Consider the following 56,827-nt stretch of genomic DNA (forward strand, 5'->3'; position numbering starts at 1 on the left):
CCTTTCCTCACCCGAGCGAAAAAAACCCCCCCCCAGACCATAACAAACACCCCCCCCCCAGAAAAACAGAAAACAAAAAAACCCCCCCCCCCCCCCCCCCCCCCCCCCCCCCCCCCCAGGCCGCCGGGCTCCTCAGGGATGTGCGGGACGGAGGTGCGGGAAGCGCCATTCGGTGCGGCTGCGGAGGGTGCCACCGGGCCGCAGCACGGTACTGGGATGGTCCGGGCGATTGGGCGAGTCCGGCAGGTGCTGCGTCTCCAGGCAGACCGAGCCGTGCCGCTCGTGGCCGCGGCCCGTCGCGTCGGTGAACGCACCGTCCAGCTGATTGGCGGTGTAGACCTGGATGCCGGGCTCCGTCGTCCACACCTCCATGGCCCGCGTCGCGCCGGGGGCGGTGAGCAGGGCCGCCCTGCGCAGGCCGCCGGTCCGCGCCGTGCCGGGATCGCGGAGGATCCAGCAGTGGTCGAAGCCGCCGGCCAGGCGGAGTTGACCGTCCTCGTGGCCCAGCCGGTCGCCCAGGGTGTGCGGTGCGGTCAGATCGAACGGGGTGTCGCGGACGTCGGCCGGAGGGCCCTGCGGAATGCCGTCCGCGTCCACCGGGAGGTAGTGGTCCGCGTCCACCTCCAGGGTGTGCCCGAGGAGGTCGCCCTCGCCGGTCAGCTCGAAGTAGGCGTGGTTGGTGAGGTTGACGACGGTCGGGCGGTCGGTGGTCGCGGTGTACTCGGCGGCGAGCGTGCCCGCGCTGTCGAGGCTGTACGTCACAGCGACGTCCAGCGCTCCGGGGAATCCCATGTCGCCGTCGGGGCTGTGCAGGGTGAGCGTGAGTGCCACGGTCTCGTCGGTGCGGTGGGCGGTGGCCTCCCACACCTTGGTGTGGAAGCCGTCGGGGCCCCCGTGCAGGGCGTGGCCGCGGTCGTTGGCGGGGATGTGGTGGGTGGCGCCGTCCAGGGTGAACCTGCCGTGCGCGATGCGGTTCGCGTAACGGCCCACGACCGCACCGAAGTAGGGATTCCTGCCGGTGTAGTCGTCGAGCGTGGCGAGCGACCGGACGACCGAGGCCTCGTCGCCCTTGGTGTCCGGCACGGTGAGGCTGTGCAGGACGCCGCCGTACGTGAGGACTCCGGCCCGCACCCCCGTACCGGAGTCGAGGGTCCACAGGTCGACGTCCGTCTGCCCGTGGGCGCGGCCGAACGGTGTGCGGTACGCGGTGGGGCGCGGCATCAGCGCACCTCGGTGACGGGGCCGGGGGCGGTCGATTCACGGACCACGAGCCGGTATCCGGGGCGGGGCCGCCGTGGTTCGGCGACCGGACTGCCCGAGAGCCGTTCGACGAGACTGTCGACCGCGAGCCGGGCGATGGCCTCCTTGTCCGGGGCGATGGTGGTGAGTGTCGTGGCTCCGTACCGGCTCTCCTCGATGTCGTCGAAGCCGACGACGGCGATGTCCTGCGGGATGCGCAGCCCTCGTTCGGTGAGGGTCCGCATCGCTCCGATGGCGATGAGGTCGTTGTAGGCGAACACCGCGTCGGGCCGCTCCCCGCGGTCGAGGAGGGAGGCCATGGCCGCGGCTCCGTCCGCACGGCCGTAGCCGTCGGTGACGACGACGAGGGACTCGTCGGGCTCGATGCCCGCGGCGGCCAGCTCCTCGCGCCAGCCGCGCAGCCGCAGATGGGCGGGCTGGCGTTCGCGGCCGGTGCGCGAGCCGAGGAAGGCGACGCGGTGGCGGCCGCTGTCGAGGAGGTGCCGTACGGCGGCGCGGGACGCGGCCACGTTGTCGATGGCGATGTGGTCGTACGGCGCCTCGTACTCCCGCTCGCCCAGCAGGACCAGGGGTGCCGTCTCCGTACGCGCCATGAGGTCCTCGGTCTCCAGGTGGATGGGGCTGAGGATCAGCCCGTCGATCACATGGGACCGGAAACCCTGGCTGACCAGGAGCTCCTTCTCCCGGAGGCCGGCGGTGTGGTCGACCAGGACGGTGTAGTCGTGCCGCGCCGCCGCGTCGACGACCGCCCCGGCCAGCTCGGCGAAGTACGGGTTGCCGAACTCGGGTACGGCGAGGGCGATGATGCCGGTACGGCCCTTGCGCAGATGGCGCGCGGTGAGATTCGGCCGGTACCCCAGCTCGTCGATCGCCTGCTGCACCTTGGCCCGCATCTTGGGTGTGACGTGCTGATAGTTGTTCACCACGTTCGACACGGTCTTGATGGACACGCCCGCCCGTTGCGCAACGTCCTTGAGGCTGACGCCCACGGCACTCCTTGGCTTGGATTGGTTCTGTTCGGCCCGGCCGGCTCAGGTGGTTCGTCGACCGCGCGCGAGATAGCGCTGGGCCACCACGACAACGATAAGGAAGCCGCCGCTGACCACCGACTGGTACGAGGAGTTGAGCGAGCCGATCTGGTTGATCAGGTTCTGGATGACGGCGAGCAGCAGGACACCCCAGAGGGTGCCGCTGATCGATCCGGCGCCTCCGACGAGGAGCGTCCCGCCGATGACGACGGCGGAGATCGCGTCGAGTTCCATGCCGACGCCGACGATGGTGACGCCGGAGGACAGCCTGGCCGCGTTGAGCGCCCCGGCGAGTCCGGCGAGCAGCCCGCTGAGCGTGTAGACGAGGATCTTGGTCCGGGCGACGGGGAGCCCCATCAGGGTGGCGGCGTCACCGCTCCCGCCGACGGCGAACAGCGTCTGGCCGAACGAGGTGCGCTGAAGCAGCAGTCCGCCCGCCCCGAACAGGACCAGGGCGATCAGGATCGGATGGCCGAAGCCCCAGACACTGCCCTGGCCGAGTTCCGCGAAGGCGGACTCCTTGGGCACGAGGTAGGTGGTGGCGCCCTCGTCGGTGAGGGCGAGAAGGACGCCGCGGGCCGCGAGCAGGGTGGCGAGCGTGACGATGAAGGGCGCCATGCCGGCCCGGGCGATCAGCAGCCCGTTGAGCAGTCCGATCGCGCCACAGGCCACAAGCGGTACGAGCAGCGCGGGCAGGATGCCCCACTGCGAGGCCCAGGCGGCGAGGACCCCGCCGAGGGCGAAGACGGAACCCACCGACAGGTCGATGCCGCCCGTGATGATGACCATGGTCATGCCGAGCGCCACCACGGCGAGGAACGACGCCTGTACGGTCACCCCCCGGGCGTTGTCCAGGGTGGCGAACGTCGGGTAGACGAACGAGGCCACGAGCACGACGGTCAGCAGGACCGCCAGCACACCCTGGCGCTGGACGAGTCCGGCGAGGCGCTGCGCGGACCCTTCCCGGGGGCCTCGGGCGGGGCGGTGGTCGTCGTTGCCGGGCGCCGGGGACTTCCGCGGGGCGGGGACGCGGGCCAGGGGGGCGGGTGTGGTTTCGTTCATCGGGACCGACGCTCCCGGGCGACGTAGACGGCGGCGATGATGATGGCCGCCTGGGCGATCTGTGCGGTGGAGTCGGGCAGGTCGTGCTTGACGAGGGTGGCCCGCAGCAGCTGCATGAGGAGGGCGCCCGCGACGGTGCCGAGCACCCGGATGGAGCCGCCGTTGAGGGGGGTGCCGCCGACCACGACTGCGGTGATGGCGGAGAGTTCCATGAGGGTGCCGAGCGAGGACGGGTCGCTGGCGGTGAGCCTGGCCGTGGCGAGGATGCCGGCGAGCGCGGCGAGCGCTCCGCAGAGCACGTACACGCCGACGAGGACCCGTTTGACGGGCAGTCCGGCGAGGGCCGCGGCCGGCCTGTTGCCCCCTACGGCGACGATCTGACGGCCGAAGGTGGTGCGTTGCACGAGGAACGCCACGGCAACGGCCAGCACTCCGGCGATGAGTACGACCAGCGGAACGCCCAGGAACGAACCGGTCCCGAGCGAGAGCAGATCCGGGTTGACGATCTGCTTGAGCTGTCCGTCGGCCATGACGAGGGCCAGTCCCCGGCCGCCGACGAACAGGGCGAGGGTGGCGACGATGGGCTGCAGTCCGATGAGGGAGACCAGGGTCCCGTTGACGGCTCCGACGACCGCTCCCGCGAGCAGCGCGACGAGGAGGGCGGGCACGAGCCCGTATCCGAGGTAGAGCGGGAGGAGGGCGGTGGCCAGTGCCATGGTGGAGCCGACGGACAGGTCGACCCCCTCGGTGCCGATGACGAGGGCCATGCCCAGGGCGACGATGACGATGGGGGCGACCTGGACGAGCTGGGTACGCAGGTTGTCGGCGGTCATGAAGTGCTCGGTGAACAGTGCGTTGAACAGGAGCACCACCGCCACGGCGGCGTACACGCCGTACTCCTGGTACCAGGCTGGGTCGCGCAGTCGTGCCAGGGGCCGGGCGGGTGGAGCGAGCGTGGCCTGGGTCATCGGGGGTCCTCCTGAGCGGCAGGGGCCTTCTCCTCGGGCACCGGTGTGTGATCGGCGAGGACTTCGAGCAGCCGGCCCTCGGCCACCTCGTCGCCCGCCAGTTCGCCCGCGACGGTGCCGCCGCGCAGGACGACGACGCGGTCGGCGCCCTCGATGAGTTCCTCGATGTCGGAGGAGATGAGGAGGACGGCCAGGCCCTCGCGGGCGAGTTCGTCGATGAGGCTCTGGACTTCGGCCTTCGCGCCGACGTCGATTCCGCGGGTGGGTTCGTCGAGCAGCAGGACCTTGGGTTCGAGACAGAGCCAGCGGGCCAGGAGCACCTTCTGCTGGTTGCCGCCGGAGAGTTCGCCGACCTTCTGCTCGGGACTCGACGCCTTGATCCTCAGGCGCTTCATGAACAGGTCGACGATGCGGTCCTGCTTGGCGCGGGAGACGACCCCGGCCCGGGAGAGCCGGGGCATGGCCGCCAGCACGATGTTCTCGCGCACGGAGAGGCCCGGGACGATGCCCTCGGCCTTGCGGTCCTCGGGCAGCAGGCTGATGCCGGCGCGGATGGCCGCGGCCGGGGTCGGGCGGCGCAGGGGACGGCCGTCGACGGTGAGTTCTCCCGCGTCCACACGCAGGGCGCCTGCCAGCGCCTTCGCCGTCTCGCTGCGGCCGGAGCCGAGGAGACCGCCGAGGCCGAGCACCTCGCCCGCGTACAACGACAGCGACACGTCGTCGAGTTGGTGGCGTACGGAGAGACCGGTCGCGGTGAGCACGGGTGTGCGGGAGGCGTCGTGGCCGCCGGCGGCGAAGCTGGTGAGGCCGGACCGGCGGACCTCGGCCAGGTCCCGGCCGAGCATCATCGAGACCAGCTGCATACGGTCGAGGCCGGCCAGGTCGCCGGTGTGGATGTGGCGGCCGTCGCGCAGGACGGTGACGCGGTCGCAGATCCGGTAGAGCTCGTCCATGCGGTGGCTGACGTAGAGGACGGCGATGCCCCGGTCGCGCAGGTCTCCGATGACCCGGAACAGGGTTTCCACCTCGCGCGGTTCGAGCGAGGACGTGGGTTCGTCCATGATGACGACCCGGGCGTCGACGGACACGGCGCGGGCCAGGGCGACCATCTGCTGGGTGCCGATTCCGAGCGTGTGCAGGGGCTTTCGGGGATCGACGCGGACGCCGAAGCCGTCGAGCAGCCCGGCGGCCTCGCGGTGCATACGGGCGAAGTCGATGAGCCCCAGGCGGTTCTTGGGCTCCCGGCCGAGGAAGATGTTGCGCGCCACGCTCATCAGCGGGACGAGGTTCACCTCCTGGTAGATCGTGGAGATGCCTGCCTGCTGTGCCTCGAAGGGCCTGGCGAAGCGCACCGGGCGGTCCGACAGCCGTAGCTCGCCCTCGTCCGGCCGGTAGACGCCGGTCAGCACCTTGATGAGGGTGGATTTGCCGGCGCCGTTCTCCCCCACCAGTGCGTGGGTCTCGCCTGCGCGCAGGGCGAAGGAGACCTGGTCGAGGGCGACGACGCCCGGGAACCGCTTGCTCACCGCGCGCGCTTCGAGGACGGCGGGGCCCGAGGGCGGGGCGGGTGCCTCCGGTGTCCGGGGTTCTGCTTCGGGTGGTGCCATGGGTCGTGGCCTTCCGCTGTTCCGTTCCAGGGCTGGGCGCGGGCCCACCACCGCCGTGACCGGTGAGGACCACGGCGGCGGTGTTCCGGAGGGGTTCGGTGCGGGTCAGTACGCTCCGCCGAGCGAGGCCTTGGCGTTGGCCTCGTCGTACGCCCGGTCGGAGATGATGACGTTCTCGGGGATCTCCTCGCCCGCGTAGAACTTCTGGGCGGTGGCGAAGGCGAGCGGGCCGAACCGCGGGTTCGACTCGATGACGGCGTTGTACTCGCCGTTGACGAGGGCCTGGACGGCGTTGCGGGTGCCGTCGATGGAGACGATCTTGACGTCCTTGCCGGGCTTCTTGCCCGCGGCCTTCAGGGCGGTGACGGCCCCGAGGCCCATCTCGTCGTTCTCGGCGTAGACGGCGGTGATGTCGGGCTTGGACTGGATGAGCTGTTCCATGACCTGCTGGCCCTTGTCGCGGGCGAACTCGCCGGTCTGCTGGGCGACGATCTCGATGCCCGGTGCCTTCGCCGCGATCTGGTCGACGAAGCCCTTGGTGCGGTCGGTGGTGACGTTGTTCCCGGAGGCTCCGAGGAGGATGGCGACCTTGGCCTTGCCTCCGGTCGCCGTGATCATCGCGTCGGCGGCGCGCTTGCCCTGCTCGACGAAGTCGGAGCCGAGGAAGGCGACATAGTCCTTGCAGGCGGTGGAGTTGACCTTGCGGTCGATGGTGAGGACGGGCACCTTCTTGGCCGCGGCCGCCTTGAGGGCGGGCTCCAGACCGTCGGAGTTCAGCGGGGCCACGATGAGGAACTGGGCACCCTGCGACAGCATGTCCTGGATGTCGCTGATCTGCTTGGACAGCTGCGACTGCGCGTTGGTGGTGAGCAGCTTCTTGACACCGATCTTCCTGGCCTCGTCCTTGATGGACCGGGTCTCGGCGATACGGAACGGGTTGGCTTCCTTCTCCGACTGGGAGAAGCCGACCACGGCGTTCTTCAGGTCCAGCTTCGGCCCGCCGTAGGTCTGGAGCGAGCAGCCGGCTCCGGAGGTTCCTTCGGGGGTCTTGGCCGCCTGGGCCCCCTGACCGCTGTCACCACCCGCGTTGTCGGAGGTTTCCGACTTGGCGCAGCCGGAGGCGGCCAGCATGGCGGTGGCGGCGAGCAGGCAGGCCGCGGCGAGGGTACGGGATCGGCGCTGGATCATCATGCGCGGAACGCTCCTTGGCGGGATGACGGCACACCGGTCGGCGTGCGGTCGGGGCATGGCTGGACGGTCGGGGCATGGCTGGACGAGAGGTCAGCCGCTGGGCGGCTGAGGTCACCGCATGTCTCACGACCCCGCTTCGCACGGCGACAACGACGGTCGTGAGAGCCTGCGAAGCCTGTCGGCGGCTCGGTTTACAACGTTATATATGTGCTGCCGCGCGGGCGGCAAGAGCGTGGCCGGTGCGTTTCCAAAATGTGTCGGGCCGCCCGGGCAGAGGCCAACCCACGTTCGGACAGCGGGCGTTGCCGCACGACCCCGCCCGGCGCGTGCGGGGGCGCGGCGGCCCGGCGGCGGATCTTCGCCGCCGGGCCTCACCTCGGTACGAACGCGGCCGCTACGGCTTCTCGCCGTCGTGGAGCGCGCTCACCTCCTGGGCGGTGAGCGCCGTGTCGTACACCCGGACCTGGTCGACGGCGCCCTTCCAGAAGTCGACGTTCTGACCGGCGTACCTGGCACGGCCCACGGAGAGCGGGCCGGTGCTGACATCGGCGGGTCCGGCCGCGGCGGTGGCCGCGAGTTCCCCGTCGACGTACAGCTTGATCTCGTCACCGTCGCGCACGCCCACCAGGTGGTACCAGCGCCCCGTGTCCGGCGTCATCTCCACCCGGGCGCGGTGGCCGCCGGGCGTGCTGAACGCGAACGCGCCTTGGCCGTACTGGAGATAGAACGGATTCTCCGTGCGCCTGCCGTCCTGACTGACCACGGTCGCGTAGTTGCCCGGGAGCGCGTCGGCCGACGCCCAGGCCGACACGGTATAGGCGCCGGTGGTGTCGACGACCGGGCCCGCGGTCTGCGCGTACTGCCCCACGCCGTCGAACCTCAGCCCCGAACCCCGCACACCCGCAGTCCACGACGTGCCCTGCGTGAGCGTGAGCGGGACACGGTTGGGGCCGCTGTCGGCCGCCGTGGTGCCCTGGTTCTCGTCGAGCGACCAGCTCGCCCCGCCCTTCAGCGCGTCGCGGTCACCCGCGGCCGCGCCGGCCGCGACGACCTGCTGGTTGATCTCTCGCACCCGGCGGGGGTCGACCTTGATCTCGCGGCGGTCGTAGGTCCACATTCCGTTGAGCTCGTTCTCCAGGTCACTGACCTGGGTGTAGACGGAGCCGGACAGTTCGGCGTTGGCCGCCGCCAGGTAGTACGTACGGGTGTTGTCGACGTACTTGGCCGTGAGCGCGTCCTTGTCCGCGACCCCGCTGTAGATGGCGGCGGGAGCACCCGGCCACATGTGTCCGGGAGTCCTGAGGGTGAAGCCGCCGTGCTCGCCGTCCATCGCGGCCCGGTGGTCGGGGAAGGGTGCCTCGCGGTTGAGGTAGTCGTGGTGGTCGATGATCTCGCCCTTGCCCGAATCACCCTTGGAGGAGCAGCAGTTGACACCGCTGTGCGCGTTGACGACCCGGGACGGGTCATCGGCCTTCACGGCCTCGGCGATCTTCCCGGTCTCGGCGCGGTCCCACTCGCCCCAGCCTTCGTTGAAGACGATCCAGCCGCCGATCGAGGGGTGGTTGTGCAGCTGCTTCATCATCTCCTTGCCCTGCGACAGGAAGGCCTGCTTGCCCTGGTCGTCGCTGATGTCGGCGGAGACGAAGTCCTGCCACACCAACAGACCGAGCCGGTCCGCGTGGTAGTACCAGCGCGGCGATTCCACCTTGATGTGCTTGCGTACGGCGTTGAAGCCGAGGTCCTTCTGCGCCTTCAGGTCGAAGGTGAGCGCCGCGTCGCTGGGCTGCGTGTGGAGGCCGTCGGGCCAGAAGCCCTGGTCCAGCATGGCGAGGGAGAAGAACGGCTTTCCGTTGAGTACGAGCTTCTGGTAGCCGCCGACCTTCGCGACCTTCAGGGAGCGCATACCGAAGTAGCTGTCGACGGTGTCGGTGGAACGGCCGTCGGTCAGGGTCACGTCGAGGTCGTAGAGGTACGGGTCGTCCGGGCTCCACAGGTGCTGATCCGCCACGGGCAGACTCAGCGGACGGTTGGCCGGGCCGGTGACCGTACCGACGGCCTTGCCCCCGCGGTCGCGCGCGACGGCCTTGACCCTGGCTCCGGCCGAGGCGTCCTCGGAGTTGACGGTGAGGGCGAGGCGGCCGGTGCCGATGTCCGGGGTGGTCGTCAGCGAGTCCACCGCCACCGGAGAGACCGGCTCCATCCAGACGGTCTGCCAGATGCCGGACGACGGGGTGTACACGATGCCGCCGGGTCGGGTGGACTGCTTGCCCTTGGGCTGGTTGGGGCCGGTGACGTCGGTGACCGCGACGACGATCTCCTGCGGGCCGCCGCCCTTGACCGCGTCGGTGATGTCGGCGCTGAACCCGGTGTATCCGCCGGTGTGTTCGGCGACCTTCCTGCCGTTGACCCAGACGGACGCCCGGTAGTCGACGGCGTCGAAGTTGAGCTTCAGCCGCTTGGACGTGCTGCCCGTGCCGACGCGCCAGCTCTTGGGGACGGTGACGAGCTTGCGGTAGAACATGTGGTCCTCGTGGCGCTCCAGGCCCGACAGCTGCGACTCGACGGGGAACGGCACGGTGATGCGCTCGCCGAGCGTCTTGCCGAAGACGGGCTGCTCCCCCTCCTTCGCCCCGGCGAACTGCCAGGGGCCGTTGAGGTTCTTCCACTGGTCACGCACCTGCTGCGGCCTGGGGTACTCGGGCAGCGGGCGGGCGGGATCGAGCGTGTCACCCCACCGGGTGGTGAGCCGGTGGGCGGAACCGTTCCTCGCCGTGCGGCTGATCTCGGGGACGGTCTCGCCGCCCACCCGGAGGCCGCCCTCACCGTCGTACGCGACGCGGACCTGCTGGCCCTTCTGTACGGGGGCTGCCAGGGTGACGATCAGAGCCTTGGGGTCGTCGGCCGCCCTGGCCACCTCCTTCACCGGCATCGGTGAGGTGTCCGCCTCGATCGTGAGGTGGTCCTTCACCCCCTCCACGGCCGCGACCTCGTCGTCGAAGGCCGCCTGGAGCCGCAGACCGTCCTCGGAGACGGCGAGCCCGACCGGGTAGACCTCGAAGTCGGCAGGCGGGGTGAACGCGGACTCGGGCACGATCTGCTTGGCGAGCTTCGCGCTCGACCAGCGCAGGAACATGTTCGCGCCGCCGGTGTCCTGGAACATCTCCAGCCGGAACTCGTGCGGCTCCCCCGCGGTCAGCGCGACGGGACGGCTGGTCTGCTCGACGTCCCAGTCGGGCTGCCAGTGGTCGATGACAACGTTGCCATCGATGAAAAGCCTGAACCCGTTGTCACCGATGGCGGCGAATGTGTAGTCCCCGGTCTCGGGGGCTTCGAGCAGGCCGGTCCAACGCGCCGTCGTGTGCTCGGTCCTGCCGGTGGCGGACTCGAACGTGCCGGTGAGACCGGGGAAGTTGATCTCCGGGTCGAGCGCGACCCCGCCGAGCTCGGCGAAGTCGCGGGCGCCCGGCGCCGACATGCTGAAGTACTCGCCCTTCAGACCGTGCGCCTCGGTCGAGGGGTCATCGTCCGTGAACGTGGTGGCAGCCGCCGCGGCGGAGGCGGATACCGGCGCGGCGACGGCGGCGGGGACCAGGGTGGACCCGACGGGCAGCAGCAGCGCAGCCGTGCAGGCCAGGGCTCTGAACAGAGCACGTGGGCGCGGTAGTTGTTGCATCAGGCATCGTCCTCGTCGAAGAAGCCGGGGTGCCCCGAAGCTGCGAGGCACTGCTCGTCGTCGAACATTGAGCCACAGCCCCAAACGGCTTAACAACCGTCGTGCACGCAGAATTTTCAACGATATAAATTTGTACCCGCAGGCGTCAGGACCGCGGCCCGCATCGGCACGCGTCCGTGCGGGCGGGCCGGGGAGGCCGACCGGAGGATCAGCGCGTCGGCCCGGGAGTTCGAGGCCGCCGCGAACCGGCTGACGGGCAACCAGGAGATCATCCCGGGCCTGTCGGACGAAGGCCCGGGAGGCGGCGGGCACGTGGTGCCCGCCGCAGCAGATCAGAGGCGGGCGCCGAGGCGCTTCTTCGCCTCGGGCCACTCGTCGGCGAGCAGCGAGAAGTAGACGGTGTCGCGCCAGGTGCCGTCGTGGCGCCGGCGGTGACGGCGCAGCACCCCTTCGCGCTGCGCACCGAGGCGGGCGATGGCCGCCTGCGAGCGGTGGTTCAGGTGATCGGTCTTCAACTGGACGCGGCCCATGCCCAGTTCCTCGAAGGCGTACGTCATCATGAGCAGCTTCGTCTCACTGTTGACCGCCGACCGCCAGAACGCGCGACCGTACCAGGTCCAGCCGATCTCCAGCCGTTCGTCGGACACGCTGATGTCCAGGAACGTGGTCCAGCCGATCGCCCGGCCGCTCGCGCGGTGGATGACGGCATACGGGACGTACACGCCCCGGTCCGCCTCGTCGAGCAGGTCGCGCATCGTCCCGCTGAGCTCGTCCCGCGACTGCGGCGTAGGGCCGCCCAGCCATCGCCAGACCTCGTCGTCGCGGCCACCGGCCGCGAAGAGGTCTTCGGCATGGTCCATCGTCAACGGCACGAGGGTCACATGCCGACCGGTCAGCGTCACGGGCGCGGGTATCTGAGCAGCCATGACATCACCCTAGCCCACTTTGAGCTAGCCATAGATCTTGTTTGCACTAATACAACAGGGTGCTGAGCGGCGGCGCGCGCAAATGCGGTGCCCTGGCTAGACTTTCGAGCATGGGACAGCGGCCTTTGGCGGCGACTGCGCCCGAGCTCGTCCTGGAAACCGATCAAGGTTCGACAGTGATGAGCCCGGGCCGGGACTACCACGTCGGTCGCGACCCTCTCAGCGACATCGTCATCGACGACATCCGGGTCTCCTGGCACCACGCGGTGCTGCGACCTGAGGCGGACCACTGGCTGCTGGAGGACGAGAACAGCACCAACGGCACGTACACCGAGGGCCGTCGCATCCATGAGTCGGGCGTCGGACCGGGCAGTGTGATCCGCTTCGGCAGCCCGTCCGACGGGCCGCGCGCCCTTCTCGTCGGGTCCGGGCCCCCGGAACCGGCCCCCCGTTCCCCGGAACGGCCGTCGGCCGTCTCGGTGCCCGGTGCGACCGGCACCTTCCGGCAGCCGACGACCGTGCGCCCCCTGCCCGCCCGTACCGTGCGCATCGGTCGCGGCAGCGACAACGACCTGGTCATCGACGACCTGGTCGTCTCACGTCGGCACGCCGAACTGCGCGCCCTCGCGGACGGTACGTACGAGATCGCCGACCTCGGCAGCCACAACGGAACGTTCCTCAACGGAACCCCGGTCGAGCGCGCGCCGGTCGCGGCCGGGGACATCGTGGGGATCGGCCACTCGGCGTTCTGCCTGGTCGGCGACGAACTCCAGGAGTTCGTCGACACAGGTGAGGTCTCGCTCGACGTCCAGGATCTGGCCGTCACGGTCGACCACGGCCGCAAGACGCTCCTGGACGAGGTGGCGTTCCCGGTCGGCGAGAAGTGCCTGCTGGCGGTGGTCGGGCCGAGCGGCGCCGGGAAGTCCACCCTCCTCAACGCACTGACGGGTCTGCGCCCCGCCGACCGGGGCAGGGTCCTGTACGACGGCCGTGACCTCTACCGCGACTTCGCCGAGCTGCGCCAGCGCATCGGTCTCGTACCGCAGGACGACATCCTGCACGCGCAGCTGACCGTCCGCCGCGCCCTCGGCTACGCCGCCGAGCTCCGCTTCCCGCAGGACACCGCCGCTTCCGAACGCCAGGCCCGGGTGTCCGAGGTGATGGGTGAACTGGGCCTGGAACAACGCGCCGACCAGCCGATCCACAGTCTGTCGGGGGGCCAGCGCAAGCGGGTGAGCGTGGCCCTGGAGCTGCTGACGAAGCCTTCGCTGCTCTTCCTCGACGAGCCGACCTCGGGCCTCGACCCCGGGATGGACCGTTCCGTCATGCATATGCTGCGTGGCCTCGCCGACGACGGGCGTACGGTCGTCGTGGTCACGCACAGCGTGCTGAGCCTGGACGTCTGCGACCGGCTCCTCGTCCTCGCGCCGGGCGGACGCATCGCCTACTACGGCCCCCCGGACGACGCGCTGGCCTTCTTCGGCTTCGAGCAGTGGCCCGAGGCGTTCGAAGCCTTCGAGAACGACCGCGACCGCGACTGGGCGGGGCAGTACGCCGCCTCCACCTACCACCGGCAGTACATCCTGAACTCCACCGCCCAGCCCCGGCTGCCGGAGGTCCCGGCCGCCGCGACCGTCGCCCCTCCGCCGAAGACCAGGAACTGGGGCGCCCAACTGCGCACACTGGTGCGCCGGTACGCCGCCGCCCTGAGCGCCGACCGGACCTTCCTCATCATCATGATCGCCCTGCCGTTCGTGATGGGGGCGATGGCCCGGGCCCTGGCAGGCAGCGCGCTGACCCGGGAGACGGCGATGAACGCCCTCCTCATCCTCTGTGTGGGCGGCGTACTGACGGGCGCCGCCAACGCGGTGCGTGAGCTGGTCAAGGAGCGGGTGATCTATCAACGGGAGCGTGCGGTCGGGCTGTCCAGATCCGCGTACCTGATGTCCAAGGTCGTGGTCCTCGGCGTCATCACGGTCCTTCAGGCCGTCGTACTGACCCTGGTGGGTCTGGTCGGCGTCGATCTCAACGCACCGGGCGGCAAGGGTGTGCTGCTGCCGCCCCTGGTGGAGATCACCGTGGCCGTCGCCCTGCTCTCCTTCACCGCAATGATGCTCGGTCTCCTGGTGTCCGCGCTCGTGCGCAAGGAGGAGGTCACCATGCCGTTGCTGGTCCTCCTCGCCATCGTCCAGGTCGTGTTCTGCGGGGCGCTGCTCACCCTGCACGGAGTGATCGGGATCGAACAGCTGGCGTGGCTGGTGCCGTCTCGGTGGGCCCTGGGGGCGATGGCGGGAACGATCGACCTCGGTGCGATCGTCCCCGGAAAGCTGACGTCCGATCCCCTGTTCGCGCACTCCGCAGGGGTGTGGCTGCTGAACATGGGGATGCTGGTGGTGCTGTCGCTCGTCTTCGGATATCTGGTCGCGAAGCTGCTGCGCCGCCACGAACCCGCCATCATGCGGAAGTAGGGGCGGCCCATGGCGACTCCGGAGTTCCGCCCGACCCATGTCGTCCCCCCGGACGGAATGCCCGCCTGGGAGGCTCCCGACGTCTCCCGGCCGACCGCGCCGCTCGACCCCCTGCTGCCCGTGCAACTCCTCGACCGGCGAGGTGACTGGGGGCTCATCGCCTGCGCCAACGGATGGTCCGCGTGGATCGACGGCAGGCTGCTCGTCCCCGTCCCGCAGGCTCCGCCGGCCGCCCACCAGCCGCTCGCGCGCACGGCGGACCCGGGGCCCCTGCTGGCCAGGGTCGACGAGGCGCTCCACCAGTACCGGCGTGCCGCTCAGGAGCTGGCGGACGGCCGGCTCGACGGTGAGAGCTTCCGCCTGCGCACCCAGGGGCTGCGGGTGGGCGCGGTCGTCGACGGGGAGGCGGTGTGGCTGTACGACGCGGAGCACGAGCGCTGGGTGTACTGCGACGGAAAGCAGCTCAGTACGTACGCGGCGTCGGCGGGGCCCGGCCCGGGCCGGGGCGCCTCGGGCACGGGGCCGGTACGGGAGGCGGGGCCCGAGCCGACCCGGGTGGTCGAGGACACCGGCCCGGAACCGACCCGGGTGGTCACGGACACCGGCCCCGAACCAACCCGGATCGTCGAAGACACCGGCCCCGAACCGACCCACGTCGTATCCGACCGGGGGCCCGCCTCGGGGCCTTCCGCGGGACCTCCGACCCGGTCGGCCCGGTGACCTCCGATGGTCCCACCCCCGCCCCCCTCGCACGAGGCCGAGCTTCCCGCCGGAAGGCCGCACGACCTGCTGGGCAAGCAGATCGCGGGCTACCGGGTGGAGAGCGAGATCGGCCGTGGCGGTATGGCCGTCGTCTACCGGGCCAAGGATCTGCGGCTGGACCGCACGGTCGCCCTGAAGCTGCTCGCACCTGAGCTGGCCCGCAACGACACCTTCCGGCAGCGCTTCACGCACGAGTCACGCGTGGCCGCCGCGATCGACCATCCGCATATCGTGCCGGTCTTCGAGGCGGGCGAGACGGACGGGCTGCTCTACATCGCGATGCGCTTCGTCGCGGGACAGGATCTGCGCGTCCTGATCGACCGCCGGGGCCCACTGCCGCTCACCACGGCGATCCGCATCGCCGCGCAGGTGGCATCCGCACTCGACGCCGCCCACGACCACGACCTGGTCCACCGCGACGTCAAACCGGGCAACATCCTCGTCGCCGCGGGAACGGACAGCGACCACCCGGAGCATGTGTACCTCACGGACTTCGGGCTGACGAAGAAGTCCCTTTCGCTGACCGGGTTCACGACGGTGGGCCAGTTCGTCGGCACGCTCGACTATGTGGCCCCTGAACAGATTTCGGGGCGCCCGGTGGACGGCCGGTGCGACGTCTACAGCCTCGCCTGCGTCGTCCACGAAACGCTGACCGGCGCCCCGCCCTTCCGGCGGGACGACGACATGGCCCTGCTCTGGGCGCACCAGTACGACCCTCCGCCGCCGCTGAGCGAGGAGCGTCCCGGCCTTCCGGCCGCGGTCGACGGCGTACTGGCGAAGGCCCTCGCCAAGAGCCCGGAGGACCGCTACGACTCCTGTCTGCGGTTCGTCGCCGCCCTGCGGGCCGCGGCCGCGGGGGTCGGCCCGGACACCCATCCCCCGACCCGCGTCGAAGGCGGCCCCACTCCCTGGCAGGGCGCCGTGGAACCTCCGCCTCCGCCGCCCCGCTGGGCCCTGCCGGTCTTTTCCTAACGCTGTGAGCGCATGACCCGTGAGGCGAGCAGGCCCCCGAGGAGGCCGGTGACCGCGCCCCAGAGGACGGCGATGCCGAGCGCCGCCCAGAGGCGCGGGCGCAGCAGCACCTCGCCGCCGAGCCCGCCGCCCACGTCGCCGAGGCCCAGGAGCGAGAGGCCCAGATGGGCGGAGACCCTGGCGACCAGGCAGATGAAGAGCACCGTCAGGGGGAGCGCCACCGCCATGTGTGCGGCGTGCTGCCGGGCGCGCGTCCGGGCCGGTGAGCGCACCGCCATGAGGAAGGCCGCCGCGAGGACCGCGACCGCGGCGACCACGACCAGCCACCACGCGCGGCCGTCCTGTTCGGCGAGCGTACGGACATCGAGCGTCGAGATGTCCGGCGTACGGAGCACCGAGTCGAGCACCTGGGGCATCGGCAGTCCGAACGGGCCGTCGACCTTGCCCTCCCACGACGCTCCGAGCCCCAGGGTGAACGCGAGCCACACGAGGTTCGGCAGTCCCAGGAGAATCACCGCGAACGTCTCGGCGGAGTGTCCCCGCGTCACCACGACGACGAGTCCGACGACCACGCCCAGCGCCACGTACCCGAGCAGCAGCACCACCATGGCGTGGGCAGCGGGCCGCACCGGTTCCTGGAACCGCAGCAGCCGGGCGGGGAGCGGGGCGCCGCGCGCCACCAGCAGGGCGAGCACGAGGACACCCGCGAGCCACAGCAGTCCGAAGACGAGGGTGAGCGGGATGTCGGCACGGAAGCCGACCCGGGGTGTGGCGTCGAGTACGTCCTCGATGAGCCCGCCGGTGGGGTCCTCGACCGGAAGGGCGAAGGTCTGCCTGGCCAGGAGCGAGAGCACGAGGAGTGCCAGGAGCCACAGCGCCGCGACCCGGGCGGCCCAGCCCGCCAGCTCGCCGGTACCGGCGACGGCCCGGTGGCGCAGCGGCCGGAGGAATCCCGCGGCGACGGCGAGGGCGCCGACGAGGGTCACCGAGAGCGGCAGCACCGAGAGGTCCGCGTGCGTCTCGGCGAGTGCCCCGGCGTCGCCGGACACCGCCACGGAGCCGCCCGCCGCCATCACGACGACCGCCGCGACCACGCGCGGGAAAGCGCCCCCGGGGAGCTGGCCGGCGCCTGCGGCCCAGAGGCCGAGGGCGCCCACGACGATCATGGCGATCATCCCCGCGAGCACCGCCACGAGTGCGTCGGCCCAGCCGTGCCGGGTGCGGGACGCGCCGTTTCTGCCTGTGCTTCGGGGGCTGCTCACGCTGCCACGCTAAGCAGCGCCCGAGCGCCCCGCCCTCTGGCGTGGGCCGACCGCGTCCGCTTGCGGGCCACCGGGGTACAAGGCACACAATGAGGGCTGTACGCACATAATTGGGACTGGTTCCCGGCTGTGGGAAGAAGAGCCCGTGAGTGAGCAACCGCCGTCGTCCGGCCGCCCGACAGGACCTCCTTCCGGCCCGTTGTCGGGCCCTTCCCCGTCAGGGCCGACGCCACCGCCCGACACGCCGACCGGCCCCCCACCGGGCCCGCCCAGCGGCGGCGAACTGGGCGCCCCCGGCTCCACGGGCGGCCAGGGCGGCGCGGGCGATTCAGGGGGTGGCGGCGGAGGCTCCGGCGGTGCGGGAGGCGGCGGCTCCGGCGGCTCCAGCGGCGACGGGCAGCAGGCGTCCGGCGGCCGTTCCGGGCCCGGCCGCGCCTGGTGGCGGTCCGCTCCGCGCGTCGCCGTCATCGCCCTGGCCCTGGTCGCGGCCGTGGTGGTCACCGTCGTCCTGACCCGCCCGGACGGCGGTACGAAGGCGGGCGGCGAAGTGTTCCTCCAGGCGGCGGGTTCCTCGGGTCAGGACCCGTTCACGGAGTCCACCGCCAAGCAGGCCGAGGCCTCCCCGACACCGACCGCGGTGCCGAGTTCCACCGCCACGACCAACGCCACCCGCGTGGTGGAGGGGTCGGCCCCCGGGCTGTACGGCGGAACCCGCAAGACCGCCAGTTGCGACGTGGAGAAGCAGATCACCGCGCTCTCCGACGCACCGGACAGGAACCGGGCGTTCGCCTCGGTGCCGGACATCGAACCCTCCAGGGTTCCGGGCTATCTGCGCTCGCTCACCCCGGTCCGGCTGCGGGTGGACACCCGGGTCACCAATCACGGCTACAAGGACGGCTCCGCCACCGCCTACCAGGCGGTGCTGCAGGCCGGAACGGCCGTACTCGTCGACGACCGCGGCGTGCCGCGGGTGCGGTGCGCCTGTGGCAATCCGCTGCTTCCGCCGGTCGCCCAGCAGAGCGCCCCGCAGCTGAAGGGCGCGGCGTGGCCCGGCTACCGGTCGTCGGACGTCGTCGTGGTGACGCCCTCCACCACGGTGGTGAACGTGTTCGTCGTCTTCGATCCCAAGTCCGGGGACTGGTTCACCCGCGAGCCGGGCGACACCGGCAAGGGCGACAAGAAGACCGACCCGCCGTCCCCCACGTCGCCGTCCCCGTCCGACTCCGATGCACGTTCCGATGAGCCGTCGGACACGACGTCATCGGATGCGCCGTCCTCCGACGACCCGCCGCCCGCTCCCTCCACGGAGCCGCCGACGACGGAGCCGCCCCCGTCCGAGCCTCCGCCGTCCTCCGAGGCGCCGCCGGACTCGTCCGCACCGCAGTCCGCGCCGCCGCCGGGCGACTCGCCCGCCTCACCGGTCGTGTGAGGGGCGAGCCGGTCTCCCGCTACGGCGTGGTGACGACCGGCCGCGGCGGGGTCGCCATGCCGCTGCCGATGGCGAAGCTCGGGTGCGGTGGCTGGTTGTACGCGGTGTTCTGCCAGGCCAGGGCCGTGCGGTACATGGTGTCGTGGAGCAGTGTGGTGATCCTGGTGCCGGTCTCGTACGGCGTGGAGTAGATCCGCAGCGCGGTGTTGCCGGTGGTCGCCCAGACGACTTCCTCGCGCCAGTCCCCGAAGAGGTCGCCGGAGAGTGCCGGTGTGGCCTTGGTGCCATTCGCGGAGTGCACCGAGGCCCCCGTCAGCAGCCGGGTGTCCGCCGAGGTGCCGTACTTGTCGATGTGCGTGCCGTCGAGGAGTTCCCGGGTGGTGTCGCCGTCCCACCAGGACAGGAAGTTGGTGCTGGACGGCTTGCGGCTTGTCACGACGGAGCCCTGCGGGCCACGCACTCCGGACACCGCCGACGACCAGGACTCGGCGCCCGGGCTGCCCGCCCAGATGTCGCCGGAGACGCCCCGGCCGTTGTCCCCGCTCGCCGGGGTGGACCAGAGGATCTGCCCGTTCCTGGCGTCCGCCATCCACGAGGACGGCTTCGAGCTGTCCTCGTCGACCTTGAACTCCTCAAGACCGGGCCGGGAGGGATCGAGGTCGCCGACGTGCATCGCGTCACCGTGGCCGTTCCTCGTGGTCCACAGCCCGTTGCCGTTGTCGTCCACGGCCATGGCGCCGTACACGATCTCGTCCTTGCCGTCGGCGTCGACATCGGCGACCGACAGCTGGTGGTTGCCCTGGCCGTCGTACCCCTTGCCTGCGTTGGTCGAGCTGTTCGTGTCGAAGGTCCAGCGCCGGGTGAAAGCTCCGCCCCGCCAGTCCCAGGCGGCGACGACGCTGCGCGTGTAGTAGCCGCGCGCCATGATCAGGGACGGGCTGGCGCCGTCCAGATAGGCCGTGCCCGCCAGGAAGCGGTCCACGCGATTGCCGTACGAGTCCCCCCAGGACGACACGGCGCCACGGGCCGGGACGTAGTCGACGGTGCCCATCGCGGCGCCCGTCCGGCCGTTGAACATGGTCAGGTACTCGGGTCCGGTGAGGATGTAGCCGGCCGCGTCGCGGTGGTCGGCGCTCGCGCTGCCGATCACCTTGCCCGTTCCGTCGACGGTGCCGTCGGCGGTCTTCATGGCGACCTCGGCCTGCCCGTCGCCGTCGTAGTCGTACACCTGGAACTGCGTGTAGTGCGCCCCGGAACGGATGTTGCGCCCGAGGTCGATACGGAAGAGCCGGGTGCCGTCCAGGCGTATCCCGTCGATGAACGTGTTGCCGGTGTAGCCGGACTGGGAGTTGTCCTTGGCGTTGGTCGGCTGCCACTTCAGTACGAAGTCGAGGGCGCCGTCGCCGTCGAGGTCGCCGACCGAGGCGTCGTTGGCCTCGTAGGTGTAGGCCACGCCGTCGGGTGTGGTGCCGCCCGCGGGGGGCGTGATCGGGACGTCCTTGTAGCCCGCCCGGAACTGGATGGCGTGTGCGGAGTCGCTCTGCTCGGCGCCGTCGACGACGGCCCGTACGGTGTAGTCGGCCGTGGCGGGGGCGCCGGTGTGGAAGTAGTTCGTCGAGCCCGTGACGGGGGACGCGTTGACCTTGGTGCCGGCCCGGTAGACGTTGAAGGACACGGTGTCCGGGTCGGTGCCGAGCCACCGCCAGCTGACGAGGTTGCCGCTGTCGGTGTGCACGCTGACGACGCCTCGGTCCAGCGCCTCGGCCTGCCGGGCGGTGGCGGCCTGCGAGGTCTGTCCCGCGGCGACCAGCCCGGCGGCGGCGAGCAGCCCTGCCGTGAGCGAGCCGAGCAGAGCGCGGGTACGGCTGGCGCGGCGCCGGTGGAGCGGTCGGTGAGGCATGGGTTCCACGGTGGGGGCCTTCCGAACGGGGACGGTTTCCTCCCGTCAGTGGCCACCGGGCACCGAAAGGTTGCCGCCCCGGGCCTCCTTGTGCGCGGCCCGCGCCCCCGTCACCGCTGTTCCGGCCGTTCGCGCCGCGAGATGCAGGGAGTGCAGGGCCAGCATCAGGAACCCGATGTCGTCGAGGTAGACGGGGTCCGGCAGCAGGTCGACCGGAGACACCGTGTAGATCACAGCGGCCCAGACCAGCGCCTTGTTACGGAGCGGGATTCCCGCGTCGAGCAGCAGCTTCCTTGCCCGGAGCACCCGTACGAGGAGGACGGCGGCGATGCCCATGGTGAGCAGCACGAGGGCGGCCGCGAGGATGAGCCAGGCTTTGGTGTCCATGCCCCATCCTGTACCCGTTCACCGCCCGGACCACCGGCCGGGGCGTCTCCCGGCCGTGTCGGCACGGTGAGCGGCGCGGCCCGTCAGCCCGGGGCGCGGCGCAGCGCGAGGAGCGCCTGGTCGTCCTGGGGCCGGCCGCCGGTGTGGCGTCGCACGTCCCGGATCAGCATGTCGAGGACCTGCGCCGGTGTGGCCTCCTCACCGGACCTGGCGTGGTGGCGGAGCAGGAGGGGCATGCGTGCGGCGGCGTCGTAGAAGACGCCTCGGGTGTCCCTGGATTCGGTGATGCCGTCCGTGAAGCACAGCAGGGTCGCGCCGGGCGGGAACGGGAACGTGTCGACCGGTGCGGGCCAGTGGCCCAGCGCGCCGACCGCCAGCGGGGGCGCTTCCCGGGTCGGTTCCAGGGGGGTTGCCGTGCCCTGGGCGTCGAGGAGCAGGGGCGGCGGGTGGCCGCGGTTGACGATGCGTACGGCACTGAGGTCGGTGGCGAACTCCGCGATCAGCGCGGTGGTGAAACCCTCTTCCTGTTCGAGGCCGCCCCGTCGGGCGCCCTCGCGCAGCAGGGCCTCTTCCAGCGAACGCACCAGTTCCTCAAGGTCTTCGGCCTGGTCCGCGGCGTAGCGGAACGCGCCGAGGTCGACGCAGACCGCGCTGACGGCGCCCAGGCCTTTGCCGCGCACGTCACCGACGAAGACCCGGGTGCCGTACGGGGTCTCCTGGACGACATAGAGGTCGCCGCCGATCATGGCCTCGTCCTCGGCGGGGACATACCGGGCGGCGATGTGCAGGTCTCCCAGCTTTCCAGGCGGTCTGGGCAGCACGGCGCCCTGGGCGATGGCCGCGACGCGCAGGGCGCGCTTCGTCCTGTCGGCCTGCCGTTCGATCGTGCGGTGGATGAACACGGCGAGCAGCGTTACGGCCACAAGGGTGAGCTGGTTGGCCAGACCGCGGTGCCAGCCGAAGGTGCCGTCCACCCGTGCCAGGCCCGCGTGGACGGCCATCGAGGCGAGGCCGGTGAGGATGATGCCGCGCAGCGGGAGGAGCGGCGCGGCGGCGACGGGTGCCGCCATGATGAGCGGCGCGGACGTCACCTCGCTCGGGGTCACCAGGTCGAGCACGACGGCCAGCACGATCACGCCGGCGGGAATCCACTGGGCCTTGCTCCGCTGCACCACTCCCCCACGCTGGCCGTAACCCGCGTACGCCGCATCCCGACGGGCCGCCGGACCGCCGGACCGCCGGACCGCCGGACCGGTCAGGCGACCGGGAACGGCGTGCCGGGGCGGGGGGCGGCGGCGCAGGTGGCGTCGATGCGGATGCGGTGGTTCATCACCGTGGCCGGATCGTCGACGATGTCGACGCGGACCCCGGGGGTCTCCAGGATCGCCTGGTCCCCGATCTCCGGGGCGGACACCCGCAGCAGATGCAGGGGCGGGACGCCGGTCAGCGGGTGCGGTGGATGGTCGAGCGGTACCACCTGCACGGTGACGTGCGGCCGGTGCGCGGCCTCGGCCAGCGCCTCCCGTTGCTCCTCCATCACCCGCCGGTCACCGACCCGGGTGTGGAGTGCGGCCGCCGGGATCAGGGCCCACAGGGCGGCACCGCGGTAGGCCAGCCGGCGCTGCCGCTCCCGCAGCAGCTCGACGCGGCGCTCGCGGCGGGCGGCGTCACCGTCGGGGTGCAGCGCGCGGTCCAGTGCCTCGGCGTAGGCGGGGGTACGCAGCAGTTCGGGTACGAGCGCGGGGTGCCAGGTCCGTACGAGGCCGGCCGAGGACTCCATGCCGATGACCTCCTGCTGCCAGGGTTCCATCGCGTCGCGCCACTGGTGCCACCAGCCGGGCAGGCTCGCGGCGCCGAGGCCCGCGATGATCGGCTCGGCGTCGGCCGCCGGGACCCCGTAACAGTCCAGGAGAAGGCGGACCTGGCGGGCGTCCAGGCCGGTCTCGGCCCGTTCGATGCGCCGTACGGTCGCCGGGTGGGCGTCCAGAGCCTGTGCCGCGGCGCTCAGGGTCACGCCCGCCCGTTCCCGCAGCAGCCGGAGCCGGACCGCGAGGACGCGATGTTCCACGGTGGGACCGGACCGGGGGCGCATGTTCGTACCTTCCTCCATGGCCCCGATGCGGAGCGCGGCACATTCTGTCGCTTGCAAAGTATGCCCTTTGCGCCGAGAGTACATACATGTCGGAAATAGACACGTGCACGCCGCGAGCTCCCGAGGACGCGGGTGGCAGGCGTGCACGCAGCTGGTGGATACCCCGCGTCCCCCATGGTGTGCCGGAGTCCCGGCGACGGGTGCAGGAGGCGATGCGGGACTGGGGTGAACCCAGCGACCGGATCGAGGCCGCGGCCCTGGTCGTGACCGAGCTGGTCGCCAACGCCGTTCAGCACACCAACAGCCGCCGTATCCGGTGCCGGCTCATGCGCTCGCACAGCGGGGTCCGTATCTGCGTGTGGAACCACGGCAGGGTCCGCATCCCGTCCCCGACCCCACCGGGGGATGATCTGGCGACGGACACGCCCGGCGGGGCCCCCGATCCGGAGACGCTGTCCGAGGGCGGCAGGGGTCTGCTGCTCGTGGACGCGCTGGCCGCCCGCTGGGGCACGAGCGCCGGCCTCGCGAGCCGTCTGGTCTGGGCCGATATCTGACGGAGCCGGGCTTTCCCTCCGCCCCGGGGCTCCACGTCATCCACCGCGGCGCCTCAGGCGGGCGCGGTCCGGCACTCCGGGTGTCCCCAGCCGTTCGGATTCTTGGCGATCATGTCCTTCGCCGCGTAGGACTTCCCGCAGTGGCACCGTCCGGCGAACTTCGCCCGGATCGTGCCGGTACGCGCGCCGCCCTTGGCGCCCTTCGCCGCCCCGCTGTCGGCGCGGGCCTTCGACGACCGGGCGGGAGCGGGCACCGGCAGATCGGCGGTGCCGTGGACCGTCCCCGCGGCCCTCTGCGTCACGGCGGCCTCGCTGGCCGCCTGGTCGGCGAGCGCGTTGAGCGGGTCGCCGTCCACCTGGTGGGCGGGAACGTAGCGGAAGGTCACGCTCCGGCCGCTCAGCAGGGCGTCGATGCGGGTCACCAGCTCCTGGTTGGCGACGGGCTTGCCGCCCGAGGTCTTCCAGCCGTTGCGCTTCCATCCCGGCAGCCACTTCGTCACCGCGTTCATCGCGTACTGCGAATCCATGCGCACCTCGGCCGGAACGGCCGGATCGGTGGACTCCAGCAGCTCCGCCAGGGCGGTGAGCTCGGCGATGTTGTTGGTGGCGGTCCCGAGCGGCCCGGCCTCCCAGCGCTCCGGCCGCCCCTGCGCGTCGGCCACGACCCATGCCCAGCCGGCCGGCCCCGGATTCCCCTTCGACGCCCCGTCACACGCGGCGATGATGCTCTCGTCCATGCCCTTGATCATGCCAGCCCCGCGGAGGCATCCCGCCCCCGGACAATCCCTTCGCGCCCTGGTCGGCGCCGGAGGTCCGGAGCGGCGGATCAACCAGGTCCAGGACGTGGCCGGGGGTGAGCGGATCTCGCCCATGACCGGCCGGGGGCCGGGCGGACCGGAGCGCCCCGGCGGGTGGGTTCACCGGCCGGGGCGCTCGTGGTGGGGCAGGGTGGTGCGGGGGACGGGTCAGAGCTGACCGGAGGCGGAGACGGCGATCTCGGCCTTGGTCTGGCCGCTGCGCGAGCCGTAGGACTCGATCGTGCGGACCAGCTCCATGCTGGCGTCGTCGGCGACCTCGCCGAAGACGACGTGCTTGCCGTCGAGCCACGGCGTCACCACGGTGGTGATGAAGAACTGCGAGCCGTTGCTGTTCGGGCCGGCGTTGGCCATCGACAGCAGGCCCGGCTTGGTGTGCTTGAGCGTGAAGTTCTCGTCGGCGAACTTCTCACCGTAGATGCTCTTGCCGCCGGTGCCGTTCTGGCGGGTGAAGTCGCCGCCCTGGAGCATGAAGTCCGGGATGACACGGTGGAACGGCGAGCCGGCGTAGCCGTATCCCTGTTCGCCCGTGGACAGCGCACGGAAGTTCTCAACCGTCTTGGGAGCGACGTCGTCGAAGAGGTTGAAAACGATCCGGCCGGCGGGCTTGCCGTCGATGGTGATGTCGAAGTAGGTCTTGATTGTCATGAAGCCATCCTGACATTCCCCGGCACCTCCGGATGCACGGCACCCCCCTCCACCGGCCGCTCATGCCTCGAACAGAGGTGGTCAGGGCCTCGTTGCCCCCGCTGCGGTCGGCGCGTCGCGGACGTTCTCATGGGCCGGCCCACCGAGACGGTTGACCTCAAGCTTGCTTTAGGTCCTAGCGTTCTCTACGCACACCCCGGGGCCGCACCGGCCGTCGGGCATCCCGCGTCGTCCGACACCTTCCGGAGAAACCCTCATGAGCATGGAAATGACCGCGTGGTCGTCGCTGCACAGCGCGATGACCGCACAGAAGGACCGCCGGCCCTTCTCCCGGGCGACGCTGCGCCGCATCGTCGCCTTCGCCCGCCCGCACCGGCGTCGGATCTACCGCTTCCTGGCGCTCAGCGTGGTCACCGCCCTCCTGGCGGTCGCCACACCCGTACTGGCAGGGAGCGTCGTCGACGCGATCATCCAGGGCCGGGACACCGGCGTGGTCACCCGGATCGCGGCCCTCATCGCCGTCATCGCCGTAGCCGAGGCGGCCCTCGGCCTGCTCACCCGGTGGCTGTCGGCCGGGCTCGGCGAGGGCCTGATCCTCGATCTGCGTACGGCGGTCTTCGACCACGTCCAGCGGATGCCGATCGCCTTCTTCACCCGGACCCGGACCGGCGCGCTCGTCAGCCGGCTCAACAACGACGTGATCGGCGCGCAGCGGGCCTTCAGCAACACGCTGTCCGGCGTCGTCTCCAATCTCGTCACCCTGCTCCTGACCCTCGCCGTCATGCTCAGCATCTCCTGGCAGATCACGCTGCTCGCGCTGGTCCTGCTGCCGGTGTTCGTCGTCCCGGCCCGCAGGATGGGCTCCAGGATGGCCGGGTTGCAGCGCGAGGCCGCCCACCACAACGCCGCCATGGGCACGCAGATGACCGAGCGCTTCTCCGCACCCGGCGCGACGCTCGTGAAACTCTTCGGCCGCCCCTCCGAGGAGTCGGCGGAGTTCGCCGCCCGCGCCGGCCGGGTGCGTGACATCGGTGTCCGTACGGCCATGGCCCAGTCCACCTTCATCACCGCTCTGACCCTGGTGTCCGCCCTGGCGCTCGCCCTGGTCTACGGGCTCGGCGGCTACTACACGCTGCGCGGATCTCTCGACCCCGGCGCGATCGTCGCCCTCGCCCTGCTGCTCACCCGCCTCTACGCGCCGCTGACCGCACTGGCGGGCGCCCGTGTCGAGGTGATGAGCGCGCTGGTCAGCTTCGAGCGGGTGTTCGAGATCCTGGACCTGAAGCCGCTGATCGCCGAGAAGCCCGACGCCCGACGGGTGCCGGACGGTCCGGTCTCCGTGGAGTTCGACGGGGTCTCCTTCGGCTATCCGTCCGCCGACAAGGTCTCCCTCGCCTCGCTCGAAGACGTCGCGACGCTCGACGCGCGCGGCGGTACGCAGGTCCTGCACGACGTCTCCTTCCGCGCCGAACCCGGCCGGATGGTCGCCCTGGTCGGCTCCTCGGGAGCGGGCAAGTCCACGATCGCGCAGCTGCTGCCCCGGCTGTACGACGCCGACGCCGGTTCGGTCCGGCTGAACGGCGTCGACGTACGCGACCTCACCGGCGACTCGATCCGCGAAACGCTCGGCATGGTCACCCAGGACGGACACCTCTTCCACGAATCCGTCCGTGCCAACCTGCTGCTCGCCCGGCCGGAGGCCACCGAGGACGACATCTGGGACGCCCTGCGCCGCTCCCGTCTCGACGGTCTGATCGCCTCGCTGCCCGACGGCCTCGACACGGTCGTCGGCGAACGCGGCTACCGGCTCTCCGGCGGGGAACGGCAGCGGCTGACCATCGCCCGGCTGCTCCTGGCCCGCCAGCGGGTGGTGATCCTCGACGAGGCGACCGCCCATCTCGACTCGACCTCCGAAGCGGCCGTGCAGGAGGCTCTGGCCGAGGCGCTGGAGGGCAGGACCGCCGTGGTGATCGCCCACCGGCTCTCGACGGTACGCGCCGCCGATCTGATCCTGGTCGTCGAGGAGGGCCGGATCGTGGAACGCGGAACCCACACCGAACTGCTGGCCGCCGGAGGCAGATACGAGCAGCTGTACCGCACCCAGTTCGAGCGCCCCGAGACCGAGGAGGCGCAGCCCGTCAGCTGACCCGCGCCGGGTCCCGCCCTCGCCGCCACGCCTTCGCTGTGCGGACGGGGCAGGACTCGGCGAAGCTGGTTGCAGACCCTGGGACCGTCCACGGAGGTGCTGATGGAGCCGGTGAGCGCGCTGCGCCGGATCGCGTTCCTGCTGGAGCGGTCACAGGCGGAGACGTACCGGGTGAAGGCTTTCCGCAGGGCGGCCGACGCGATCGCGCAGATCCCGGCGGACGACCTGGCGGAGCTGGTGGCCCATGGGCCGCTGGAGTCGGTGAACGGGATCGGGCCGAAGACGGCCCAGGTGATCCGGGAGGCCCAGGGCGGATCGGTTCCGCGCTACCTCGACCGGCTGGAGACGGAGTCCGCCGCCCCGCTCACGGAGGGGGGCGAAGAGCTCCGCGCCCTTCTGCGGGGCGACTGCCACATGCACTCGGACTGGTCGGACGGGGGAAGTCCGATCGAGGAGATGGGCCGTGCCGCGCGGGAGCTGGGGCACGAGTGGGCGGTCCTGACCGACCACTCCCCGCGGCTGACCGTGGCCAACGGACTGTCGCCCGAGCGGCTGCGCCGGCAACTGGCCGAGGTGGCCGAACTCAACGAGCGGTGGGCCCCGTTCCGGCTGCTCACCGGAATCGAGTGCGACATCCTGGCAGACGGCTCGCTCGACCAGGAGCCGGAGCTGCTGGAGCAGTTGGACGTGGTGGTCGCGTCCGCGCACTCGAAACTGCGGATGGACGCCCGCGCGATGACGCGGCGCCTGATCGCGGCGGTCCGCAACCCGCATACGGACATCCTCGGGCACTGCACCGGGCGCCTGCTCTCCGGCCGTAAGCGGCCGGAGTCCGAGTTCGACGCGGATCAGGTCTTCGCCGCCTGCGCGGAGGCCGGGACGGCCGTGGAGATCAACAGCCGCCCGGAACGGCTCGACCCGCCCCGGCGCCTGCTGAGACAGGCCGTCGAGGCGGGTGTGCTGTTCTCGATCGACACCGACGCGCACGCCCCGGGCCAGCTCGAATGGCAGATCTTCGGCTGCGCGCGTGCGGAGGAGTGCGGGGTGCCCGCGGAGCGGGTCGTCACGGCGTGGAGCGCCGACCAGGTGCTGGCCTGGACCGGCCGATCATGAAAGCCGCCCCTGCTCACCGATGTGACGTGCCGTCAACGACGGTTACTCGATGACGAGTTCGACGTCGATGTTGCCGCGCGTGGCCTTGGAGTAGGGGCAGTAGGCGTGCGTGGCCTCGACCAGCTTGCGGCCCGTCTCGCCCTCCAGGGCCTCCGGCAGCTCGACCCGCATGACGACCGCGAGACCGAAGCCCGTGTCGTCCTTCCCGATCGAGACCTCGGCGGTCACACTGACGTCCTTGGTGTCGACCTTCATCTCCCGGCCGACCGATGCCATCGCGCTGGCGAAGCACGCGGCGTACCCGGCGGCGAACAGCTGCTCGGGGTTGGTGCCCTTGCCGTTGCCGCCGAGCGCCGGCGGCAGCGCCAGGGCGAGGTCGATCTGACCGTCCGAGCTCACGGCCCGGCCCTCTCGTCCGTTGGCGGTGGCGGCAGCGGTGTAGAGCGCGTTCATGGAATGACCTTCTCTCCTGTCGCGGTGACCGGCCCGGTCACCCCTCGCAACAAAGACTTGCACACAATTCAATTGTGCACAACCGAATCGAGCACAACGAGATACTCTGGTTCCATGACGCCTTCGCCGACCACCGCCTCCGGACCGCCCGCCCCGCTCGGCGCCCCCGGGCTGCCGGAAGCGGAACTGCTGCGCCTGGACCACCAGGTCTGCTTCTCCCTGCACGCCGCCTCCCGGGCGTTCGGCGGGGTGTACCGGGACGCGCTGAAGGACCTGGGCCTGACCTATCCCCAGTACCTGGCCATGCTGGTGCTGTGGGAGCACGGACCGCAGCAGGTGAAGGCGATCGGTGAGCGGCTCCGCCTCGACTCCGGGACGCTGTCCCCGCTGCTGAAGAGGCTTGAGTCGGCCGGCCTGGTCGTCCGCGGGCGAGACCCCCGGGACGAACGCTCCGTCATCGTCGGCCTCACGGAGACCGGCGCGGAACTGCGCGAACGGGCCCTGGCGGTGCCACGGAGAATCCTCGACGCCACCGGACTTCCGGTGGCGGAGATCATCGCCCTGCAAGACGTACTCGGGCGGCTCACCTCAGCCCTGGACAAGCCGCGACAGGGCTGAGGCGCCGGCTGTTCGTGCAGCCCGGTGCCGGGATTCAGCCCATCTTCTTGAGCAGCTCGGCCGCGAGTGGGGCGGAGGAGGCCGGGTTCTGACCGGTGACCAGATTGCGGTCGACGATCACGTACGGGGCCCACGCCTCACCCTCCTGGAAGTCCGCGCCGAACTCGACCAGACGGTCCTGGAGCAGCCACTTCGCCTTGTCCGCCAGGCCGCCCTGGGTCTCTTCGGCGTTGGTGAAGCCGGTCAGCCGGTAGCCGGCGAACGGGTTGGTGCCGTCCTCCTTGCGCGCCGCGAGCAGTGCGGCCGGGGCGTGGCAGACGACTCCGAGGGGCTTGCCGGACTCCAGCGCCCGGGTCAGCAGACCCCCGGAGACCGCGTCGACGGCGAGGTCCTCCATGGGACCGTGGCCGCCGGGGTAGAAGACCGCGGCATAGTCATCCAGCTTCACGTCACCCAGCGCGATCGGGTGCTGGAGCTCGGTGAAGGACTCCAGTGCACGGGCGACGCGGTCGGCGCCCTCCTGGCCGCCGTTGTACTCGGGGGCCAGGCTGCCCCGGTCCACGGTGGGCACGACGCCGCCCGGGGTGGCGACGACGATCTCGTGACCAGCGGCCTTGAACGCCTCGTACGGAGCCACGGCCTCCTCGGCCCAGAAACCCGTCGGGTGCTTGGTGCCGTCCGCCAGGGTCCAGTGGTCCGCGCCCGTCACAACGAACAGAATCTTCGACATATCGCTCTTCTCCGGGGAGTGGGCCCGGCCGGGCCCGAGGATGGTTCCGGTCCACACGCCCTGATGTCCCGCGGCCGTCGGCGCTTCCGACGCGCAGACGAATACGGCTGTCAGTGCGGCGCTACGTAGACGGTAGGCCGATAGCCCATACGTATCAAACAGGACATACGCCGTCCGCGACCGGAAGGCCGAACGCGCCGTACAACCCTTGTACCCCCGGCGCGGTCAAACAGGACGCCGGGAAGGAACGGGCCCTTTCCGGCCAACCCCCGCACTCGCCCGGCCATCCTTCTCAGAGGAGCCGCTCGTGCGTACTCGTCGTTCGGCCGCCATTGCCGCGGCCTCATTCCTCCTGCTGACGGGAGCGGGCATCGCCGCCCCCTCCGCCTACGCCGGAACCTCCGGCGCCACCCATGCAAGCGACCGCAACAGCGATTTCAACGACGACGGTTACGAGGACGTGCTCATCGGCGCGCCGGCCGGGACCGTCAACGGAAAGAAGGGCGCGGGGTACGTCACCGTGCAGTACGGCTCGTCTTCCGGAATCGGCACCGGCCGGTCCGCGGTGTTCAGCCAGTCCACCACAGGCGTGGCCGGCGCGGCCGAGGCCGGTGACGGCTTCGGCAAGGCCGTGGCAACCGGCGACCTCAACGGCGACGGGTACGACGACGCGATCGTCGGCACCCCGGGCGAGGACATCGCAACAGCGGCGGACGCGGGTGGCGTCACCGTGCTGTGGGGCGGGTCGTCGGGACTGTACGGGGCGAACAGCGCCTGGCTGGAGACCGAGGAGCCCGCGGCCGGCGAGAGGTTCGGCGGCGGTCTGGCCGCCGGCCACTTCAGCCCCGACAGCCCTGAGGACCAACTAGCCGTCCTCGACCGCGACTTCGTACATCTGTACAGGTACGACACCTCCCCGCGGCTGCGGTCCGCACCCCTGGAGCGCACCTCTCGCAGCCGCCTCTCCACGGTCGCGGAGGAGCGCGACATCCTGCCCAGGTCCCTGACCACGGGCGACTACGACAACAACGGCCTGGCCGATCTGGTCGTCGCGGGGGTCACGGCGGGGGCGGAACCCGGCCACGGCTGGTCGTCCTTCTTCTCGGGACAGCCCGAGGGGCTCGTGTACGAGCGCGATATGCGCGGCGGCCCGGTCGTGGCGTCCGGTGACATCAACCGCGACGGCTACGACGACCTCGTGACCGGTGAGCCGAAGAGCCCCGACGACGGGGGCGAGACGATGACCGGCGGTCTGGTCGGCGTCTACTACGGCAGCCCCGACGGACCGCTCGGCACCGACGGCGCCGACAGCCCCCCGCAGTGGTGGACCCAGGGGACGGCCGGGGTCCCCGGAGCGCCCGAGCGCGGTGACGGCTGGGGCACCGACCTCTCCGTCGCGGACACCGACGGCGACGGATACGCGGACGTGGCGATCGGCGCGGCCGGCGAGGACATCGGCACGGTCACGGACGCGGGCGCGGTGTGGGTGCTGCGCGGCGCGGCCCGGGGGCTGACGGCCACCGGCGCCGCGTCGTGGGACCAGAACTCCACGCATGTGCCGGGTTCCGCGGAGACGGGCGACCGCTGGGGCGGCCAGGTCAAGCTGACCGACCCGAACCGGGACGGCCGCTTCGGCCTGCTGGCCTCGGCACCGGGTGAGAACACCGGCGACGGTGTCGTGTGGGTGCTCTCGGCCGGTTCCGGCGGGGTCACGGCCACCGGCTCGTGGACGTACGGCGGCGGCTCGCTCGGAGCTCCGGCGACGGACGCGGCGTACGGGGCCTCGATCGACAAGTAACCGGGCGCTGGCGCACCGCGGCAGGGCTGCACGGCTGCCGCGGTGCGCCGTTCGCATGCCCCCCGCATGAACGGCCCGGACCGCACGAACGGCCCGGACCGCCCACGCCACGCACGTTACTGAACATGATTGTCATAATGCTAGGGTCGCCGCATCGGCTTCACCCACTCTTCGCATCCCGATGGGGACACCCTTGCGCCTGCCCGAAAACTCCCGCATATCCCGTCGGGGCCTCCTGTCCGTGGTCGGTCTGAGTACGGCCTCGGCGCTGCTCACCGGCTGCTTCGCGGCAGCCGGCCCCTCCGCCGGCGGCGACGGCGCCCGGTTGCGCGTCGCGATGATGCAGCCGCCGCGCTCGGGCCTTTCACCGCTGACCGACGACGCGTTCAAGCTGTCGCGCTGGTCCACCGCCGAGACCCTGACCCGCCTGGACACCGAGGGCAACGCCCGGCCCGCCCTCGCCACCGCGTGGCAACAGAACGGCCGGGACTGGACGTTCACCCTCCGCGAGGGCGTGACGTTCCACGACGGCTCGGACTTCACCGCACGGTCCGCCGTGAAGTCCCTCACCGTCGCCGCCACCGCGTCACCCAAGCCACGCATCCTCGACGGCGTGTCACTCACCGTCCGCGCCACCGGCCCCCGCACGGTCACGGTCACCACCGCCACGGCCGACCCACTGGTCCCCCAGCGACTCAGCTCTCCGCAGCTGTCGATCCTCGCCGCCAAGGCATACCGCGGCAGGACCGTCAGCCCGGTGGGCGCGGGCACGGGTCCCTTCGAGCTGGTCGAGGTGGAGGGCACCAGCACGGCGACGCTCGACCGTTACGACCGCTACTGGGGCGGCCGGGCGAAGGCGGCCGGCATCGACGTGAGGTTCGTGCCCGACGGCACCGCACGGGCCGCCGCGCTGCGCAGCGGAGAGGCCGACATCGTCGAGGCGGTGCCCGTCTCGCAGGCACGGCTCCTGGACGCGGAGCTGATCCGGGAGGTGCCGATGCCGCGCACCAACACCCTGTATCTGAACACCGGGACCGGGCCGTTCAAGGACGCGCGCGTACGGGCGGCCGCGCGCGCGGCCGTCGACGCCGAGCAGATCGTGAAGAGTGTGTACGAAGGCAGGGCCGACGTCGCCGAAGGACTCCTCGGGCCGGCGCTCCCCTGGGCCGCGAAGCTGCGCGGGACTCCCGTACGGACCGCGGCGCGCGATCCGCGGGGCGCCGAGATCACGATCGGTACGTTCACCGACCGGGCCGAGCTGCCCGAGGTCGCCCAGATCCTGCAACAGCAGCTCCAGGCAGCGGGTTTCCGGGTGAGGCTCGAAGTCCGTGAGTACGCCCACATCGAAGCGGACGCCCTCGCGGGGAAGTTCGACGCGTTCATTCTGTCGCGGGCCACGATTCTGGACTCCGGCGACCCGGCCGCGTACCTGTACAGCGATTTCGCGGGCGAAGGCTCCTTCAACATCGCGCGGCTCTCCGATCCCGACGTCGACAGGGCGCTGGCCACCGCCTCGCAGACCCGGACCGGCGATGCCCGGCGCAAGGCGGTCATGGCCGCCGAGGCAGCCGTGCTCGCCACGGACGCCGCCGTGCCGATGCTGCACGAGCGGGTCATCCAGGGCGACGCGGCGGGCGTCACGGGCGCCGCCCACGACCCGCGCGAGCGCGAACTCGTCACGATCCACACGCACGTCAAGTGAGAACGGCCCTCACACGGGCGGCCGGGCTGGCCGCCGTACTCGCCCTCGTCGGACTGCTGCCCTGGCTGTCCGGCAAGGACCCGGCGCTCAGCCTGCTGCGGGCCCGGTCGGCGGAGCAGGAGCCGACCGCCGAGGCCCTGGACGCCATCCGCGACGACCTCGGGCTCGACGCCGGGCCGCTCGGGCTGCTGGGGCACTGGGCGGCCGCGCTGATCCGCGGCGATCTCGGTGTGTCGTGGGTGTCCGGCGCGGAGGTCCTGCCGTCGGTCACGGCCGGTCTCCAGGTCTCGCTGGCGCTGATGGGCGCGTCCCTGGCCGTCGCTCTCCTGGTGGGATCCGCCCTGGCCCTGCCGGTTCTGGTACGCGGACGGGGCACCGCCGGGGCGTTCGGCGCGATGCTCGCCGCCGTCCCGGAGTATCTGGTCGCCCTGCTGCTTCTCGTCGTCGCCGGGGTGTGGCTGGGCTGGTTCCCCACCTCCGGCTGGGACGGGCCCGCGCACATGGTCCTCCCGGCGCTCGCACTCGGAATCCCGGCCGGCGCGCTGCTCGGCCGGCTGGTCGCCGACGCGCTGCCCAACGCGCTCGACGAACGCTGGGTGGAGCTGTGGCGCGGCGCCGGCGTCGGCCGGCGGACCATCACCGCGGGCGCTCTGCGCCGTGTTCTGCCGCCCCTGGTACCGCAGTTCGGCATGGCAGCGGTCGGTCTGACCGGCGGCGCGGTGGCCGTCGAGACGGTCTTCGCGGTGCCGGGACTCGGCCGCACCGCCCTCGGCGCGGCCAGGTCACAGGATCTGCCGCTGCTCCAGGGAGCGGTCCTGGCCCTGCTGGCACTCGGGTTGCTGGTGGGCGTGGTGTCGGCCTTCGTACGCGCGCGACTGCTCGGTCCCGCGCTCCGCGACGCCGCGCTCACCCTCCCCGCCGCCCGCCCGGTACGGGTCTCCCCCGCCGTACCCGTCGCGCTGGGCGCGCTGCTGGCCGGAGTGACCGGCTGGGGTCTGCTGCGTGATCCGTATGTCATCGACACCACCGCCCGGCTGACCGCGCCGTCCTGGTCGCATCCCCTGGGAACCGACGCCCTCGGCCGCGACGTACTGGCGAGGCTGGGGCACGGCGCCGGCTCGACGGTCGGCACGGCAGCCGCCGTCTGCCTCCTCGGCCTGGTCATCGGGCTCGCCCTCGGTTTCCTGCCGGACGTCGCGACCGGTCTTGCCGATATCGCCAACGCGCTCCCGCCGGTGATCGTCGGCATTCTGGTGGCGGCGTCGACCGGCCCCGGTGCGGGCGGCGCGGCGCTCGCCGTCGCCCTGATCTCCTGGCCTCCGCTCGCCGCGCACGCCGCGGCGCTCACCCAGGAGGTGCGTGCTTCGGCGTTCCTGTCGGCGCAGAAGGCGATCGGGGCGAGCCCGGCCCGGATCATGGTCCGCCACGTGCTGCCCTCGGTGGCCGGGCCGGTCGCCCGGCACGCGGTCCTGCGTCTGCCCGGGATCGCCCTGGCCCTGGCCTCGCTCGGCTTCCTCGGTCTCGCAGCCCAGCCGCCGTCCCCCGACTGGGGTCTCCTGCTCGACGAGTCCGCCGACTACATCGAGCGGGCGCCGGTCGCGGCGCTCGCCCCGGCGGTCACACTGGCGCTCCTCGCCGCGCTCGCCGTCTCCCTGTCGGCGTACACGCAGCGCGGCAGGACGAGCCGCGCACCCACTCGGAAGAAGGCGGATCCCGTTGCGGTCTGATCCTGTGCTGTCGGTCCGCGGTCTGAGCGTGGACTTCGGCGGCGTACCGGCCCTGAGCGGGCTGTCGTTCGATGTCGGGCCCGGTGAAGTCCTCGCCCTGGTGGGCGAGTCGGGGGCCGGTAAGTCGGTGACCGCGCACGCTCTGCTCGGCATGACTCCGCGCGGGGCAGCGGTGTCCGGGAGCGTGCTGCTGCACGGTGCGCCGGTCACCGCCGCCGACCGGGGCCGGCACATCGCGCTCGTCCCGCAGGACGCGCTGTCCGCGCTCTCGCCGGTCCATCCGGTCGATGAGCAACTGGCGCTGGCCGTACGGTCCGTGCAGGGACTGTCCCGGAGGGAGGCGCGTCTGCGGGCGCGTGCCGCCCTGGAGGAGGTCGGCATCCCGGCCGCCGCGTCCTCGGCCCACCCCCATGAGTTCTCGGGCGGCATGCGCCAGCGCGCCGTGATCGCGATGGCCATGGTCAACCGTCCGGATCTGGTCGTCGCCGACGAACCGACCACGGCCCTCGATCCGGAGACCCAGGACAGGGTCCTCACGGTCCTGGGCGAGCGGTGCGCGGCGACCGGAGCGTCGCTCGTGCTCGTCACCCATGATCTCGGCGCCGTCGGCACACACGCCGATCGCATGGCCGTCATGTACGCGGGACGGCTGGCCGAGTACGGCCCGGTGGACCGGATTCTGGGCCGGCCGCTCGCCCCGTACACCGAAGGTCTCCTCGCCTGCCTGCCCACTGCCCGGACCGCCCGGAAATCCCGGCTGCCCGCCATCCCTGGGCTGCCGCCGGCACCCGGCGCCGTTCCGGCGGGCTGTGCCTTCGCGCCCCGCTGCCGGTTCGCCACCGCCCGCTGCCGCGCGGAACGCCCCGCGCCCCGTGCCGTCGACGGGCGCGAGGTGGCCTGTCATCTCGACCACCTGGAGTCCGTATGAGCCCGCTGCTCGACGTCCGCGACCTGGTCGTGCGGTACGGGGCGACCACCGCGGTCGACGGAGTCTCGTTCCATGTGGACGCGGGCGAGACGGTGGGGCTGATCGGTCCGTCCGGCTGCGGCAAGTCGTCCACCGCCGCCGCGGTCCCGCACCTGCGCCGGCCGCACAGCGGTGAGATCCGGTTCCTCGGAACGGAGTTGACCTCGCTGAGCGAGCGGGAGCTGCGCGCGGTCCGGCCCCGTATCCAGCCGGTGTTCCAGGACCCGTACGGCTCGCTCAGTCCGCGTCGGCGCATACGTGACCAGGTCGCCGAACCCCTGCGTGCCCAGGGCCGCTGGTCGGCCGCCACCGGTCCCGGCCGGGTCGCCGAACTCCTCGCCCTGGTCGGTCTGGACGACGCGCACGGCGGGCGGCTGCCCCACGAGCTGTCCGGCGGGCAGTGCCAGCGCGCGGGAATCGCCCGCGCGCTGGCGAGCGATCCCGAGCTCCTGATCCTGGACGAGCCGGTGTCCGCCCTCGATCCCTCGATGCGTGCCGGCATTCTCAACCTCCTGCTCGAACTGCAGGAGACACGCGGGCTCGGATACCTCTTCATCTGCCACGACATGGCGGCGGTGCGGCACTTCAGCGACCGGATTCTGACGATGCGCGAGGGCAGGCTCACCGTGTCATGACCTCCATGGGCCCGGAGGCGTAGGCCCACGGACCACTGGCTCCGCCCCAGGTATGGCCCGTGTGCCGATGCCCCGCGGGCACTCCCCACGGCACCGTGGAACCGTGATCGAAGTCAACGAACTGACGAAGAGATACGGCGCCACCACCGCCGTCGACGGCCTGACCTTCACCGTCCGACCCGGCCATGTCACCGGGTTCCTCGGCCCGAACGGCGCCGGGAAGTCCACCACGCTGCGGATGATCCTCGGCCTCAACGACCCCAGCAGCGGCACCGTCACCGTGGACGGGCAGCCGTTCCGCGGGCGCCGGCGCGGGCTGCGTCATGTCGGCGCGCTGCTCGACGCCCATGACGTGCACGGCGGACGCAGCGCCCGCGCGCATCTGTCCGCGCTGGCGCACAGCAACGGACTGCCCCGCCGCCGGGTGGACGAGGTCCTGGAGGAGGTGGGGCTGGGCACCGCCTCGCGGCGTCGCATCGCGGGTTTCTCGCTGGGAATGAAACAGCGGCTCGGCATCGCCGCGGCTCTGCTCGGTGACCCGCCGGTCCTGCTGTTCGACGAGCCGCTCAACGGGCTGGACCCGGAAGGGGTGCTGTGGGTGCGCGGCCTCTTCCGCCGGCTGGCCGCCGAAGGCCGTACGGTGCTGGTCTCCAGCCATCTGATGGGCGAGATGGAGCACACCGCCCAGGAACTGATCGTCATCGGACGGGGCGAGCTGATCGCGGCACAGAGCGTGTCGGAGTTCGCGGCGCGCGGCACCCCGCTGCGTGTGACCGTCCGTACGCCCGCCGCCGACCGGCTGTCGTCCGTCCTCACCGCACAGGGGGCGGCCGTCCGCCACGAGGACGACGGCTCGTGCACGGTGACGGGTCTGGGCCCCGCGCGCATCGGTGAACTCGCCCTCCACCACCGTGTCCCGCTGCACGAACTCGCCCCACGGGGCGCCTCCCTGGAAGAAGCGTTCATGGGACTCACCGCCGACAGCGTCCAGTACGGAGCGGGAGAGGGCCGATGAGCACGCAGACGGTGTCCGCCCCGAAGGCGTACACGCCCGCCCTCGACTCCCCCGCCCGGTTCCGCGGCCTCCTCGCCGCCGAGTGGATCAAGCTGTGGTCGCTGCGCTCCACGTACTGGGTCCTCGGAATCGGCCCCCTGGCCGTCGTCGGCATCAATGTGAACTCCGCCCTGTCCAATGCCGACCGGCTGGCCCATCAGCCCGAACTGCCGCCCCCTCCGCCGCCCGGCTTCCCCGCCAGGCCCGAGATGCTGTTCGACGCCATGTCGACCGCTTTCGTGGCCCCGGCCTGGCAGCTCCTCATGGTCCTGGCCGGGACGGTCGGCGCCCTCGCGGTCTTCGGCGAATACACCACCGGACTGATCCGCACCACGTTCGCCGCGGTCCCGGCCCGGGGTGCGGTGATGGCGGCCAAGGCGAGCGTCCTGACGGTCGTCATGCTCGCCCTCGGTGCCGTCGTCTCGGGCACCTCGTTCGGGGTCACCCAGGCGATCCTGCGGGATCACCACGGCCTGTCCATCGGCGATCCCGGGGCCCTGCGGGCTGTCGCCGCGTCAGCGTTGCTCGCCCCGATGTGTGCCCTCATCGGTATGGCCTTCGGCGCCCTCGTACGGCACGCCGCCGGCTCCGTCGTCGCGGTCGTCGGCGTACTGCTGCTGTTGCCGGCGCTCTTCCTGGGCGAGACCTACCGGTGGGTGAAGGAGATCGGCAACGCGATGCCGCTCACCTCGTGGCAGGCCCTCGTCCAGAATCCGGCCCGGGACTACAACCCCGACAGGTATCCGGTGCCGATCACCGAGGCGTGGATCGTCTTCGGGTCCTGGTCGCTGGTGGCGGTGGTCGTCGCGGTGGCCGTCGTACACCGTCGTGACGTGTGAGCGGTACGGGACGGAGGCGGTGGCCCTGCTCACCGGCCTCTGCCGCGAAGGCACCTGAGCTCCCGGGGGTGCGGCGTCACGGGCCCAGGAACGCCGCGGTGGCGTCCACGAAGCTGCCGGGGTCGTCGAGCCAGGGGTAGTGGCCGCCCCGCCGCTGCACGACGAGGGCGGCATCGGGGAAGAGCCCCGCGAGTTCCTCCACCGAGCGTGGCGGGCTGTTCAGGTCGAACTCTCCGGCGAGCACCAGCACGGGGGCCGTGCAGGCGCGGAGCGCCGCTCGGGTGGCCGCCGGGTCGAAGGCGCCGTCGGCGGCGAAGAGAGCGACGGCCTCCATGTTGGCCGGCCCGCTTGTGGCATGGTGCTCGCGCGCCGCGTCGTCCCAACGGCCGTAGAGGAAGGGCGCGATGGCCTCCCAGTCGCTGCCGGTCCCCTCGGTGATCGCCTCCAGGGCGGGGAACGCCGAGGGGAACCACGGCTCGTCACGCCGGGCCCGCGCCAGCGCGCGGCGCGTCTCCCCCGCGATGTCGATGCCGACGGCACGGGTGCCGGGGGCGATCAGGGCGAGTTTGGCGACCCGGTCCGGATGGCGGGCCGCGTACTGCGTCACGAGGTTCGCGCCGGCGGAGTGGCCGAGCAGGTCCAGCCGGGAGAGCCCGAGGTGGACGCGCAGCGCCTCGACGTCGTCGACCAGCCGGTCGCAGCGGTACGAGGAGGTGTCCTCGGGCACCGCGGAGCGTCCGGTGCCGCGAAGGTCCAGGGCGATCAGCTGCCGGTGCTTCGACAGGCCGCCGAGATCACCGAGGTACAGGGAGTCGGCGGGGCCTCCGGGGACGCAGACGACCGGGGAGCCTTCGCCGGTCACGCGGTAGGCGAGCCGGGTTCCATCGGGTGCGGAGAAAGTGGGCATGACCGGAACCATGCCACCCATAACCAGGTTATACAACCCGGTTATGACAGCGGCCCCCGCCCGGGTGTATAACCGGGACGTGGCAGGTGAAGAGCGCGAGCGACGGAATCCCGAGACGCTGACCGACGAGCAGGCCGAGCAGATGCTCGCCGAGATGAACGAGGTCATTCGCGCAGGCGACGAGATGCGCAAGCTGCGCGCCGCGATGATCCAGGTGTTCACCGGCCTCGGCTGGACCCAGGACCGCATCGCCCGGCTCACCGGGATGAGCCAGCCGGCCGTGTCCAAACAGGTGGCGAAGTACAGGACGGGCGAGCCGTCCCCTCCGGTGGAACTCGCCCTCGACCAGCAGGACGCCCCGTGGCTCGAAGGCCGCCTGTGGGGTCTCGCGGAGGAGATCGCCGAGACCCTCGGCGAGTCCGCCCGGTGCGGCCGCCACGTCCACGCCGTCGCCAGGGGGCGGAAGCGCTTCACTCCCCAGAGCATCGACGAACTGCGGCGCCTCGTCGAGGAGGACCTGAGAGCGCACGGGACGGCGCTGCCGGCCGGCTACCGGGACGCGTACGACAGGATCAGCCGCGGTCTGGACGTGCCCGCGAACGTCACCACCACCGCGACGGCCTCCGTGCGCCGCACTCTCGCATGCCGGCTCCAGCGCACCCGGCTCCAGGGCGGGGCAAACGGCAGGCCCTAGGGTGAGGAGTGCGGTACCCACCTCGACCCTAAGGACAAGTCATGCACGAGCGCTTCGACGTCGTCGTACTCGGAGCCGGCCCCGGCGGCTACGTCGCCGCCATCCGCGCGGCTCAACTGGGCAAGCGGGTAGCGGTCGTCGAAGAGAAGTACTGGGGCGGTGTGTGCCTCAACGTCGGCTGCATCCCCACCAAGGCACTGCTGCGCAACGCCGAACTCGCCCACATCGTCAACCACGAGGCCAAGACCTTCGGCATCAAGGTCGACGGGACCATCTCCTTCGACTACGGCGAGGCGTTCCGCCGCAGCCGCACGGTCGCGGACGGCCGCGTCAAGGGCGTCCACTACCTGATGAAGAAGAACGGCATCACCGAGCTGGACGGGCGGGGCACGTTCCTCGACGCGAACACCCTCCAGGTGGCCGGGGCCGACGGCACCACCCGGACCATCACGTTCGACAACTGTGTCATCGCCACCGGCGCCACCCCGCGCCTGCTGCCCGGCACCTCCCGCAGCGAACGCGTGGTGACGTACGAGGAGCAGATCCTCGCTGACGGTGTGCCGCAGTCGATCGTCATCGCGGGTGCCGGGGCCATCGGCATCGAGTTCGCGTACGTCCTCCACAACTACGGCGTGAAGGTCACGATCGTCGAGTTCCTCGACCGGGTCGCGCCGCTGGAGGACGAGGACGTCTCCAAGGAACTGGCGAAGCAGTACCGCAAGCTCGGGATCGAGGTCCTGACCTCCACCCGCGTCGAGTCGATCGACGAGTCGGGACCCCAGGTCCGCGTCACCGTCACCGGCAAGGACGGCGCCCAGAAGGTCCTGGAGGCCGACAAGGTCCTCCAGGCCATCGGGTTCGCGCCGAACGTCACCGGTTACGGCCTGGAGGCGGCCGGCGTCGCTCTCACGGAGCGCGGCGCGATCGACGTGGACGGCCGCTGCCGCACCAACGTGCCGCACATCTACGCCATCGGTGACGTGACCGCGAAGCTGATGCTCGCGCACGCCGCGGAGGCCATGGGTGTCATCGCGGCCGAGACCATCGCGGACGCCGAGACGATGGAGCTCGACTACCCGATGATCCCCCGCGCCACCTACTGCCAGCCGCAGATCGCCAGCTTCGGCTGGACGGAGGCGCAGGCGCGTGAGCGGGGCTTCGACGTGAAGGTCGCCAAGTTCCCGTTCACGGCGAACGGCAAGGCGCACGGCCTGGGCGACGCGACCGGCTTCGTGAAGATCCTCAGCGACGCCAAGTACGGCGAGATCATCGGCGCGCATCTGATCGGGCCCGATGTCACCGAGCTGCTGCCCGAGCTGACGCTGGCTCAGCAGTGGGACCTCACCGTCCACGAGGTGGCGCGGAACGTGCACGCCCACCCGACCCTGGGCGAGGCCGTGAAGGAGGCCGTCCACGGCCTGGCCGGGCACATGATCAACTTCTGAGGCGGGGCCGGGTCGGAGACAGCGGAGGGGGCCGAGGGCCGGGGCGAGGGGCGTGGCAAGCCGGGCCGCTGAGCCGTCGCCATGTTCCGGGGGCTGGTCAAAGCCGGGCGTGTGCGCAATGATCACGCCCGCGCCACCCCCCGCGTCCGGCGTAACCCGCACCACAACGGGAGGATGTACATGGCTCGCCGCACACCCCGCGCGCTGATCGCCTCGGCCACCGCCATCGTGGCTCTGCTCACCACGGCAGGAGCTGCCTCGGCCGCCGGGGCGAACCCCGCCCCGGCCGCACCGCAGGCAAGCGTCTTCATGGTCAACCCCGTCCAGTCCTCGGGCGATCAGTCGCTCGTCGACGCCAAGGACTCGGGCGACGCCGTGCCCGCATCGGCCTACGCCTCGGCCGCGCTGCGCAACCTCGACGGCAGCGGCGGACTCTCCGGACGGTGGGCCACTGTCAGGTCGGACACCGGTACGTCGGCGAAGACCGCCGACGCCGGCACGTACACCCGGCAGGACGACCAGTTCGAGCAGGTCATGGCCTACTTCTGGACCAACGAGGCACAGGAGTACCTCCAGGGCCTCGGCTTCGGCAGCGACCTGCCCGGCGCCAACGACCGCGCCCAGCCGCTGCGTATCAACCAGTGGGGTGCGGACAACTCCTTCTTCACCGACAAGAAGGCCGAAATCCGCTTCGGCAAGGGCGGGGTGGACGACGCCGAGGACGCCGAGGTGATCGTCCACGAGTACGGACACGCGGTGCACCACGCCCAGGTGCCCGGCTTCGGGACGTCGGTGGAGGCCGGGGCGATCGGCGAGGCGTTCGGTGACTACCTCGCGGTCGAGGTCGGCAGCAACGCCGCCTCGCGGTACGGCTGGCCGCTGAAGGCCGACCCGGCGTGCGTGGCGGACTGGGACTCGGTCGGTTACAGCGATGCTCCGCACTGCCTGCGCCGCATCGACACGGACAAGGTGTACGGGGACCGGGTGGGCGAGGTGCACGCGGACGGCGAGATCTGGTCCCGTGCGCTGCTCGACATCCGGCGGGCGCTCGGCGCCCGGGTGGCCGACCGGATCATCGTCAACGCCCAGTTCGGCTTCGCGCCCGACACCAGCTTCCAGGACGCGGCGCTGACGACGATCGCGACCGCACAGCGGATGTACGGCAAGAACGCGGCGGACGCGGTCCGCGCCGGCTTCAAGGGGCGCGAGATTCCGGGCGTCCAGTAGCCGGAGGTCACGGGGACCGCCGCCGCACGAGGGCGGTCCCCCTGTACCGGCCCCGCTTCCCACGGTCCGATCGCCGGGCGCTGCTGGGCCGGAGAGGTGAGAGCCGGGTCTGTCGCGGCCGCGCAGCGCCGGAATCCTTCACCGACCTGTTGGCCTGGTGTCCGCACCCCGCGGTACGGGGCTACGGAACCGAGGAAGGAACGGCCATGGGACACGGCGGTAACGTCATTGCGGAGCTGACTGCCGACCACCGCGAGGTGGAGGAGATGTTCGCGCGGATCGAATCGCAGCCGGTCGGCCATCCGGAGCGGCGGCACCTGGCCGACCAGCTGACCTCGGAACTCGTACGCCATTCGGTGGCCGAGGAGATGCATCTGTACCCGGCCGTACGCAGGCACCTCCCGGACGGCGACGAGCTCGCGGACAAGGAGATCGCCGACCACGGAAAGATCGAGCGCATGCTCAAGGACCTCGAGGAACGGGACGCCGAGGAGCCGGAGTTCAACGACCTCGTGGCGAAACTCAAGTTCGAGGTGGCCTCCCATGTACGCGAGGAGGAGAGCGACCTGTTCCCGAAGCTCGCGGCCTCGTGCTCGGCCGAGGAGCTGGAAAGCCTCGGGCAGCTGGTCCGCCGGGCCAAGGAGACGGCGCCGACCCGGCCGCACCCCTCCATGCCCGACGCTCCGCCCGCCAACAAGCTGCTCGCACCCGGGGCGGGGCTGGTGGACCGCCTGAGGGATCTGCTCAGCGGCCGGGATTCCTCGTCCTGAACCACGTCGGAGCCCGCCGTGCGCGTCCGGTGAACGCCACCGCCCCGTTCACACGCGCGCTCCGGCCACGAGGTCGGCCGTGCGGCCCGCGTCCTCCTCGGCGGGGTCGCGGGCCAGCAGGTCCAGGGTGAGGGCGGCGGTCCACCCGAAGTCGCGGGTGCCACGGGCCTCCGCGGTGAACGGGTCGACGTACTCCGCGAAGTCACTGGCTCCCGCGGCGGTGAGCATCGAGGTACGCAGGTGGTCCGCCGCGCCCGCCTGCCCGTACCGGCGCAGGCCGCGCTCCAGCAGCCAGTTGGTGTTGAACCAGGCCGGTCCGCGCCAGTAGCGGCCCGGGTCGAAAGCGGGTCCGGTGAGGTCGTACGACGGGACCATCGGGACCTCACCGAGCCGGAAGCCCGGGCCGGCCGCCGTGCGGATCATTGCGTCGGCGACGTCCTGCGGGAGTCCGGGCACGATGAGCGGGAGGAGACCGGCGACACTCCGTTCAGCGATCAGCTCAACGCCCACCAGGTCGCGGCAGAGGAACATCCCGTCGTCCGGCGACCAGAGCCGCTCCACCAGTGCCGCGGTGAGCAGCGCGGCCCGCTCCTCGTGCGGGGCGGGGTCGGCACCGGTCTCGGCGGCGATGCGCGCGAGCGCGTGCTCGGAGACGATCAGCAGGGCGTTGACCCCGGGGTCCTCGACGGCGAATGGGTGCCCGGTGCCCACGTCCGCGTATCCGCTGTCGCGGTAGTCACCGGCCAGGCGCACGTACCGCCCGTAGTCCAGATCCGTGGGACGCTCGGCGGCCGCTCCGTGGTCCAGGTCGGCGCGCCGGTAGGAGCCCGGTGCGGCCGGTTCGACGCGCCGCAGGGGCGCGTCCCAGCAGGGGCTGTTGTCCATGCCGGGCTCCCACGGGTGCACGACGGCGGCGAGGCCGCCGCCGCCCAGGTCGCGGGGGCCCGTGAGGTAGTCGTGCCAGGCCGTCAGCGCTCCGTACACCCGGGGCAGGAAGCCTCGGCTGCGCGAGGCCTCCGGGTCGGCCAGATGGACGAGCCAGGCGGCGAGCGCGTGAACGGGGGGCTGCACGATCCCGGACGTCTCGATGCCCGCCGGGGCTCCGGCCGCCGCACCCTCGCGCGAGGAGCGCCAGAAGTCGGGGCTCGGGAAGTAGGCGTCGAGCGGGACCGCCGGATTGAAGACGATGTGCGGAACGCGTCCGTCGGCCCACTGGGCACCGAGCAGCGTCTCCAGTTCCCGCTGGGCGCGGCGCACGGACAGATGGCGCAGGCCGATGGCGATGAACGCCGAGTCCCAGCTCCACTGATGGGGGTACAGGCCGCGGGAGGGGACGGTGGAGGCACCCGTCCAGTTGGCGTACAGCACCCGCGCGGCGCCGCGCCGGAGTGCCGGTTCGTCCGCTTCGGCGGGCACCGGGGAATCGAGCAGCGAGGTCATGCCGCCGGCCTCCGCACACCGCCGGCGCACCCCTGCGTCGACTCGGGCCGCCCGTACGGGAATTGGCGGGTGCCCTGGCAGGCGGTCTTCAGCATGGGTGCCTTTCGCGCCGGCGCGCGGCGCTGTACGGGTGGTTCGGGTCGGAGCGTCGCGGAACAGCCGGGCTCCGGCGTCCTCCGCGCGCGTCACAGACGGGTTTGTTCCCCGGGAGGGAGTTGGCTCGGTCTCGGCCGGCACACCGGAAGGGGAACCCGCTTGCTGACTTACGTTGAAGTTATCCCACAGTTATGTCTCACCAACAAGCAAAAGCGGGAGTGAGATGCCTAACGGTCACACGTAAGGCGGACGTGAGGACACAGGATGGCGATGAAGACCCGACGGTCCTGGACAACCGTCTCCGGACTCGCCGCGACCCTTGCCGCATGCCTGCTCGCAGGCTGCTCCGGCGCCTCGGGGGCGGACCGGAAGCCCGGCAACCGGATCACCCTGGCCAACGGGCTGGAGGTGTCGAAGACCGTTCCGACGGCCGGTTCCGTGGTACTCGCCGTCCCCGTGGTACTCCTGTTCTCCGCGTCCGAACACCTGCTCGTCGAGGGGCTGGCCAGCGGCGCGGACAAGGCTGACGCCCGGTCGGAGCGGCGGAGCCGGTACGGCGACGGCGCCGCGGGCGGCTTCCGGGCACGGACGAAGAGGACGAGGGCAGCGGGGATGGCAGGAAACCGGGCGAGTGCGGGACACCTGCTGCGGCTCATCCGCAGCGGCGAGGCCACGACCCGCGGGGAGTTGCAGCGGGCGACAGGGCTGTCCCGGTCGACCGTGGGGCACCGTCTGGACCAGCTCTTCGGCGCCGGCTGGCTCCGGGGGTCCGCCGGGGCGTCCACCGGAGGACGCCCGTCCGCCCGGCTGGAATTCGACCCCACGCACGCCGTCGTGCTGGTGGCCGATCTGGAGACCCGCCACGGACGCGCCGCCGTCCTCGACCTCGCCGGCACGATCCTCGCGGAGCGGACCGGTGAGCTGCTGATCGCGGACGGCCCCGATCCGGTGCTTGACCGGCTCGCGCGCTGGTTCGCTGCGCTCCTCGACGAGGCGGGCGTGGGACCCGGCCGGGTCTGCGGGATAGGCCTCTCCGTACCCGGCCCGGTCGACCAGGAGTCCGCGCGGATCGTGCAGCCGCCGATCATGCCGGGCTGGGACCGGTTCCCGGTACGGGAGCGGATGCGGGAGGCCTTCGCCGAGCACGTCGCTCCGCTCTCCGCCTCGGCCGAGCCGCTCCCGGTCCTCCTCGACAACGACGCCAATCTGATGGCGCTCGCCGAGCAGCGCGAGAACCACCCAGACTGCGGGGCGTTCGTCCTGGTCAAGGCGTCGACCGGCATCGGGGCCGGGGTCGTCGTCGCTGGTGAGGTCTACCGCGGGATCGACGGCGGAGCGGGTGACATCGGCCACATCCGGCTCCCCGACCGTACCGACGCCCTCTGCATGTGCGGCTCCCACGGCTGTCTGGCGGCCGTGGCCAGCGGCCGCTCCCTCGCGCAGCGGCTCACCGCGGCCGGCGTGCCCACCGCCTCCGGGTCCGATGTGCGCCGCCATCTGGCCGCGGGCCAGCCCGACGCCGTGCGGTTCGCCCGCGAGGCCGGCCGGTGCATCGGCGAGGTCCTGGCCACGGTGGTGACCCTGCTCAACCCCGGTGTCCTGGTGCTGGCGGGAGACCTCGCCGGAACCCCTTTCCTCACCGGGGTCCGGGAACTCCTCTACCAGCGGGCGCTGCCCCGGACCACCGCCCATCTCTCGGTGACGATCTCCACCCTCGGCGACCGCGCGGCGCTGGTCGGCGCGGCCACCATGGTCGTCGACCACCTCTACTCCCCCGACCGGGCGGACGCCCGGCTCGCCGCACGGGCCCGAGAAGACGGCGCCGGCCGGCCAGTCGGCTGACCGGTGGGGCCGGCCTCTCAGCCGCCGGCCGGCCGGCAGGGGCCGGCTCTCAGCCGCCGGCCGAGGACTGGGCCTCGGCCGCCGCACGGTAGAGCCGGCGCAGCCGCACCACGCCCAGGTCGTGCTGGTAGAGGTTCTCCCGCTGGTCGGCGTCGGCCGGCATGGCCTCCAGCATCACGCGGTCCTGCTCCAGGACGTCCCAGTGCCGCTCCTCGATCAGCGTCCGGTACAGGAAGCGCCAGGAGGCCCGCTGCCAGTCCTCGACCCTGCGGTAGCGCCAGAAGAAGACGCCGCAGCGCTGCTCGTCCACCGGGCACACCATGCCGACGATCCCGAACGGTCCGCCGGGGCCGGCGGACGGCGGGTACGGGATGGAGAGGTCCACCCAGTCCACGCCTGTGCGGCACAGTTCCACCCAGTCGAAGTTGACTCCGCGCTGGTCGGTCTTCTCGAAGAAGTAGCCCCGGCCGGTCTCCCGGATACGGAACTTGGCGGTCGTGTCACCGTCGAACATCGTGTGCGAGTCGTGGTGGAGGAAGGCGCCGTGCATCGGGTCGAGCAGGTTCTCCACGGCATAGCGCCAGGGAGTGTTCCACTCGGCGTAACAGAGGAACGCCTCCACCTCGGGGTCCGTCAGCGGCTCCGGGAGCGTCAGTTCGGCGGGCTCGGGATGCTCCTCGTCGCCGAAGTACGCGAGGACCGCACCGGCGACCTCGCGCACAGGCAGCGAGGTGACGAGTTTCTTGCCCTCCAGGCTGCAGCCGGGCAGTCCGGGGACGGAGGACACCGTCCCGTCGGACTCGACCTCCACGCCGTGGTACCAGCAGGCGACGCGGTCACCGAGGTGTTTGCCGAGCGACAGCGGCGCGCCGCGGTGCGGGCAGCGGTCGGCGAGCATGGACAGGGTGCCGTCGGAACGGCGGAAGAGCAGCCATTGCTCACCGAGCGCGGTCACCTTGCGCATCGCTCCGGGAGCCACGAAGTGCGAGGGGACGACCGCGTGCCACTGGTTGCGCAGTCCGGTGGCGTAGATGTGGTCCGCGGTGGCGGAGGACGACAGCGTCATGGTCAGGCTCCCAGTCGGTTCATCTCGGCGCGGAACGACCGCTCGGTCCATGGGGCGCCGTCCGGCCCGTGGACCTGACGTGTGTTCAGACCTCGTATCACGTCGGCCAGTTCGTGCCCCTCGTGGGTGAACACGTCTTCCAGGGTCGCGGCGAGCTTGTACTCGTAGGGGGTCGGCTCGTGGGTACGGGACTGGTGGACGTCCAGGCGGGGCCAGGTGTCGGTCACGGTGATGTCTCCTGGGGGTGCGGTCGAGTGGTCACAGGTCGAGGACGAGCCGGCTGCGGGAGGCGCACCGCGAGACGCAGATCATCATCGTGGTGCCGGCGGCGCGTTCGGCGTCGCTGAGCAGGAAGTCGCGGTGGTCCGGGGTGCCGTCGAGGACCCGCGTCTCGCAGGAGCCGCAGATCCCGTCGCGGCACGAGCTCGCCACGGTGAGCCCGGCGCCCTCCGCGGCGTCGAGGATGGAGGTGCCGGCGTCGACGGCGAGTGTCACCCCGGAGGCGCGGAACTCGACCTCGAACGCCTCGTCGTCGCCGGTTCGTTCCACGGCGGGTGCGGAGAACCTCTCCAGGCGCAGGCACTCCCCGGGGCAGCGCTCCTCGACGGCGGCGAGGAGCGGTTCGGGGCCGCAGGAGTACACCAGCGTGCCGGCGGGGAGCCCAGCGAGTGCGGCGGCCAGATCGATGTGGCCCTGTTCGTCCTGCGGGACGAACGTGACGTCGCCGCCGAGCGCGGTGAGTTCCGAGGTGAACGCCATGGAGGCGCGGCTCCTGCCGCCGTAGACCATCCGCCACGCGTCTCCCCGGCGGGCGGCCTCCCGGGCCATGGCCAGCAGGGGGGTGATCCCGATGCCGCCGGCGATGAACACGTAGCCGTCGGCGTCCTCCAGCGCGAAGTGGTTACGGGGTTCGGAGACGGTGACCTCCTGCCCGGGGCGCAGGTGGGTGTGTATGTGACGCGAACCGCCGCGTGAGGCGGGCTCGTTGAGTACGCCGATGCGGTAGACGTCGCAGATGTGCGGGTCGCCGCACAGGCTGTACTGGCGGATCCGGCCGCCCACATGGACGTCGAGGTGCGCGCCGGGCGTCCAGGGGGGCAGGGGTTTGCCGTCGGGATGGACCAGCTCGACGGACAGGACGCCCTCGGCCTCCCAGGTCATACGACGGACGATCAGCCGCAGCGAATGCTCGCTCATGGCGTGTTGCCTCCTTACCGGCAGTACGGGCGGGGCCGGGCTACTGGCCCGGAATCCTCACGGGCGGGGTGAACGGGGTCTTCATCGGGCCGAGTGCGCCCAGATCCACCTCGACGAGCGTCGGCCCGTCCGAGGCGACGGCCTCGGAGATCACCGGGCCCGCGTGTTCCTCTGCCGCGATGCGGGCGTAGGGCAACCCGCAGGCACGTGCGAGGAGTCCGAAGTCCGGGGTGACGAGGTCGACCCCGGAGCGACGCTCGCTGTAGCGGTCCTGCATGTTGCGCAGGACCCCGTAGCCACCGTCGTTGAAGACGATCAGGGTCAGCCGGGGCCGTTCCTGGGCGAGGGTGAGGAGTTCACCGAGGTGGACGGCGAGTCCGCCGTCCCCTGCCATCACCACGGTCGGCGTGTCGGGGCGGGCGAGCGCGGCGCCGATGCCCATGCCGAGTCCCTGCCCGATGCCGCCGCCACGCGGGAAGATGTTGTCCCGGGGGTCGTACATCTCCAGCAGCCGGTTGCCCCAGCTGCTGGAGGCGATGGTGACGTCGCGTGCGACGACGGAGTCGCGGGGCAGCGCGGCGCGGATCGCTTCGCAGATCGCGGCCTGGGGCCCGATCCCCGTACGGAGGACGGCCCGGACCTCGGTGCGGACGGCGGCGACACGGTCCGTCCAGCCGGTCTCGGCGGTCCCGGCGTGGGGCAGCAGGGCGTCCAGGGCGCCGGCCGCTTCGCCGTGCAGCGGGTGGGTGGCCGGGTGGACGCGGCCCAGCGCGGCGGCGTCGACATCGATCTGGATGTGCGCCGCGGGGAGCGCCAGCGTGTAGTCGGCGGTCTCGTTGGAGCGGAAGTGGGTCCCGACGGTGAGCAGCACGTCGGCGTCGGCGAGCAGGGCGCGCGCCGCGGGGGTGGTGGCGAAGTTGCCGATGACCTGCTGGTGGTCCTCGGGCACGGCGCCGCGACCGGAGTTCGAGGTGAGGAGCCCCGCGCCGGTGGCCTCCAGGAGCCGGGTCAGCTCGTCGCGGGCGGTGGCCGCACCGCCACCCGCCCAGATCAGCGGGCGGCGCGCCGAGGCCAGGAGGGCCCCTGCGGCGGTGAGTTCACCGTACGAGGGTTTGGGAGCGGCGACGGCGGGTGCGCTTTCGGGCTCGTCGGTCTGGGGAGCGTACTGGAGGTCGATGGGCCACTCCACGCTGGCCGGGCCGCCCGGTGGGGCGAGTGCCGACCGGGCCGCCTCGCGCAGGATGGTCCCGGCCCGGGCGGTGTCCGGGACGCTCGCCGCGTAGGTGGACACGGCCCGGAGCATGCCGAGCTGGTCCTTGGTCTCGTGGATGAATCCCCTTGCGCTGCCCAGGAATTCGCTCTCGATCTGCCCGGTGATGTGCAGTACGGAGCTGCCCGCGCTGAGCGCCTCGATCAGCGAGCCGGCCGCGTTGCCCGCGCCGGTCCCGGTGGACGTCAGGGCGCAGCCGATCGAGCCGCGGGCCCGGCCGTAGGCGTCGGCGGCGTTGACCGCGGACGCCTCGTGCCGTACGGGGACGAACCGCAGGTCGCGGTCGACGGCCTCGACGAGCGGGAGGTTGTGGACGCTGACGATGCCGAAGACGGTGTCGATGCCGAGTTCGCGCAGGACGGCGACGAGGAGATCGCCTCCGTTGTCGTGACGCATGGGGTCTCCTCAGAGGATGGAGCGGCCGACGCCGCCGCAGACGTCGATGCTGGTGCCGGTGATGTACGAGGCGCGGGGGGAGAGCAGGGAGACGACGGCGTACGCGACCTCTTCGGCGCGGCCGAGGCGGCCCAGCGCGATGCCCCGGTCGGCGGCGAGTTCGGCCTGCCAGTCCTCGTAGGCCATGCCGGAGTCCGCTGCCGCGTGGCGCCTGGTCCACTGGCCGGTGTCGATGAGCCCGAGGCAGACGGAGTTGACCCGGATGCCGTCGGCGGCCAGTTCGACCGACAGGGACTTGGAGAGGTTGAGGATGCCGGCGCGGGCGGCGCTCGTGGTGATCAGCCGGGTCTCGGGCTGTTTGGCGAGGACCGCGTTGATGTTGACGACGCTCGCCGTGCCGGAGGCGGCGAGATGGGGGCGCGCCGCCTGGAGGGGGTTCAGCACCCCGGCGAACTTCAGCTCCAGCTCGTCGCGCCAGTCCTCGGCGGTGGAGTCGTCGAGCCCCTTCATACGGGACTGTCCGGCGTTGTTGACGAGTCCGTCGATGGAGCCGAACCTTTCGGCGGTCCGGCGCACGAAGTCTCGTACGGCGTCGGCGTCCCGTACGTCGCAGACGCCGGTGAGCAGGCGGTCGCGGTCGGCGCCGAGGCCGGCCGCGGCCTTGGCCAGCCGGTCGGCGTCACGGCCGCAGGTCGCGACACCGGCGCCTTCGCGCAGGAGGGCGCGGACCGTGGCCAGGCCGACGCCCGAGCTGCCGCCGGTGACCAGGATGGTGCGGTCGGCGAGGCCCAGATCCATAACGTGTGTCTCCTGGGTTTCAGTTCATGGTGAAGCCGCCGTTGACGGCGATCACCTGTCCGGTCAGATAGCGGGATTCCTCGGCCAGCAGGAAGGAGACGATCCCGGTGAGGTCGTCCGGCTGCTGGGGGCGGGAGATGGCCCGGTTCAAGCGGTAGAGGTCGCGGCGTTCGGCGGGCACCGTCTCGGTCGCCTCGCACTCGGTGAGCCCGGGGGCGACCGCGTTCACGGTGATTCCCCTGTCGCCGAGCTCGCGTGCCATGGCCCGGGTGAGGGCGATGACCGCGCCCTTGGAGGCGATGTAATGAGCGAGGCGCGGAGAGCCGTACAGGGCGGCGTCCGAGGCGATGTTGACGATCCGGCCGGGTGCCGCGAAGAGCGGGTACAGGGCCTTCGAGACCAGCCAGGGGCTGCGGGCGTTGACCGTCATCAGCCGGTCCCACGTCTCGACGTCGAGGTCCTGGAACTCCTTGCCGCCGACGCCGTTGGCGAGGGCCGCGTTGTTGACCAAGCCGTACAGCGCGCCCAGTTCGCGCACGGTGGCCGCCAGGGCGTCCACCGATGCGGGGTCGGCGACGTCGCAGCGTACGAAGTGGGCGTCGATGCCCTCCGCGCACAGGTCCGCGACGGCGCGCTCGCCCCGCTCCCGCTCCAGTTCGGCGACGACGACGCGGAAGCCGTCGGTGCCTGCCCGGCGGGCCATGGCCAGTCCGAGGCCACGGCCCGCACCGGTGACGACGACGGTGCGTACGTCGGCCGGGGGCTGGTCAGCCACGGGTGACGCCGTGCATCGGCGAGTACGCGGGGTAGGTCGGCACCTGCGGCTTCTGCGTGCCGATGACCACGCAGAACAGGGCGTCGGTGTCGCCCTCGTTCTTGAGGGAGCGGGTCACTCCGGCCGGGACGACGATCATGTCGCGGTAGCCGAGGGTGCGGTACTCGGCCTCGTCGGGGCCGCGGTGGATACCGACCTTGACCTCGCCCTCCAGGACGAAGAAGGCCTCTTCGACGTCGTGGTGGGTGTGGGCCGGGCCCTCGGCGCCGGGCGGCAGCAGCATGTTGGAGAAGGTGAACCCGCCGGACGGCAGGATGCGGCTGTCGTTCTCGTGGTTGCCGGTGGCGCCCGATCCGACGTAACGGATCTGGCCGCGGCGGAACTGCGCGCCGGCCTTCTCCTGGAAGGAGAGGGTGTCGAAGTCGGCCACCCTGGAGGCCTTCGTCGCGATGAGGGAGTCGGTGTACGCGGACAGGTCGTCGCCGTTGTCGTACGCGGTGGTGGTCAGAGGCATGGCAGAGCTCCTACTCGGGGATGGCGGCGGTGATGCGGAGGTGGGAGAGGACCCAGGCGTTGAAGTGCCCGGGCTGCTCCTGATTGGCCAGGTGACCGGCGTCCTTGACGATCACGTAGGCGGTCTTGTGGATGGCCCCGGCGATGACCTGGCCGGCTTCGGTGCCGGTGACCCGGTCGTGTTCGCCGCAGAGCACGAGGGTGGGCGCGGCGATCGAGGGCAGTTCGGGGCGCAGATCGGTGGAGGCCATGGATTCGGCGGCGTACGCGTAGCCCGGCAGCCGTACCGACGCGGCCATGTTGTCCACGACGGCGCGCACCAGTTCGTCCGGTGCGTCCGGTGACACCAGGCGGGGGCCGCGGGCCTCGGCGAAGGCGCGTGGGCCGAGCTCGGCCAGATCGGTGGCGCGCGCCCGCATGCCCCGCGCCTTCTCCTCGTCCGTGCCCGAACCGGGGCTGGAGTCGGCGACGATCAGCGAGGCGACGAGCTCCGGGTGCCGGGTGGCGAGCCGGAGCGCGATCACCCCGCCCCAGGAGACGCCGAGGACGTGCGCGGTGGTGGCGCGTTCGCGGATGAGGGCGGCTGCCGCGTCCGCGTAGTCGTCGAGGCCGTACGGGGCGGCCGGATCGGCGGACCTGGCGTATCCCGGGGCGTCCCAGGCCAGGGCCCTCACGTACGAGGACAGTTCGGCGAGCTGTGGGGCGAAGGCGGCCGATGAGGAGCCGATGCCGTGGAGGCACAGCAGCAGGGGGCCCTGGTCACCGGCCTCCTCGACGTGGATCGCGGCGGTGTCGGTGGAGCTCACAGGATCTGCCCGGTCCGGCCGGCGAGCGCGGCGAGGCTGCGCAGGACGGCGTACGGCACGACCTGGCTGGTGGCGGGGTTGCCCGGGTCGGGCAGGTGGGCGACCTCGAAGCGGTACGAACCGTACGCACCGGACGCCTCGATCACATGGCGGGTGTGGTGCGCCGCCGGGTCGGCGACGACCTGGACCCGCACAGCGTCCAGGTCGCCGACGGCCAGCGCGACCGACGCGGCCACGTTCGTGGACTTGGGGAATTTCACCGGGACCTCGCGCGCGGTGCCGGACATGACCTCGACCGGTCCGGTCGCCGTCCGCATCCGGTGCAGCAACTCCGCCCCCATCCAAGGCTGTTCGAGGGTGGAGGGCAGTTTGGTCGTGGTCAGCCGGACCTCGGTCAGCGGGCCGAGTGAACGGACCGCCTGAAGCAGGTCGAGGCCGCCGACCGCGCCTCCCGTGAAGTACACCCGGCCCGGACCGGCCGCGAGCAGCCTCTTGGCGAGTTCGTCGTCGGTCAGCGCTCCGGTGGAGGCGATCAGCAGATCGGTGCCGGACTCCAGCACCCGCGTGCCCCATTCCCGTACGACGCCCTGGCCGGCCGCCTCCACGATCAGGTCGCAGGCGTCCAGGGCCTCTTCGAACGAGACCTGCCGGGCGGGCGCGGCCTCACCGAGCGGACGGTTGTCGACGACGCACAGCAGTTCCGCGCCCTTCACCCGCCCTTCGGCGAGCGCGGTGCCGACCACCCGGCCGATGGCGCCCCAGCCGACGATGCCGACTTTGCGTACGGTGCTCATGCGCCGGTCTCCTGGATGTCGAGGGGAGCGAGCGGGCCGGGGTCCGGCGCGCCCGCCATGTGGCGGCGGATCTCCATCGACGGCGGCCCTGCCGTCCCCCACAGGTCCGAGAGGTCCGGCACCCGACGCCACACGCGGGCGATCCAGGCGTCCTCGACGATCTGGGCGACCTCCGAGGTGTACTCGCAGACCAGCCCGGACGGGTCGGTGAAGTAGGAGAAGGTGTTGTTGCCCGGGCCGTGCCGACCGGGGCCCCACTGGGGGGTGATGCCGTGGTGGCGCAGCCGTCCCAGGCCCCGCATGAAGTGGTCGACCGAGGTCATCTCGTACGCCACGTGGTTCAGCGAGGTCCACTCGGCCTGGTTGAAGGCGATGCAGTGGTGGTCGGCGTTGCAGCGCAGGAACGCCATCTGGTGTTCGGACCAGTCGGAGACGCGGAGACCGAGCACATCGCGGTAGAAGGCGACGGCCGCGTCGATGTCGGTGGTGTTGAGTACGGCGTGCGTCACCCCGACCGGGACCGCGCCGTCACGGCCGCGTGGGACGACGGCCTCGACGTGGGCGCTGATCTCGATGAGACGCCCCTCGGGGTCGGTGAACCGCAACCCGTAGCCGCCGCCCGCCTGTTCCAGCGGACCGGGGCCGGCGACGGGGACGACGGAGCGCGCTTCGAGACGCCGCGCCGCTTCGTCGACCTCGGCGGGGGTCGCGACGGCGAAGGCGATCCGGCCGAGGCCGACCCGGTCCCGCTCGGCGAGGTGGAGGACGTGGTGCTCGTCACCCGTGCCGCGCAGCCAGCGCTCACCGGTGCCGGACTCGACGGTCTCCAGGCCCCAGACCTCTGCGTAGAAGTCGGCGGTCTCGGTGAAGGCCGGGGTGTGCAGCTCGACGTAGCGCAGTGAGCGGAGCCGGGCGATCGGACCGGGGGGTGGTTGGTGCATCGGTCTCTCCAGACGGACGGGCGTGCGGGGGGGGCTGCGGGTCAGTTGGCCCAGGGAAGCGGATGGCCGGAGGTGCCCCAGTACAGGGACTTCTGGCGCTGGTAGGCGCGGATCGCGTCGCGGCCCTTCTCCGTGCCGAGGCCGCTGTCCTTCCATCCGCTGAACGGGGTGGCGGCACTGAACTGCTTGTACGTGTTGATCCAGACGGTCCCCGCGTCGATCCGGCGGGCGAGCTGCCACGCGGCCCGCAGGTCCCGGGTCCAGATTCCGCAGGCCAGTCCGTAGACGGAGTCGTTGGCCTGTCGGACCAGGTCGTCCTCGTCGTCGTAGGGCAGGGCGACCAGGACCGGGCCGAAGATCTCCTCCTGGCAGGTCCTGGAGGTGTTCGCCAGGCCGTCCAGGACGGTGGGCAGGTAGTACGCGCCGTCCGCGTACCGCTCCCCCTCAGGCGCCGACCCTCCGCACAGCACCCTGGCTCCCTCGGAGCGGGCGAGGTCCACGTAGGCGGCGACGGAGTCGCGGTGGCGGTGGTGCACCAGGGGGCCGACCTGGGTGGCCGGGTCCGTGCCGGGCCCGACGCGGAGCCTGGCCACGCGTGCGACGAGTTCGCCGACGAAGGAGTCGTAGATCTCGCGTGCCACGAAGAGCCGGGAACCTGCGATGCAGGACTGGCCGCTGGATGAGAAGATCCCGAACAGGACGCCCGCCAGGGCCTGTTCGACGTCCGCGTCGGCCCGCACGATCGTGGGTGACTTGCCGCCGAGCTCCAGCGAGGCGGGGACCAGCTTGTGTGCGGCGGCCTCCGCGATGGAGCGCCCCGTCTCCGTACCGCCGGTGAATCCGATACGGCCGACGAGCGGGTGGCGCACGATGGCGTCGCCGACCACCCGGCCGCTCCCCGGCAGCACCGACAGCAGGGCGGTGGGCAGGCGGAACTCGTCGAGTGCCCGGCTGATCAGCCGGCCGAGGGCCAGCGAGACGAGAGGGGTCCAGGCCGCGGGCTTGAGGAGGACCGCGTTCCCCGCGGCGAGGGCGGGGGCGATCTTCTGGGCGTCGCTGGCCAC

50 protein-coding genes (1 of these 50 cut by a window edge) are annotated in these 56,827 nt (G+C 71.7%); 20 read left to right on the forward strand and 30 right to left on the reverse strand.

Annotation, left to right across the window (positions count from 1 at the left end; all coding sequences use genetic code 11):
* Positions 1-132 precede the first annotated feature (132 nt).
* The 8 genes from AC07FA_RS30820 to AC07FA_RS30855 all read right to left on the reverse strand — a co-directional run bounded on the left by AC07FA_RS30820 (position 133) and on the right by AC07FA_RS30855 (position 11,715).
* Positions 133-1,221, reverse strand: a complete 1,089-nt coding sequence (locus AC07FA_RS30820) for an aldose epimerase family protein (protein WP_479079606.1) — start codon at positions 1,219-1,221, stop codon at positions 133-135.
* The gene (locus AC07FA_RS30825) at positions 1,221-2,249 is read right to left on the reverse strand and encodes a LacI family DNA-binding transcriptional regulator (protein ID WP_479079607.1); all 1,029 of its coding nucleotides are present in this window, start codon (positions 2,247-2,249) and stop codon (positions 1,221-1,223) included. The genes AC07FA_RS30820 and AC07FA_RS30825 overlap by 1 nt, the downstream gene beginning before the upstream one ends.
* 42 nt (positions 2,250-2,291) lie before the next feature.
* Complete coding sequence (locus tag AC07FA_RS30830) at positions 2,292-3,350, reverse strand: ABC transporter permease (RefSeq protein ID WP_479079608.1); 1,059 nt, start codon at positions 3,348-3,350, stop codon at positions 2,292-2,294.
* Positions 3,347-4,318, reverse strand: a complete 972-nt coding sequence (locus AC07FA_RS30835; protein ID WP_479079609.1) for an ABC transporter permease — start codon at positions 4,316-4,318, stop codon at positions 3,347-3,349. Before AC07FA_RS30835 ends, AC07FA_RS30830 begins: the two co-directional genes overlap by 4 nt.
* The gene (locus AC07FA_RS30840) at positions 4,315-5,925 is read right to left on the reverse strand and encodes a sugar ABC transporter ATP-binding protein (protein ID WP_479079610.1); all 1,611 of its coding nucleotides are present in this window, start codon (positions 5,923-5,925) and stop codon (positions 4,315-4,317) included. The genes AC07FA_RS30835 and AC07FA_RS30840 overlap by 4 nt, the downstream gene beginning before the upstream one ends.
* A gap of 105 nt (positions 5,926-6,030) precedes the next feature.
* Complete coding sequence (locus tag AC07FA_RS30845) at positions 6,031-7,116, reverse strand: ABC transporter substrate-binding protein (RefSeq protein ID WP_479079611.1); 1,086 nt, start codon at positions 7,114-7,116, stop codon at positions 6,031-6,033.
* A gap of 394 nt (positions 7,117-7,510) precedes the next feature.
* Positions 7,511-10,792: a LamG-like jellyroll fold domain-containing protein gene (locus AC07FA_RS30850; protein WP_479079673.1), complete on the reverse strand. Its 3,282-nt coding sequence runs from the start codon at positions 10,790-10,792 to the stop codon at positions 7,511-7,513.
* A gap of 329 nt (positions 10,793-11,121) precedes the next feature.
* Positions 11,122-11,715, reverse strand: coding sequence for a GNAT family N-acetyltransferase (locus tag AC07FA_RS30855; protein ID WP_479079612.1), 594 nt, complete (start codon positions 11,713-11,715; stop codon positions 11,122-11,124).
* A 110-nt stretch (positions 11,716-11,825) separates the two neighbouring features.
* Here AC07FA_RS30855 and AC07FA_RS30860 point away from each other — a divergent pair, with 110 nt between their 5' ends.
* Genes AC07FA_RS30860 through AC07FA_RS30870 form a run of 3 tightly spaced genes read left to right on the forward strand, consistent with a single transcriptional unit; the run spans position 11,826 to position 15,917 of the window.
* Positions 11,826-14,183, forward strand: a complete 2,358-nt coding sequence (locus AC07FA_RS30860) for an FHA domain-containing protein (protein ID WP_479079613.1) — start codon at positions 11,826-11,828, stop codon at positions 14,181-14,183.
* Between the two features lie 9 nt (positions 14,184-14,192).
* Positions 14,193-14,903 carry an SH3 domain-containing protein gene (locus AC07FA_RS30865; protein ID WP_479079614.1) on the forward strand — a complete coding sequence of 237 codons (711 nt, stop codon included), beginning with the start codon at positions 14,193-14,195 and terminating at the stop codon, positions 14,901-14,903.
* A gap of 6 nt (positions 14,904-14,909) precedes the next feature.
* Positions 14,910-15,917, forward strand: coding sequence for a serine/threonine-protein kinase (locus AC07FA_RS30870; protein ID WP_479079615.1), 1,008 nt, complete (start codon positions 14,910-14,912; stop codon positions 15,915-15,917).
* Here the strand turns inward: AC07FA_RS30870 and AC07FA_RS30875 are convergent.
* Positions 15,914-17,092 (reverse strand): streptophobe family protein, encoded by a 1,179-nt coding sequence (locus tag AC07FA_RS30875; RefSeq protein WP_479079674.1) that lies wholly within the window; start codon positions 17,090-17,092, stop codon positions 15,914-15,916. The two genes, AC07FA_RS30870 and AC07FA_RS30875, sit on opposite strands and share 4 nt — an antisense overlap.
* Before the next feature lie 232 nt (positions 17,093-17,324).
* Between AC07FA_RS30875 and AC07FA_RS30880 the strand changes: the two genes are divergently transcribed.
* On the forward strand, positions 17,325-18,608 hold the full coding sequence (locus AC07FA_RS30880) for a DUF6777 domain-containing protein (protein WP_479079616.1): 1,284 nt from the start codon (positions 17,325-17,327) through the stop codon (positions 18,606-18,608).
* A 19-nt stretch (positions 18,609-18,627) separates the two neighbouring features.
* Here the strand turns inward: AC07FA_RS30880 and AC07FA_RS30885 are convergent, their stop codons facing one another.
* The 4 genes from AC07FA_RS30885 to AC07FA_RS30900 form a co-directional block, all read right to left on the reverse strand.
* Positions 18,628-20,508, reverse strand: coding sequence for a rhamnogalacturonan lyase (locus tag AC07FA_RS30885; RefSeq protein ID WP_479079617.1), 1,881 nt, complete (start codon positions 20,506-20,508; stop codon positions 18,628-18,630).
* A 45-nt stretch (positions 20,509-20,553) separates the two neighbouring features.
* Complete coding sequence (locus AC07FA_RS30890) at positions 20,554-20,895, reverse strand: YkvA family protein (RefSeq protein WP_479079618.1); 342 nt, start codon at positions 20,893-20,895, stop codon at positions 20,554-20,556.
* 83 nt (positions 20,896-20,978) lie between these two features.
* The gene (locus AC07FA_RS30895) at positions 20,979-22,070 is read right to left on the reverse strand and encodes a PP2C family protein-serine/threonine phosphatase (RefSeq protein WP_479079619.1); all 1,092 of its coding nucleotides are present in this window, start codon (positions 22,068-22,070) and stop codon (positions 20,979-20,981) included.
* A gap of 80 nt (positions 22,071-22,150) precedes the next feature.
* Entirely contained in the window at positions 22,151-22,987 is an 837-nt protein-coding gene (locus tag AC07FA_RS30900) for a helix-turn-helix domain-containing protein (RefSeq protein WP_479079620.1), read from the reverse strand.
* Positions 22,988-23,166: 179 nt separating this feature from the next.
* Here AC07FA_RS30900 and AC07FA_RS30905 point away from each other — a divergent pair, with 179 nt between their 5' ends.
* Positions 23,167-23,541, forward strand: a complete 375-nt coding sequence (locus AC07FA_RS30905) for an ATP-binding protein (RefSeq protein ID WP_479079675.1) — start codon at positions 23,167-23,169, stop codon at positions 23,539-23,541.
* 53 nt (positions 23,542-23,594) lie between these two features.
* Here the strand turns inward: AC07FA_RS30905 and AC07FA_RS30910 are convergent, their stop codons facing one another.
* On the reverse strand, positions 23,595-24,278 hold the full coding sequence (locus AC07FA_RS30910) for a ribonuclease H family protein (protein ID WP_479079621.1): 684 nt from the start codon (positions 24,276-24,278) through the stop codon (positions 23,595-23,597).
* A gap of 228 nt (positions 24,279-24,506) precedes the next feature.
* A complete protein-coding gene (locus AC07FA_RS30915; RefSeq protein ID WP_479079622.1) occupies positions 24,507-25,004 on the reverse strand; it encodes a peptidylprolyl isomerase in 498 nt (165 codons plus the stop codon).
* Positions 25,005-25,260: 256 nt separating this feature from the next.
* On the opposite strand from AC07FA_RS30915, the gene AC07FA_RS30920 reads away from it, so the two are divergent.
* Together AC07FA_RS30920 and AC07FA_RS30925 are read left to right on the forward strand one after the other, a co-directional pair.
* Positions 25,261-27,150 carry an ABC transporter ATP-binding protein gene (locus tag AC07FA_RS30920; RefSeq protein WP_479079623.1) on the forward strand — a complete coding sequence of 630 codons (1,890 nt, stop codon included), beginning with the start codon at positions 25,261-25,263 and terminating at the stop codon, positions 27,148-27,150.
* A gap of 102 nt (positions 27,151-27,252) precedes the next feature.
* A complete protein-coding gene (locus AC07FA_RS30925) occupies positions 27,253-28,263 on the forward strand; it encodes a PHP domain-containing protein (protein WP_479079624.1) in 1,011 nt (336 codons plus the stop codon).
* Between the two features lie 42 nt (positions 28,264-28,305).
* Here the strand turns inward: AC07FA_RS30925 and AC07FA_RS30930 are convergent, their stop codons facing one another.
* Positions 28,306-28,716, reverse strand: a complete 411-nt coding sequence (locus tag AC07FA_RS30930) for an organic hydroperoxide resistance protein (protein ID WP_479079625.1) — start codon at positions 28,714-28,716, stop codon at positions 28,306-28,308.
* A 114-nt stretch (positions 28,717-28,830) separates the two neighbouring features.
* On the opposite strand from AC07FA_RS30930, the gene AC07FA_RS30935 reads away from it, so the two are divergent.
* On the forward strand, positions 28,831-29,334 hold the full coding sequence (locus AC07FA_RS30935; RefSeq protein WP_479079626.1) for a MarR family winged helix-turn-helix transcriptional regulator: 504 nt from the start codon (positions 28,831-28,833) through the stop codon (positions 29,332-29,334).
* 34 nt (positions 29,335-29,368) lie between these two features.
* Here AC07FA_RS30935 and AC07FA_RS30940 read toward each other — a convergent pair whose 3' ends face one another.
* On the reverse strand, positions 29,369-30,064 hold the full coding sequence (locus AC07FA_RS30940) for a type 1 glutamine amidotransferase domain-containing protein (RefSeq protein ID WP_479079627.1): 696 nt from the start codon (positions 30,062-30,064) through the stop codon (positions 29,369-29,371).
* 307 nt (positions 30,065-30,371) lie between these two features.
* On the opposite strand from AC07FA_RS30940, the gene AC07FA_RS30945 reads away from it, so the two are divergent.
* The 7 genes from AC07FA_RS30945 (at position 30,372) to AC07FA_RS30975 (ending at position 38,786) form a co-directional block, all read left to right on the forward strand.
* Positions 30,372-31,862: an FG-GAP repeat protein gene (locus tag AC07FA_RS30945; RefSeq protein WP_479079628.1), complete on the forward strand. Its 1,491-nt coding sequence runs from the start codon at positions 30,372-30,374 to the stop codon at positions 31,860-31,862.
* 181 nt (positions 31,863-32,043) lie between these two features.
* The gene (locus AC07FA_RS30950) at positions 32,044-33,564 is read left to right on the forward strand and encodes an ABC transporter substrate-binding protein (protein ID WP_479079629.1); all 1,521 of its coding nucleotides are present in this window, start codon (positions 32,044-32,046) and stop codon (positions 33,562-33,564) included.
* Entirely contained in the window at positions 33,561-35,291 is a 1,731-nt protein-coding gene (locus AC07FA_RS30955; protein WP_479079630.1) for an ABC transporter permease subunit, read from the forward strand. The genes AC07FA_RS30950 and AC07FA_RS30955 overlap by 4 nt, the downstream gene beginning before the upstream one ends.
* Entirely contained in the window at positions 35,281-36,219 is a 939-nt protein-coding gene (locus AC07FA_RS30960; protein WP_479079631.1) for an ABC transporter ATP-binding protein, read from the forward strand. The genes AC07FA_RS30955 and AC07FA_RS30960 overlap by 11 nt, the downstream gene beginning before the upstream one ends.
* The gene (locus tag AC07FA_RS30965; protein ID WP_479079632.1) at positions 36,216-36,893 is read left to right on the forward strand and encodes an ATP-binding cassette domain-containing protein; all 678 of its coding nucleotides are present in this window, start codon (positions 36,216-36,218) and stop codon (positions 36,891-36,893) included. Before AC07FA_RS30960 ends, AC07FA_RS30965 begins: the two co-directional genes overlap by 4 nt.
* Before the next feature lie 103 nt (positions 36,894-36,996).
* Positions 36,997-37,908, forward strand: coding sequence for an ABC transporter ATP-binding protein (locus AC07FA_RS30970; RefSeq protein WP_479079633.1), 912 nt, complete (start codon positions 36,997-36,999; stop codon positions 37,906-37,908).
* Positions 37,905-38,786 carry an ABC transporter permease gene (locus AC07FA_RS30975; protein ID WP_479079634.1) on the forward strand — a complete coding sequence of 294 codons (882 nt, stop codon included), beginning with the start codon at positions 37,905-37,907 and terminating at the stop codon, positions 38,784-38,786. The genes AC07FA_RS30970 and AC07FA_RS30975 overlap by 4 nt, the downstream gene beginning before the upstream one ends.
* 76 nt (positions 38,787-38,862) lie before the next feature.
* On the opposite strand, the gene AC07FA_RS30980 is transcribed toward AC07FA_RS30975, so the two are convergent.
* Entirely contained in the window at positions 38,863-39,693 is an 831-nt protein-coding gene (locus AC07FA_RS30980; protein WP_479079635.1) for an alpha/beta fold hydrolase, read from the reverse strand.
* 79 nt (positions 39,694-39,772) lie between these two features.
* Between AC07FA_RS30980 and AC07FA_RS30985 the strand changes: the two genes are divergently transcribed.
* From AC07FA_RS30985 to AC07FA_RS31000, 4 genes are all read left to right on the forward strand, one after another.
* Positions 39,773-40,387 carry a sigma-70 family RNA polymerase sigma factor gene (locus AC07FA_RS30985; protein WP_479079636.1) on the forward strand — a complete coding sequence of 205 codons (615 nt, stop codon included), beginning with the start codon at positions 39,773-39,775 and terminating at the stop codon, positions 40,385-40,387.
* Between the two features lie 41 nt (positions 40,388-40,428).
* The gene (gene lpdA, locus AC07FA_RS30990; RefSeq protein WP_479079637.1) at positions 40,429-41,832 is read left to right on the forward strand and encodes a dihydrolipoyl dehydrogenase; all 1,404 of its coding nucleotides are present in this window, start codon (positions 40,429-40,431) and stop codon (positions 41,830-41,832) included.
* Positions 41,833-42,012: 180 nt separating this feature from the next.
* On the forward strand, positions 42,013-43,059 hold the full coding sequence (locus AC07FA_RS30995; RefSeq protein ID WP_479079638.1) for a M36 family metallopeptidase: 1,047 nt from the start codon (positions 42,013-42,015) through the stop codon (positions 43,057-43,059).
* Between the two features lie 206 nt (positions 43,060-43,265).
* Positions 43,266-43,829 carry a hemerythrin domain-containing protein gene (locus AC07FA_RS31000; RefSeq protein WP_479079639.1) on the forward strand — a complete coding sequence of 188 codons (564 nt, stop codon included), beginning with the start codon at positions 43,266-43,268 and terminating at the stop codon, positions 43,827-43,829.
* Positions 43,830-43,877: 48 nt separating this feature from the next.
* Here AC07FA_RS31000 and AC07FA_RS31005 read toward each other — a convergent pair whose 3' ends face one another.
* Positions 43,878-45,269: an MGH1-like glycoside hydrolase domain-containing protein gene (locus AC07FA_RS31005; RefSeq protein WP_479079640.1), complete on the reverse strand. Its 1,392-nt coding sequence runs from the start codon at positions 45,267-45,269 to the stop codon at positions 43,878-43,880.
* A 708-nt stretch (positions 45,270-45,977) separates the two neighbouring features.
* Here AC07FA_RS31005 and AC07FA_RS31010 point away from each other — a divergent pair.
* Positions 45,978-47,207: an ROK family transcriptional regulator gene (locus AC07FA_RS31010; RefSeq protein WP_479079676.1), complete on the forward strand. Its 1,230-nt coding sequence runs from the start codon at positions 45,978-45,980 to the stop codon at positions 47,205-47,207.
* 49 nt (positions 47,208-47,256) lie between these two features.
* Here AC07FA_RS31010 and AC07FA_RS31015 read toward each other — a convergent pair whose 3' ends face one another.
* The 11 genes in view from AC07FA_RS31015 to AC07FA_RS31065 are tightly spaced (at most 41 nt apart) and all read right to left on the reverse strand, a layout consistent with a single transcriptional unit that may run on beyond the window.
* Complete coding sequence (locus AC07FA_RS31015; protein ID WP_479079641.1) at positions 47,257-48,273, reverse strand: Rieske 2Fe-2S domain-containing protein; 1,017 nt, start codon at positions 48,271-48,273, stop codon at positions 47,257-47,259.
* 2 nt (positions 48,274-48,275) lie between these two features.
* Positions 48,276-48,506 carry a recombinase-like helix-turn-helix domain-containing protein gene (locus tag AC07FA_RS31020; RefSeq protein WP_479079677.1) on the reverse strand — a complete coding sequence of 77 codons (231 nt, stop codon included), beginning with the start codon at positions 48,504-48,506 and terminating at the stop codon, positions 48,276-48,278.
* Between the two features lie 25 nt (positions 48,507-48,531).
* On the reverse strand, positions 48,532-49,470 hold the full coding sequence (locus tag AC07FA_RS31025; RefSeq protein WP_479079642.1) for a PDR/VanB family oxidoreductase: 939 nt from the start codon (positions 49,468-49,470) through the stop codon (positions 48,532-48,534).
* Positions 49,471-49,510: 40 nt separating this feature from the next.
* Entirely contained in the window at positions 49,511-51,136 is a 1,626-nt protein-coding gene (locus AC07FA_RS31030; RefSeq protein WP_479079643.1) for a thiamine pyrophosphate-binding protein, read from the reverse strand.
* Between the two features lie 9 nt (positions 51,137-51,145).
* The gene (locus tag AC07FA_RS31035; RefSeq protein ID WP_479079644.1) at positions 51,146-51,934 is read right to left on the reverse strand and encodes an SDR family oxidoreductase; all 789 of its coding nucleotides are present in this window, start codon (positions 51,932-51,934) and stop codon (positions 51,146-51,148) included.
* 19 nt (positions 51,935-51,953) lie between these two features.
* On the reverse strand, positions 51,954-52,709 hold the full coding sequence (locus tag AC07FA_RS31040) for an SDR family oxidoreductase (protein ID WP_479079645.1): 756 nt from the start codon (positions 52,707-52,709) through the stop codon (positions 51,954-51,956).
* Complete coding sequence (locus AC07FA_RS31045) at positions 52,702-53,223, reverse strand: cupin domain-containing protein (RefSeq protein WP_479079646.1); 522 nt, start codon at positions 53,221-53,223, stop codon at positions 52,702-52,704. Before AC07FA_RS31045 ends, AC07FA_RS31040 begins: the two co-directional genes overlap by 8 nt.
* 10 nt (positions 53,224-53,233) lie before the next feature.
* Entirely contained in the window at positions 53,234-54,028 is a 795-nt protein-coding gene (locus tag AC07FA_RS31050; RefSeq protein WP_479079647.1) for an alpha/beta fold hydrolase, read from the reverse strand.
* A complete protein-coding gene (locus AC07FA_RS31055; RefSeq protein ID WP_479079648.1) occupies positions 54,025-54,822 on the reverse strand; it encodes an aspartate dehydrogenase domain-containing protein in 798 nt (265 codons plus the stop codon). The genes AC07FA_RS31050 and AC07FA_RS31055 overlap by 4 nt, the downstream gene beginning before the upstream one ends.
* Positions 54,819-55,763 carry a VOC family protein gene (locus tag AC07FA_RS31060; protein ID WP_479079649.1) on the reverse strand — a complete coding sequence of 315 codons (945 nt, stop codon included), beginning with the start codon at positions 55,761-55,763 and terminating at the stop codon, positions 54,819-54,821. Before AC07FA_RS31060 ends, AC07FA_RS31055 begins: the two co-directional genes overlap by 4 nt.
* A gap of 41 nt (positions 55,764-55,804) precedes the next feature.
* On the reverse strand, positions 55,805-56,827 hold the 3' portion of the coding sequence (locus tag AC07FA_RS31065) for an aldehyde dehydrogenase family protein (protein ID WP_479079650.1). It continues 462 nt past the right edge of the window; only the last 1,023 of its 1,485 coding nucleotides appear in the window; its start codon lies off the right edge, out of view; its stop codon occupies positions 55,805-55,807.

This window comes from Streptomyces sp. NPDC045968, assembly GCF_056430475.1.

Coding starts and splice junctions, on each gene's coding strand:
- AC07FA_RS30820 (WP_479079606.1), bottom strand. CDS start 1,221: ATGCCGCGCCCCACCGCGTACCGCACACCGTTCGGCCGCGCCCACGGG.
- AC07FA_RS30830 (WP_479079608.1), bottom strand. CDS start 3,350: ATGAACGAAACCACACCCGCCCCCCTGGCCCGCGTCCCCGCCCCGCGG.
- AC07FA_RS30835 (WP_479079609.1), bottom strand. CDS start 4,318: ATGACCCAGGCCACGCTCGCTCCACCCGCCCGGCCCCTGGCACGACTG.
- AC07FA_RS30840 (WP_479079610.1), bottom strand. CDS start 5,925: ATGGCACCACCCGAAGCAGAACCCCGGACACCGGAGGCACCCGCCCCG.
- AC07FA_RS30845 (WP_479079611.1), bottom strand. CDS start 7,116: ATGATGATCCAGCGCCGATCCCGTACCCTCGCCGCGGCCTGCCTGCTC.
- AC07FA_RS30855 (WP_479079612.1), bottom strand. CDS start 11,715: ATGGCTGCTCAGATACCCGCGCCCGTGACGCTGACCGGTCGGCATGTG.
- AC07FA_RS30860 (WP_479079613.1), top strand. CDS start 11,826: ATGGGACAGCGGCCTTTGGCGGCGACTGCGCCCGAGCTCGTCCTGGAA.
- AC07FA_RS30865 (WP_479079614.1), top strand. CDS start 14,193: ATGGCGACTCCGGAGTTCCGCCCGACCCATGTCGTCCCCCCGGACGGA.
- AC07FA_RS30870 (WP_479079615.1), top strand. CDS start 14,910: ATGGTCCCACCCCCGCCCCCCTCGCACGAGGCCGAGCTTCCCGCCGGA.
- AC07FA_RS30875 (WP_479079674.1), bottom strand. CDS start 17,092: ATGATCGCCATGATCGTCGTGGGCGCCCTCGGCCTCTGGGCCGCAGGC.
- AC07FA_RS30885 (WP_479079617.1), bottom strand. CDS start 20,508: ATGCCTCACCGACCGCTCCACCGGCGCCGCGCCAGCCGTACCCGCGCT.
- AC07FA_RS30890 (WP_479079618.1), bottom strand. CDS start 20,895: ATGGACACCAAAGCCTGGCTCATCCTCGCGGCCGCCCTCGTGCTGCTC.
- AC07FA_RS30900 (WP_479079620.1), bottom strand. CDS start 22,987: ATGCGCCCCCGGTCCGGTCCCACCGTGGAACATCGCGTCCTCGCGGTC.
- AC07FA_RS30910 (WP_479079621.1), bottom strand. CDS start 24,278: ATGGACGAGAGCATCATCGCCGCGTGTGACGGGGCGTCGAAGGGGAAT.
- AC07FA_RS30915 (WP_479079622.1), bottom strand. CDS start 25,004: ATGACAATCAAGACCTACTTCGACATCACCATCGACGGCAAGCCCGCC.
- AC07FA_RS30920 (WP_479079623.1), top strand. CDS start 25,261: ATGAGCATGGAAATGACCGCGTGGTCGTCGCTGCACAGCGCGATGACC.
- AC07FA_RS30925 (WP_479079624.1), top strand. CDS start 27,253: ATGGAGCCGGTGAGCGCGCTGCGCCGGATCGCGTTCCTGCTGGAGCGG.
- AC07FA_RS30930 (WP_479079625.1), bottom strand. CDS start 28,716: ATGAACGCGCTCTACACCGCTGCCGCCACCGCCAACGGACGAGAGGGC.
- AC07FA_RS30935 (WP_479079626.1), top strand. CDS start 28,831: ATGACGCCTTCGCCGACCACCGCCTCCGGACCGCCCGCCCCGCTCGGC.
- AC07FA_RS30940 (WP_479079627.1), bottom strand. CDS start 30,064: ATGTCGAAGATTCTGTTCGTTGTGACGGGCGCGGACCACTGGACCCTG.
- AC07FA_RS30950 (WP_479079629.1), top strand. CDS start 32,044: ATGGGGACACCCTTGCGCCTGCCCGAAAACTCCCGCATATCCCGTCGG.
- AC07FA_RS30965 (WP_479079632.1), top strand. CDS start 36,216: ATGAGCCCGCTGCTCGACGTCCGCGACCTGGTCGTGCGGTACGGGGCG.
- AC07FA_RS30975 (WP_479079634.1), top strand. CDS start 37,905: ATGAGCACGCAGACGGTGTCCGCCCCGAAGGCGTACACGCCCGCCCTC.
- AC07FA_RS30980 (WP_479079635.1), bottom strand. CDS start 39,693: ATGCCCACTTTCTCCGCACCCGATGGAACCCGGCTCGCCTACCGCGTG.
- lpdA (WP_479079637.1), top strand. CDS start 40,429: ATGCACGAGCGCTTCGACGTCGTCGTACTCGGAGCCGGCCCCGGCGGC.
- AC07FA_RS30995 (WP_479079638.1), top strand. CDS start 42,013: ATGGCTCGCCGCACACCCCGCGCGCTGATCGCCTCGGCCACCGCCATC.
- AC07FA_RS31000 (WP_479079639.1), top strand. CDS start 43,266: ATGGGACACGGCGGTAACGTCATTGCGGAGCTGACTGCCGACCACCGC.
- AC07FA_RS31005 (WP_479079640.1), bottom strand. CDS start 45,269: ATGACCTCGCTGCTCGATTCCCCGGTGCCCGCCGAAGCGGACGAACCG.
- AC07FA_RS31010 (WP_479079676.1), top strand. CDS start 45,978: ATGGCAGGAAACCGGGCGAGTGCGGGACACCTGCTGCGGCTCATCCGC.
- AC07FA_RS31015 (WP_479079641.1), bottom strand. CDS start 48,273: ATGACGCTGTCGTCCTCCGCCACCGCGGACCACATCTACGCCACCGGA.
- AC07FA_RS31025 (WP_479079642.1), bottom strand. CDS start 49,470: ATGAGCGAGCATTCGCTGCGGCTGATCGTCCGTCGTATGACCTGGGAG.
- AC07FA_RS31030 (WP_479079643.1), bottom strand. CDS start 51,136: ATGCGTCACGACAACGGAGGCGATCTCCTCGTCGCCGTCCTGCGCGAA.
- AC07FA_RS31035 (WP_479079644.1), bottom strand. CDS start 51,934: ATGGATCTGGGCCTCGCCGACCGCACCATCCTGGTCACCGGCGGCAGC.
- AC07FA_RS31045 (WP_479079646.1), bottom strand. CDS start 53,223: ATGCCTCTGACCACCACCGCGTACGACAACGGCGACGACCTGTCCGCG.
- AC07FA_RS31055 (WP_479079648.1), bottom strand. CDS start 54,822: ATGAGCACCGTACGCAAAGTCGGCATCGTCGGCTGGGGCGCCATCGGC.
- AC07FA_RS31060 (WP_479079649.1), bottom strand. CDS start 55,763: ATGCACCAACCACCCCCCGGTCCGATCGCCCGGCTCCGCTCACTGCGC.